The 44,555-nt window shown below is 61.7% G+C and carries 33 protein-coding genes; 19 read left to right on the top strand and 14 right to left on the bottom strand.

The genetic code is table 11. From position 1 onward, the window contains the following. The first annotated feature begins 89 nt into the window (after positions 1-89). Both AC5FXY_RS11795 and AC5FXY_RS11790 read left to right on the top strand, forming a co-directional pair. On the top strand, positions 90-416 hold the full coding sequence (locus AC5FXY_RS11795) for a hypothetical protein (RefSeq protein WP_493556878.1): 327 nt from the start codon (positions 90-92) through the stop codon (positions 414-416). A gap of 53 nt (positions 417-469) precedes the next feature. Beyond that, positions 470-844: a hypothetical protein gene (locus tag AC5FXY_RS11790; protein WP_493556877.1), complete on the top strand. Its 375-nt coding sequence runs from the start codon at positions 470-472 to the stop codon at positions 842-844. Positions 845-1,339: 495 nt separating this feature from the next. Here AC5FXY_RS11790 and AC5FXY_RS11785 read toward each other — a convergent pair whose 3' ends face one another. After that, positions 1,340-1,819, bottom strand: coding sequence for a hypothetical protein (locus AC5FXY_RS11785; RefSeq protein WP_493556876.1), 480 nt, complete (start codon positions 1,817-1,819; stop codon positions 1,340-1,342). Then, positions 1,819-2,547 carry a ParA family protein gene (locus AC5FXY_RS11780; RefSeq protein WP_493556875.1) on the bottom strand — a complete coding sequence of 243 codons (729 nt, stop codon included), beginning with the start codon at positions 2,545-2,547 and terminating at the stop codon, positions 1,819-1,821. Before AC5FXY_RS11780 ends, AC5FXY_RS11785 begins: the two co-directional genes overlap by 1 nt. A 763-nt stretch (positions 2,548-3,310) precedes the next feature. Between AC5FXY_RS11780 and AC5FXY_RS11775 the strand changes: the two genes are divergently transcribed. From AC5FXY_RS11775 to AC5FXY_RS11765, 3 genes are all read left to right on the top strand, one after another. After that, positions 3,311-3,787, top strand: coding sequence for a hypothetical protein (locus tag AC5FXY_RS11775; protein ID WP_493556874.1), 477 nt, complete (start codon positions 3,311-3,313; stop codon positions 3,785-3,787). 16 nt (positions 3,788-3,803) lie between these two features. Further along, positions 3,804-4,835: a DUF5712 family protein gene (locus AC5FXY_RS11770; RefSeq protein ID WP_493556873.1), complete on the top strand. Its 1,032-nt coding sequence runs from the start codon at positions 3,804-3,806 to the stop codon at positions 4,833-4,835. Positions 4,836-6,081: 1,246 nt separating this feature from the next. After that, entirely contained in the window at positions 6,082-7,026 is a 945-nt protein-coding gene (locus tag AC5FXY_RS11765) for a type IV secretory system conjugative DNA transfer family protein (RefSeq protein WP_493556872.1), read from the top strand. A 318-nt stretch (positions 7,027-7,344) separates the two neighbouring features. On the opposite strand, the gene AC5FXY_RS11760 is transcribed toward AC5FXY_RS11765, so the two are convergent. Beyond that, positions 7,345-8,532, bottom strand: coding sequence for a serine hydrolase domain-containing protein (locus AC5FXY_RS11760; RefSeq protein ID WP_493556871.1), 1,188 nt, complete (start codon positions 8,530-8,532; stop codon positions 7,345-7,347). 598 nt (positions 8,533-9,130) lie between these two features. Between AC5FXY_RS11760 and AC5FXY_RS11755 the strand changes: the two genes are divergently transcribed. Continuing rightward, on the top strand, positions 9,131-9,913 hold the full coding sequence (locus tag AC5FXY_RS11755; RefSeq protein ID WP_493556870.1) for an MBL fold metallo-hydrolase: 783 nt from the start codon (positions 9,131-9,133) through the stop codon (positions 9,911-9,913). A gap of 118 nt (positions 9,914-10,031) precedes the next feature. On the opposite strand, the gene AC5FXY_RS11750 is transcribed toward AC5FXY_RS11755, so the two are convergent. The 4 genes from AC5FXY_RS11750 to AC5FXY_RS11735 all read right to left on the bottom strand — a co-directional run bounded on the left by AC5FXY_RS11750 (position 10,032) and on the right by AC5FXY_RS11735 (position 15,142). Continuing rightward, a complete protein-coding gene (locus tag AC5FXY_RS11750) occupies positions 10,032-11,222 on the bottom strand; it encodes an acetyltransferase domain-containing protein (protein WP_493556869.1) in 1,191 nt (396 codons plus the stop codon). 307 nt (positions 11,223-11,529) lie between these two features. Further along, positions 11,530-12,459, bottom strand: coding sequence for a replication initiation protein (locus tag AC5FXY_RS11745; protein WP_493556868.1), 930 nt, complete (start codon positions 12,457-12,459; stop codon positions 11,530-11,532). A 1,030-nt stretch (positions 12,460-13,489) separates the two neighbouring features. Beyond that, the gene (locus tag AC5FXY_RS11740; RefSeq protein WP_493556867.1) at positions 13,490-14,716 is read right to left on the bottom strand and encodes a Y-family DNA polymerase; all 1,227 of its coding nucleotides are present in this window, start codon (positions 14,714-14,716) and stop codon (positions 13,490-13,492) included. A gap of 3 nt (positions 14,717-14,719) precedes the next feature. Beyond that, complete coding sequence (locus tag AC5FXY_RS11735) at positions 14,720-15,142, bottom strand: LexA family protein (RefSeq protein ID WP_493556866.1); 423 nt, start codon at positions 15,140-15,142, stop codon at positions 14,720-14,722. A gap of 270 nt (positions 15,143-15,412) precedes the next feature. Here AC5FXY_RS11735 and AC5FXY_RS11730 point away from each other — a divergent pair, with 270 nt between their 5' ends. Further along, positions 15,413-15,775 (top strand): hypothetical protein, encoded by a 363-nt coding sequence (locus AC5FXY_RS11730; RefSeq protein ID WP_493556865.1) that lies wholly within the window; start codon positions 15,413-15,415, stop codon positions 15,773-15,775. Between the two features lie 144 nt (positions 15,776-15,919). Further along, positions 15,920-16,507, top strand: coding sequence for a CehA/McbA family metallohydrolase domain-containing protein (locus AC5FXY_RS11725; protein ID WP_493556864.1), 588 nt, complete (start codon positions 15,920-15,922; stop codon positions 16,505-16,507). A 22-nt stretch (positions 16,508-16,529) separates the two neighbouring features. On the opposite strand, the gene AC5FXY_RS11720 is transcribed toward AC5FXY_RS11725, so the two are convergent. Together AC5FXY_RS11720 and AC5FXY_RS11715 are read right to left on the bottom strand one after the other, a co-directional pair. After that, complete coding sequence (locus AC5FXY_RS11720; protein ID WP_493556863.1) at positions 16,530-18,086, bottom strand: bifunctional metallophosphatase/5'-nucleotidase; 1,557 nt, start codon at positions 18,084-18,086, stop codon at positions 16,530-16,532. Positions 18,087-18,738: 652 nt separating this feature from the next. Further along, complete coding sequence (locus AC5FXY_RS11715; protein WP_493556862.1) at positions 18,739-21,111, bottom strand: TonB-dependent receptor domain-containing protein; 2,373 nt, start codon at positions 21,109-21,111, stop codon at positions 18,739-18,741. Positions 21,112-21,387: 276 nt separating this feature from the next. On the opposite strand from AC5FXY_RS11715, the gene AC5FXY_RS11710 reads away from it, so the two are divergent. Continuing rightward, positions 21,388-22,446: a sensor histidine kinase gene (locus tag AC5FXY_RS11710; protein WP_493556861.1), complete on the top strand. Its 1,059-nt coding sequence runs from the start codon at positions 21,388-21,390 to the stop codon at positions 22,444-22,446. Beyond that, complete coding sequence (locus AC5FXY_RS11705) at positions 22,443-23,162, top strand: LytR/AlgR family response regulator transcription factor (protein WP_493556860.1); 720 nt, start codon at positions 22,443-22,445, stop codon at positions 23,160-23,162. Before AC5FXY_RS11710 ends, AC5FXY_RS11705 begins: the two co-directional genes overlap by 4 nt. Before the next feature lie 35 nt (positions 23,163-23,197). On the opposite strand, the gene AC5FXY_RS11700 is transcribed toward AC5FXY_RS11705, so the two are convergent. Next, on the bottom strand, positions 23,198-24,277 hold the full coding sequence (locus AC5FXY_RS11700) for a serine hydrolase domain-containing protein (RefSeq protein ID WP_493556859.1): 1,080 nt from the start codon (positions 24,275-24,277) through the stop codon (positions 23,198-23,200). A gap of 641 nt (positions 24,278-24,918) precedes the next feature. Between AC5FXY_RS11700 and AC5FXY_RS11695 the strand changes: the two genes are divergently transcribed. The 6 genes from AC5FXY_RS11695 (at position 24,919) to AC5FXY_RS11670 (ending at position 31,554) form a co-directional block, all read left to right on the top strand. Further along, a complete protein-coding gene (locus AC5FXY_RS11695; protein ID WP_493556858.1) occupies positions 24,919-25,557 on the top strand; it encodes a vWA domain-containing protein in 639 nt (212 codons plus the stop codon). 345 nt (positions 25,558-25,902) lie between these two features. Then, positions 25,903-27,159 carry a PP2C family serine/threonine-protein phosphatase gene (locus AC5FXY_RS11690; RefSeq protein WP_493556857.1) on the top strand — a complete coding sequence of 419 codons (1,257 nt, stop codon included), beginning with the start codon at positions 25,903-25,905 and terminating at the stop codon, positions 27,157-27,159. A gap of 69 nt (positions 27,160-27,228) precedes the next feature. Then, positions 27,229-28,782, top strand: a complete 1,554-nt coding sequence (locus AC5FXY_RS11685) for a helix-hairpin-helix domain-containing protein (RefSeq protein WP_493556856.1) — start codon at positions 27,229-27,231, stop codon at positions 28,780-28,782. 82 nt (positions 28,783-28,864) lie between these two features. Continuing rightward, entirely contained in the window at positions 28,865-29,890 is a 1,026-nt protein-coding gene (locus tag AC5FXY_RS11680) for a hypothetical protein (protein WP_493556855.1), read from the top strand. Positions 29,891-29,901: 11 nt separating this feature from the next. Next, positions 29,902-30,654, top strand: a complete 753-nt coding sequence (locus tag AC5FXY_RS11675; RefSeq protein WP_493556854.1) for a hypothetical protein — start codon at positions 29,902-29,904, stop codon at positions 30,652-30,654. A gap of 237 nt (positions 30,655-30,891) precedes the next feature. Then, on the top strand, positions 30,892-31,554 hold the full coding sequence (locus AC5FXY_RS11670) for a pyridoxamine 5'-phosphate oxidase family protein (RefSeq protein ID WP_493556853.1): 663 nt from the start codon (positions 30,892-30,894) through the stop codon (positions 31,552-31,554). Positions 31,555-31,670: 116 nt separating this feature from the next. Here the strand turns inward: AC5FXY_RS11670 and AC5FXY_RS11665 are convergent, their stop codons facing one another. Further along, positions 31,671-33,131: a T9SS type A sorting domain-containing protein gene (locus AC5FXY_RS11665; RefSeq protein WP_493556852.1), complete on the bottom strand. Its 1,461-nt coding sequence runs from the start codon at positions 33,129-33,131 to the stop codon at positions 31,671-31,673. After that, positions 33,131-36,706 carry a phage tail-like protein gene (locus AC5FXY_RS11660; protein WP_493556851.1) on the bottom strand — a complete coding sequence of 1,192 codons (3,576 nt, stop codon included), beginning with the start codon at positions 36,704-36,706 and terminating at the stop codon, positions 33,131-33,133. The genes AC5FXY_RS11665 and AC5FXY_RS11660 overlap by 1 nt, the downstream gene beginning before the upstream one ends. Before the next feature lie 139 nt (positions 36,707-36,845). Between AC5FXY_RS11660 and AC5FXY_RS11655 the strand changes: the two genes are divergently transcribed. Both AC5FXY_RS11655 and AC5FXY_RS11650 read left to right on the top strand, forming a co-directional pair. Continuing rightward, positions 36,846-37,481: a response regulator gene (locus tag AC5FXY_RS11655; protein WP_493556850.1), complete on the top strand. Its 636-nt coding sequence runs from the start codon at positions 36,846-36,848 to the stop codon at positions 37,479-37,481. Positions 37,482-37,516: 35 nt separating this feature from the next. Then, positions 37,517-39,385, top strand: coding sequence for a T9SS type A sorting domain-containing protein (locus AC5FXY_RS11650; protein ID WP_493556849.1), 1,869 nt, complete (start codon positions 37,517-37,519; stop codon positions 39,383-39,385). Between the two features lie 128 nt (positions 39,386-39,513). Here AC5FXY_RS11650 and AC5FXY_RS11645 read toward each other — a convergent pair whose 3' ends face one another. Then, positions 39,514-41,337, bottom strand: coding sequence for a sensor histidine kinase (locus AC5FXY_RS11645; RefSeq protein WP_493556848.1), 1,824 nt, complete (start codon positions 41,335-41,337; stop codon positions 39,514-39,516). Positions 41,338-41,523: 186 nt separating this feature from the next. Next, positions 41,524-41,940 (bottom strand): hypothetical protein, encoded by a 417-nt coding sequence (locus tag AC5FXY_RS11640; protein WP_493556847.1) that lies wholly within the window; start codon positions 41,938-41,940, stop codon positions 41,524-41,526. Between the two features lie 494 nt (positions 41,941-42,434). Between AC5FXY_RS11640 and AC5FXY_RS11635 the strand changes: the two genes are divergently transcribed. Beyond that, on the top strand, positions 42,435-43,775 hold the full coding sequence (locus tag AC5FXY_RS11635) for a S8 family peptidase (RefSeq protein WP_493556846.1): 1,341 nt from the start codon (positions 42,435-42,437) through the stop codon (positions 43,773-43,775). Positions 43,776-44,555: the final 780 nt, after the last annotated feature.

The following is a 44,555-nucleotide window of genomic DNA, read 5'->3' as shown; positions in this document are numbered from 1 at the left end:
GATCTGCCGCTGGTGGACCCTGTTATCGGGCTTGTTCACCGACGTAGTTCCCAGCTTTGATATCGGGCCCTTCTTCATCTTATCTCGCCATGAATTCCGCCATCCAACCTTTAAAGCAACTCCTGGTGACCTTTCAACAGCCGCTACGCTTCGTTATTCAGGATAAGGGCCTGGATTGGAGAGCCTACCAGTTCAATGAAGCGCTCCAACCCTACCTGGCCGAAGGCTACCAAATAGCTAACGTTCAGTACCACATTGGCGAAGGCATCCATTTTCAGGACCCTGGCACCCCCAGTGAGTCGCGGGGCATGCACCTGTTTGCCTGCGTGTTGTTTGAGCACAGCCCCCTACCCGCCCCGATTACCTCTCACAACGGCTCTTGGGGCGGCCCCAGTCGCCACGGCAGCGACTCGTAAGCTCCGCCGCCGGCCATTTCCCTTTTCCTCTCACGCCTCTTTGCTTGATGCTTATGAAAACGTTCTTCTGCCTTGCGCTGCTCGTCTTCTGCAGTGCTCTGGCCATCCCTGCTCAGGCCCAAACAGCCGCTGACTCGGCCCAAGCCCGCCTGCGGGCGCAGCAGCAGCGCACCCACGATGCCCAGCAGGTGCTGGCCACTCAGCGCAACCAAGCTGCTGCCAGCCGGGGCATCGCCGATGAGTCGGCCGCAGCCCTTAAACAGCAGCGTTCTGACCTGCACACGCAAAAGCGGCAGCTCAAGGACCAGCAATTGGCCGCCCGCGAAGCCCAGGCCCGGCAGAAGCTGGCCCACGACCAGGTACGCACGGAAAAAGCCCGGACCCGCGACCAGAAAAAGCAAATCCGAACCGGTACGCCGACGCCTTAACACTGTGGCTGGGGCGCCGCGCCACCCGGCGGCCTTGGGTAGCTCTAATTTCAGGCCGGCACTGCCCGTCGATGTTTCTGCCTGCCACCTAGCCCCGGATTTATCAGCCCGGTGCCCGGCTTTTGGACACCTGGGGCGTTATAGTAACCGGTTCCCCACCGCGCCAGGCGCGCTGCTACGCCCTTGCGCCAGCAGACAGAACCGTTTTGCACGACGAATCGGCGAACTTCGGTACTACTACTTTTAGGTAAGCCTGGGGTTCAAAGGCTGCGTAGGTAGGTTGGGTAACTGAATTACTTGCTTACTGCTTAAGCGGAGACTCAAAGCTTGCCGGCGGGAAGCTGGTACCGAAAGCCTTGCCCCCTCCCCTACCCCTGCTAAGAGTGCAGGGGAGGCGTCATCGTCGCATTGGTTTACGGGTCTGCTCCGCAATGGCCGCTTCTACTGCCCGCCAGCCCAGGCGGCAGGAGAAGCGGCTTCCCGGTGGCCCCTCCCCTACTTGGCCCGGGACGGCGGACCGTGCTGCAGGTAGTAGTTCACAGCTTCATCCACCAGCTCTTTCAGGTACACGCGGCGGCTGTGCAGCATGAGCTCCTCGTGGATGTAAGCCAGGGCGGCCCGCTGCGTCTCCCCTTCCAGCCGAATCAGTGATGGCTGCAGCCCGGAGGCGGCTGCCTCCGCGGCTTTGGCAGTTTCGGCTTTGGGCGGGCGCCCCCGCCCCCGCTTGGTGGCCTGCGCAACGGGGGCCGCCGGCTTGGCCGCGGGGGCGGGAGAAGCGGCGGGCGCGGGCACCGGCGGCGCTACGGCTACGGCCGGCGGGGTTGCCGGTGCTGGTTGCGGAGCAGGGACCGGTGCTGGTTCGGGCGCCGCCGCTGGCTCGGCCGCTACGGGGGCGGCCGGCATGTGGCCGGGCTGCCCGCGCAGCATGGACATCTTCTCGTCCGTGGAGATTTTCAGGCGTTGGATCTTGGCCATTACGAAACGAGTTCAGCGGTGAGGCCGGCGCGGGCAATCAGTTCGTCGCAGAGGGCACGTACTTCCGCCTCCACTGTGGCATCGGCACCCACCGCCCGGCGGTAAGCCGGATTCAGGTAGCTGTAGCGGGTGGACAGGCGCTTGTAGCAGCCGAGCTGGCGCAGCGAGGCCTGCAGGCGCGGCAACCCCAGCGCGTCGGTAAACTCGTCCATGTCCTTTTCCTCTTTCAGATTGGTGCGGTGCGAGTGCACGCCGAAAAACTGAAAGTCCAGGCCCTGCTCCTTGGAGAGGCGCGAAATCTCCTGCAGCAGCTGCATAAAGGAAATCGTAGCCAGGCGCTCGGCATCCGAGGCGCCTACCGGCACGAGCACCACGTTGGCCCCGCTGAGCACGTCGATCATGGCCGTGTCATCCGAGCGGCCCGGCACGTCGATAAAGACGACGTCGTACTCCTCGGCGATTTCATCCAGGCGGTCGTAAACCTGGGCCATGCTCACGGATTCCAGCGCGTAGGGAAAAGCCGGCTCGGCCAGCGTGCCGGCCTGGCGTTCCAGCTCGACGCTCGGCTGGTCGTTGGTCAGGCGCACCCCCGCCAGCGTCTGCTGGGAGTCGGCATCTACAACCAGCACGCGGTAACCGTAGTCCGCGGCCAGCGCACCCGCCAGCACGGTGATAAGGGTACTCTTACCAATGCCACCTTTCTGGTTGGCAACGCAGATGATTTTCATAAGGCAGGGGAACTATTGCAAGGTAATGCTGCATCGTACAAAGCAGCTTGCAAATAAAGCAGCTTGTTTCCTAGTTTTCAAAGCTACTTGTAAACTTGTTTTTTTGTTTCCTGGAAAATAAGAAAAATATATTACTGAGAAGTAAAGAAGTTAGGTTACCGGGAAACAAAGTGCGGTATTTACTATTATAATTATTTCTTAATAAATAAATATAACAAAATACTCGTAAACACAGAAAATGGCTTCTTAGTAAATATTAATCCAAAGCTCTTAAAAAACTTATTTCCTAAGAATTAAAGAAACAAAGCAGCAAGCTGGGCGTAAATCTTCCTGAAGCTATTATTGCTTTCCTGTTTTACTTGTTTCTTGAGAAATAAAGAAATGGTAGTCACCAGCTAAACTACGTGGTGGCACTTTGGCTTTAGGCCCGCACTTAACTTAAACATCATGGAGTAGGTCAAGGCAATCATCTGGGGTATAGCCCCGGCGTTCGACAAGGTGCAACGCTAGCCAGCGCACAGCTTAGCAATAACATGTTTATTTATTTCCTGGAAAATAAGTCACTTCCTGATGCTCCAACTCTTGTGCTAGTCCTCGCTACTAAACGCAGTACTAAAGGTAGTCAGCTAGTTAGCAAGAAGACTGCTACTTAACAGCGCTAACGCGCTGACCAAGCCGCAGTTATTGATCAACAGAGTTGATCAGCATTAGCCTCGCTAGTCAAGAGGTTGTCGGCCAGAGTTTAACTTTTAAAATTCAAGCTATGCCGGATAAGAAAGAAAAAGCGGCGGCGCAGCCCGGCACCGGGCCGCTAATCAAGCACCTGACGGTCAGCGGGCCGGCGCACCGCCTGGTAGCTGCGGAGGCCGCGCGCCTTAAACTTACCCGCACGGAGTACGCCGATGCGGCCATTCGCTACTTCGCCGAGCGCGGCTTGAACCCGGTGGAAGCCCAGGCCCGGGAAGGGCAGCTGATCATGGCCGAAGTAAAGCGGCTAGGGGACCGGGTATTTGCTTATCTGCAGGAGCAGGAGCGGGGAGTGCTGCTGGAAATGCTGCGTTTCCAGCTGCGGCTGCAGGCCGTGCAGGAGCAGACCCTGCGGGTGGCAGAGAATATTCTGGCTCCGGAAGGCGGCGAAATGCTGCATAAAATTCAGCAGAAAAATCAGGCGCGCATAACCGAGACCGTGGCCGCGGGGCTGGCCGCCCTGGAGGTAAAGCCGCTAAGTAAAAAGCATTAAACCGAGGGTTGTTGCCATGTATGCCAAGCTTATTAATCCGAAAACAAGCGGAGAAAAAGCCTATAATAACCGGGGCAGCGCGGCGCAGGCCCTGAATTACTTAACCCAGGAAGCCCGCAAAAAAGGGGAGGAGCCGCGCTTCTTTGATGGCCGGCAGGACAAGTTAAGCCGGGAGCAAGTGCTGGCTTCCGTGGACGGCAACACCAAAGGGCTGCGGGCCAGCGAGGCCCGGTTCTATTCCCTGGTGCTGTCGCCGAGCCCGGCGGAACTGGCCCACATCGGCGGGGGCGACGAAGCCCGGCTGCGGTCTTATACCCGCGCGGTGATGGCAGCGTACGCGGCCGGGTTTCGCCTGAAGGACGGCGGGGCCGTGGGGAAAGACGAGCTGGTGTGGGGAGCCATCATTCACCACGAGCGCCCGCACCGCGGCACCGACGCTGCCGTGCGGGCCGGGGAGGCCCGCTCCGGTCAGCCGCGCGCGGGCCTGCAGACGCACATCCACGTAATCGTTTCGGCCCGGGACCGGGCGCAGCGCGTCACCCTGAACCCCGGCGGCCGGGTTAGCCGCTTTAGCCTGCGCGACTGGCAGGAGCAGGCGCGGCTGCTCTTTGAGCGGCAGTTTCACTACCAGGGCCCGGTGCCCAGCCCACGCGTTGCTCCCGTAAGCCGGGAAGCCAGCCCCAAGCGCAATGCCCGCCTTGCCGAGCGCGTCGAGCAGCTAAACCGGCAGGCGGAGCCAGGGCAGCGCCTGGAGCCGGAGCGGGTGCAGCGCATTGCCCAGGGCCGGGGCTACGACCGCATTTTTTACGACCGGCTGCGGCGGCTGGAGGACCGTGCCCGGCTCGGGCAGCCCCTGGACAACGCCTATCACCTGCTGGCTACCGGCCGCGAGGAGCCGGCCCGGGCCAATACCGGGCAGCGGGTGCGGCAGGCCCTGCACTGCTTTGAGCAGGCGCTGCGCGCCACGAGCGGCCCCGAGCAGGTGCTTACCCAGCGAATCGGCGAGCTGCCCCGGCGCGGGCATTCGCAGTGGGAAGCCGAGCTCTAATACCAATCTGTTGTTTGCCTTAACCCCAATGCTTTATGAGCATGATGCGTGCCCCTCGACAACCGGCAGCTAGCCGCCTGGCCGGGCTATTCCTGGTCGCCGGGTGCCTGCTGCTGGTGCTGGCCGGCGGCGAGTACTACTTGCTGGCCCATCGTGAGTTGATGGCCGCCGCAACCACCCCGCCGCCGGCGGGCTCCGGCCTGGGCGCAACCCTTACCGCCCGCCTGCTGGCGGGGCTGGTGGGCTTTTACCAACAGGTTGGGCTAATGGTCCGCACGGCCGTGCTCATCGCCGCGGGGTTGCTGGCGGGGCTGCTGAAAGTGCCTTCCGTTCGCCCCGGTCAGCGGCGCTGGCAGCCCACGCAGCGGCAGCTGCAGCGCGTTCAGCTGGGGGCGGCCGGTATTGCCTTGCCGGGGGGAGTGTTGTTGTTGGCGCTGGCCTCGTTTTCCCCCGGCGTGATTGCCTGGCTGTACCCCGCCGCCGCCCTGCTCGTGCTGGGGGCGGGCCTGGCTGCGGGCGTTACGCGGGCCTTGCACAAAAGCGAGCGGTTCGGGCTGCGCACCGAGCGCCGGCAGCAGGTTTCCGAGCACGGCCTGAGCCTGGCCACCACGGACGGGGGCTGGATTAACATTCCCAACCCGTTTCGGGGCACGCTGGTGCTGGGCGGCGCCGGGGCCGGCAAGTCCTATTCGATTGGCGAGCCGCTGATTGAGCAGTTCACCGCGAAAGGCTTTGCCGGCCTGATCTACGACTTTAAATTTCCGGTGCTGGCCGAGGCCGCGCAAAAGGCTTTCGTGCTGGCCGATGCCAAAGCGGCGGCGGTGGGGGAGGGGCTGCGGCAGCCCGCCGTGCAGCTGCACGTCATTAACTTCAAGGACTTGGAGCGCAGCGAGCGGGTGAATCCGCTGCGGGCCGACAAGATGCCGGTCGTGGCCTACGCCAACGAATATGCCCGGGCTATCATGGCCAACCTGAACCCGGAGAGCATCAAAAAGATGGACTTCTTCGATACTAGCGCCAATGCCTTTCTGACGGCCATCATCTGGTTTTACAAAAAGAACTTCCCCGCGTTCTGCACCCTGCCGCACGTGGTGAACACCGCCCTGCACCCGGACTTTACCCACGTGCTGAGCATGCTCGACACCGACCCGACCCCGAGTGCGGGGACATGGTGCGCTCCATTACCACGGCCGTCAAGCAGCGGGCCGAAAAGCAGGTGGCCGGCGTTATTGCCTCGCTGCAGATTGTGCTCACGCGCATCAATTCCCCGGAAATTGCCTGGGTGCTCACCCCCGACGAGGCGCGAGGGGAGGGGTTTTCGCTGGAGCTCAACGACCCGCAGGCGCCCAAGGTGCTGGTGGTCGGCAACGACCCTACGCTAAAGGAAACCTTCTCGCCGGTAATCAGCTGCATCGTGGCCGTGGCCCTGAAGCTGATGAACCAGCAGCACAAGCACCCGAGCTACGTGTTTCTCGACGAGGCTGCGACCATCTACGTACCGGGGCTGGAGGTAATCCCGGCCACGGCCCGCAGCAACAAGGTGGCTATGGTATACATGACCCAGGATTTAAGCCAGATGGTCGACGCCTACGGCCGGGACAAGATGCAGGTGATGGTGAGCAACCTCAACAACCAGTTTTTCGGCAAGGTAAATTCGCTGGAAACGGCCCGGTTTGTCTCGGAGCTCGTGGGCAAGGAAGACCGCGAGATGGTATCAGCCAGTCGGGGCCGCAGCCACAACGGGGGCAGCCGCGGCGCCGGCCGCAGCGCCAGCCAAAGCGTGAGCTGGCAGGAGCGGAGCTTGGTGCGCCTGCAGGACGCCATCACGCTGGAAACCGGCGAGTTCATTGGCCAGACCGTGGAAACGGAGCAGCCTTTCTTCCAGGGCAAGGTGGATCGTCAGGCAGTGCCCGGCGCGTACCCGCTGCACCCGCTGGCTACGTTTGAAGGCAGCCCGGCGCCGGTACTGGCGGAAGCCCCGGTGGGGGAGGGGCCGGGACCGGATTGGCTAAGCCAGCGGCGGGCAGCCCGCCAGGCAGGGAGCAGCCCGGCAACAGGCTCAATTAGCGCTCTGCAGGCCGTCATTCAGGCCAATTTTGAGCTGATCCGCGAGGACGTGGCCGCCATCGTGGGGCAGTACGCCAACACGCTCAAACCGGGCCAACTGCCGGATAACGAGCCTCAGTTGTAAGGGCTAATCAAAAGTTCTGCGGGTGACTTTACCGATTTGGTACGGGTGAGCAGCACTTTCTAAAGTAGCCAGCCAGGTTGATATAGCTACAGCAGGCAGAGGACACTCCAGGCGAGCAGGACTTTCATTCGAAGCTAACCCCAGCTTGAAGTGTGTGTTATAATGCGTGTGCAAACTGATTTGAATTTCAAGCTGTTATTGGGGAAGCTCCGGCTTAGGTCGGACTAATTTCTTGACCCGGGCCAGCGGAAATAGCCGCACTCTTAATTACCCCGATGGGTGCGTGCTAAACCCACCCCGGCGTTGGGATTCCGGCGCTTATTTGTCACTGCTACCAAGTATCCCTGCGGCCCGCAGCCTCTCCAGTAGGCGCATCGTGACGGCTTCGGCCTTGCCGTCGCCGTTGTTGGAAAAGCAGACTACCGTCAACTGCCGGGCCGGAAAGCGGACCACGTAGCTGTTAAAGCCCAGGTCGCCGCCGGCGTACCATACGGTTTCGGTGCCGTGAAAGGAGCCGAACACCAGGCCCAGGGCATCGTTGTCCTTGGGGTGCGCAAACCGCTCGCGCCGGTGCATAAGCTGGTAGAAGGCCTCGCCGCCCAGTTGCTGGGTGTACCAGTTACGGTCCCAGCGCGCCCAATCCTCCACGCTGGTAAATACCCCACTGCCGCCGTAGTGCGGGGCATTCCGGTGCGCTTGCAGAAAGCCGCCCGCCTCGCGGACGTAGAACCCCGCCTGGCGGGAAGCTGCCACCAACTCGGGCGTTCGTCGCAGGTAGCCCGTGGCGCGGCCGGGTACGACCAGCGTCACGTCATCGCTGACGTGGGTGTGGCGCATGCCGAGCGGGGCGAACAGGTGCTGCTCGGCAAAGTCGGCAAAGCGCTGTCCGCTGACCTGTTCCACGATTTTGGTCAGCAGCATGTAGTTGACGTTGGAATAAGCCCACTGCGAGCCGGGCGCAAACAGCAGCCGGGGTTGGCGCAACGTAACGGCAATGGCCGTGTCGACGGTAAAGTAATCGTACAGGTTCCAGTTCAGGCCATTGCCCCGCCCCTGAGCATGGTATTCGGGCAAGCCGCTGGTCATGTACACCAGGTGCTTGACCAGCAGGCGCTCAGGGTACTTGGCCACGGCGGGCACGTAACGCTGCACCTCGTCCTCGAGCGATAGACGCCCCTGCTGCACCAGCAGGGCGATGCAGGCAGCGGTGAACTGTTTGGAAAGCGAGGCGATGTTAAAGACGGTGGCCGGGGAGTTGGGCAGGTGGTGGTCCAGGTTGGCCAGGCCATACCCTTTGCTGTAGAGAACCTGGCCCCGCTGGAAAATTCCTACTGCGTAACCAGGCGCAGGCCCCGGCCCCACGGCGGCATTCATCAGGGTGTCTAGTTGATAGCGCAGCCGACGGCTTAGTCGACGACCGGGCGCGGATTGCGGGCGGTTGTTCGGCTGGCCGAGGCGCCCAGGCTTGGCCTGGGGGGCGCCGGCGATACGCGGCCGGAGCGGCATGTGGCAATGGGGGCAGGTGCCCGGGGCAGCGTAGCGGATGGTATCACAGGCAGCGTTGCAAGGAGAGCAGGAGTAAACGGCAGCGGTAGCCAAGCGGGGTTGGCTAGCCAGGGGTTTAGCCAGCAACGTGCAAACGAGAAGCACAAACCAATAGCGAACTGTGGGCAAGCAGAAGAGCATACAACCGGACTGACGGGGCCTTTCGCGACGGCCCTGGAAAGTTACTTTTAGCTTTTATACTTAGCCTGCAGTTGAGCGCCGAAGCACAAAAAATGGTTGGAGCGGGTTGCCAAGGCTGCCGCCCGTCGGGTGCATGGCGCCGTAAAGAGTAGGTCGTACACTGTCGGCAGCCAGTGATTCGGCGCAGCCAATGCCGCTTACCCGTAACGGGCAGCCAACCCGGCAGGGGCGGTTCCCAGGCAGGCAGCTGAAAACGTTAGCAACCCAGAGCTGTATGCCCGCTTCCCTATGGGCTTATCTTGAGCACGAACTTGTGATCTGCGGCCGGGTTATTGTCTTATTCCCGGGATGCTGCTCCTGCTGGTGCCAAGCTCCTTAAACCAATCACCCATAAGCTCACAACCCACCGAAACCACATATGAAGTCTATTCTGATACTTCCGGCCGCGCTGCTTGCCTTAGCTGGGCAGGCCCAAACTGCACCGGCCAAGTCCGCACCGCGCGCGGCGGCTGACCAGGTTACCACCAAGCAAGGGCCGCTGACGGTGCAGCCCATCACGCACGGCAGCGTGGTGCTGGCTTGGAACGGCAAGACCGTTTACGTGGATCCCTACGGCGGGGCCGAAGCCTATGCCGGGCTGGCCGCGCCCGACGTGGTTCTGATCACCGACATCCACGGCGACCATATGGACCCGAAAACCCTGGCGGGCCTCTCCCTGGGCAAGGCTTTGCTGGTGGTGCCCCAGGCCGTTGCGGAGCAGCTGCCGGCTGAATATCGAGCGCGGGTGCGGGTGCTCAGCAACGGCCAGCAGCTCGACACGCTGGGCCTGCGGGTCTCGGCCGTTCCGATGTACAACCTGCCGGAAGCGGCCGACTCGCGGCACCCCAAAGGGCGGGGCAACGGCTACGTGCTCAGCCTGGGCGGCAAAAACGTGTACCTGTCGGGCGATACGGAAGACATCCCCGAAATGCGCGCCCTGAAAAACATCGACGTCGCGTTTGTGTGCATGAACCTGCCCTACACCATGGACGCGGCGCAGGCCGCGCAGGGCGTGCTGGCCTTCAAGCCGCGCATCGTGTACCCCTACCACTACCGGGGCCAAAACGGGTTGAGCGACGTGGCCGCCTTTAAGAAAACCGTCAACGCGGCCAACAAGAACATCGACGTGCGGCTGCGCAACTGGTATCCAGCAGCTAACTGAATTGCCCCGACTACGCCGACCCTCTGGCTGGGATGTTGGGTTAGTTTCTCTATTCCGGCCTGGGCTTTCAGGGGTTTGCCCGGAAGCTCAGGCCAGGTCCCTTACCGGTTGCTCCCGCTTACAGGTAAGAGAGCCACCAGTAGGTATGGTGCTGCTTGAAACGCTGGTACCAGCGGCACGGCCAGTACAAGGCCATTACCACCCCGGCCCAGACCAGATAGGCTCGCCCCAGGCTGGGGGCGTAGGCGGGCGGCCAGTCCGGCGCGGCGGCAAACGCCAGGTTAATTGCCTGTCCAAATGCCAGGGTCGTCCATACCCAGGCGGCGGCGCTGAGCAGCGTAAAGTGCAGCAGGTAATAAAACAACGGAACCTGACCGAAGGAGCGCAGGGCGCGGCCCACCCACCCGGCCGCGGTTTCCGCCTGGCTAAGCATTAGCAACGCCCCGCCCAAAGTGAGGCACACAAAAAGTAGCGACGGCGGGGACTTGGTTACGTTAACAAAGGAGAGCAGGGTGTGGAGCAGGCCTTGCGGCTGCGTGCTCCAGGGCGCCGGGTCACCGTACCAGTTGGTGGCCCGTAGCACCCCAAACAACAGCAGCAGCCCGCCCCCGAGAAGGCGCAAGCGCCGGTTCCGCTGGGGCAGCGGCAGCTGAAACCAGGGTCCCAGCAGGTAGCCCGCCAGCAGCACCCCCAGCCAGGGTCCCAGTGAATACGCCACGAGCACCGGCTGCTCGAGTACCGGCAGCACAAACGGCCCGTTGCGCAGCAGCGCCCAGCCCGCATTGGCCGCCGTCACGGGCGCGATGTTCGGCACCAGATTGTGACCGGCCAGGATCAGCAGCGTCAGCCCCGCCAGCACCCAGCGCGGCAGCCAGATCAGGCCCGCCAGCAGCACCAAGCCCGCTCCGATAACCCAGATTACCAACAGCAAAATCAGCTCATAGCTCCAGGCGAGCACGAAGGTGAGCAGCGCCACTTCCAGCAGGATCAGCCACAGGCCCCGCTTGAGCAGGAAGCCGCTGGTGGCCGCGCGGCTCGACCGCTTTTGCCCGTAGAGGTAAACGCTGCAGCCCGTCAGGAACACGAAGGTGGGGGCGCAGAAGTGCGTAACCCAGCGCGTGAGAAACAGCAGGGCCGGAGCCTGGGCAAGGTTTTCGGGTTGCACAAGCGTGCGGCTGAAAAAATCGCGGGTGTGGTCCAGGGCCATGAGCACCATCACCAGGCCCCTGACTACATCAATTGCGTGCACGCGCGGCGTCGTGGCGCGGACCTGAACGGCAGAAGCCGCGGCGGGTAGAATAGAAGGCATCAGCAGGGCTGGGGGATAAGGTAGTAGGCCAGGAGGCGGGCAACGATAAGCATAAAAGGGGTAAATCCCTTTGAAATGCCAAGCCGTGCGGTTGCGTCTTCCCGGGGGAGCATTCCACGCCCGGTCGGGCCAGCCGGGTAGGCCCCCTGGTACTTTAATTTTGTCCTCCCGGCCCGTCTGGACTTTTCCGATCAGACGCGGGCCGGTGCCTGGTGGTAAAATTCCAGCGGGCGGGTAGTAACAGGCCAGCCTGTTTGCCCAGCCCACCCGTCATGGAGCGGCCGGGAGCGGGCAGGGAAAGCGCCGCTTAGCGCAGCCCCTGCATCTTTAAAAACAGGCCCCCGGGGTTTTTGGTCGCCTTTATCTTGTCGGTCTTGAGTTTGTACATGAACGCGAACAAGGCATCTACGTGCTTGGCCGACTGCAGGATCTCCTGCACGAGCTTGGGCTCAGCGATGCCCAGTGCGTCCAGGTGTTTGCGGGCCAGCTGCACCTTGGCATCGTCGGCTTCGAGCTCGAAGGGGATGGGCAGCTGCTGGGGTACCTGGGTGTTGACGTAAAACTTGATGCTCTGGTAAGAGCGCCCCTTTTTGATCAGCTCGTACTTGATGCGCAGGTCCGTGTTCTCGTTGATCTGCTTGGTGGCCACGTCGAGCACGTACTTCTGCAGGGCCGATATCTGCGCGTACTGCTCGGGCTCCTTGCCCGCCGGGTCCTTGAGCTTAAGCATGGCCTTGAATTCATCCAGCGAGTAGGTCTTGGTTTCGCCGATGTCCTTCCACTGCGAAGCCAGCTGGTAGATGCGCTTGGCGTACTTGCTGGACAGCGAAAAGGCGGCCTGCAGGCGGTAGGAGGTGAAGTTGCTTTTTAAATCAATCAGGAAAGGGCGCATGCGCTCGGATATCTCCAGCTCAATAGTGCCTTCCCCTTTGCGGTACAGGGCCGAGGCCAGCAAACTCACCTGCAGCAGGGTCTTGCCGTTCTCGATGTGGTAAACGCGGCTGTTGAGGTTTTCGGTGGATTCCAGCAGCTGCTTGTAGTTCCAGGTGCGCCCGGTCATCTCCATCAGCTCCTGTACCCGGATTTCGTAGATCGTGCCGGCCTTGTCCTGCTTGGAAAGCTTGGAGAGCAGCGAAAAGACAATGTCCATCTCGCAGGCGCTCATCTCGTAGCGAGCCGTTGTGAGCGCGTTGTGCTGCCGAATTTCAATCGGAACGGTGGATTCGGGCGCGGCCATAGCTTGTCTTAAAGGCGGTATAAAACAAACATACGTCAAAATTCAGAAAGTAATAGAGTCAAATTCAAGCTCTATCAATACTGCTGGCTCCTTTCCTCCCGGGCGCTTATAAAACCTATTAGTTAGACTTATAAAACCTATTAGTTAGCCCAACGAGAGGTTGCCGCGATACTTATAAAAGCTATTAGTTAGACTTATGAAAGCTATTACTTCCGCCCCTGGCAAAGCGGCCCGATCCGAGTCTAACGCCCCAGTCGCTTATAAAAGCTATTAGTTACCTGTCGGGAGGCCAATTAATAGGGCTGTCTAAGCGGCCCTATTAACCAGCTTATGATTGCTATTACTTGCGCTTATAAAAGCTATTGCTCAGCTTATAAAGCCTATTACTTGACTTATAAACTCTATTACCTCGCGTATAAAATCTATTACTTAAGCTGCTTAAGCTTCTGAATATCAATCGTCTACAGCCCCTGCAAATACCTTAAATACTAAAAATACTCACAAGCTTGTTGAAGTTCGGGTACAAAAGCTTTTAAAGTGGCAGGATAAGACCATCTTCGACCGGGATCAACAAAGAAAGCAGTATAAATAAGCACAAAATACGATTGCACTTTTTAAAGAATTTTTTGCCTTTTTATGCTATTGAGGCTTATTGAAGACTATCAAAACTACTGCTCAGCAGCGTAAATGGCTAACTAATAGTTTTTATAAGCTTCATCGAAAGCTCTGACTCGGGTGCGAAACACAGCTTCCATAACCCCATTCCAGTGGGTAATGCGTTCCAGAGCCTTGGCAGGAGCTGTCAGCCACTTATAAAATCTATCTTTTCGCCTCCTTTAGCCAGCAAGGTTGTAGCCGCTCGAATCTGAAGTAATAGATTTTATAAGCCCGTTACCCGCCTGCGGACCCCCAAAACCAAACACGCTCACTGCCGCCGACACCCTGGGTGGTACCCGACTGCTTACCCGACCAGCAGCAGATCTTCCAGCCGGGTAGTGTACTGCGGGGTGCGCCACTGGGCTTGCCCTTCCTAGGGCGCGCGCAACTGACCCGGGGGCAACAGCAACGACGCCAGCTTCACGGTGCCCTGCCCGTAGCGGCGGTTAAGCCCATCGAGCTCGGCCATGAGGCGGGCGCGCTTTTCGCCCCCGGGCGCCGCTTCAAACAACGACAGCTGGGTTTGCCCCGCCGGCTCCAGCCCGTCGAGCACGACGCCGGCTTTGGTGTAGCGCTGGCCCGGTAGCCAAAGCTTCCTGAGCGCGACCCGGGCGTAGCGCAGCAGCTCGAGCGTGTCGTTGGTGGCCACGGGCAGGGTGAAGACCACCGAGCGGGAGTAGGGGGGCTGCTCCAGCCCAAAACGGCTTTTGCTCAGGAACACGGTCATCAGGTTCGCCGCATCGCGCTGGCGGCGCAGCTTCTCGGCGGCGCGCGAGGTAAACGCCCCAACGGCCCCGAGCAAGTCCGGGAACGCGCTCAGCGGCTGGCCAAACGTGCGCGAGCAGCACAGGCTGCGCCGCGCGAGCGTGCCGTCCTCGCTGGGCTGCAGCTGCTGGCAGGCCACGCCCTGCAGCTCTTTGACTAGCCGGGCACCCACCACGCCGCCCAGGTGCTGGCGGGCAAACCCGTCGGAGCAGGCGGCCAGGTCGGCGGCGGTGGCAATGCCCGCCGCGTGCAGCTGCTGCGCGTACTGCCGGCCGATGCCCCACACGTCCTCCACCGCCACCTGGGCCAGGGCCCAGCGGCGGCGCTCGTCGGTGTCCAGGTACAGGACCCCGCCCAGCGCCGGCTGCTTTTTGGCCAGGCGGTTGGCCAGCTTGGCCAGCGTTTTGGTGGGGGCTACCCCCACGCAGGTGGGAATGCCGGTGCGGGCCTTGACGTTCTGGCGCAACTGCCGGGCAAAGGCCTCCCGGCTGCCCAGGTAGCGTTCCATGCCCGCCAGATCCAGAAAGGCTTCGTCGATGGAGTAGATTTCCACCTCCGGCACCACCTGGCTCAGGTACCACATCACGCGGCGCGACATGTCGCCGTAGAGGGCGTAGTTGCTCGAAAACACCTGCACCCGGTGCTGCTGGAGCAGGGGCTTGGCCTGAAAGTACGGCTCGCCCATCGCCAGCCCCAGGGCTTGGGCCTCGGCCGAGCGGGAAATGATGCAGCCGTCGTTGTTGCTGAGCACCACCACGGGCCGGCCTTCCAGCCGCGGCTGAAAAACCCGCTCGCAGGAAACGTAGAAGTTGTTGCAGTCGACCAGGCCGAACATACGCTAGTCGCGGGTTTGCAGCAGGGCCGAGAGCTTGCCGGGCACCAGCTCGTGCAGCACGTGGGTGACGACGCCCCAGATGTGCACGTCCTGCGCGTCCTCGTGAATCTGCCAGGGTTTGTAAGCCGGGTTCTCCGGCATCAGCCACCACGCGTCGCCTTGGTTGACGAGACGCTTGACGGTGCATTCCCCCTCCACCACAGCCACCACGATGTGGCCGTGGTCGGCTTCCAGGGCTTTGTCGACGGCCAGCAGGTCGCCGGCGTGGATTTCGGCCCCGCTCATGCTTTCGCCCACCACCCGCACCAGGTACGTGGCGTCGGGGTGGCGCAGCAGCAGCTTGTTCAGGTCCAGCAGGCCTTCCATATGATCCGAGGCCGGCGAGGGAAAGCCCGCCGGCACCAGGCAGCCGAACAGGGGCAGCAAAAGGGGAGTGTGGGAGGCGGTTACGGGGATTAATTCAACATCACGCATGCTGGCAATCAGGTTGGTAAGCCCGCAAGTATACGTAGTGCTAAAATTGTTAGTATACTGGCTGGGGATTTTTATTTCTCCGCTATTCAATAGCTTTGAACTAATACCGAGTGATATATAGTTATTCACAAAGCTTAATCCCGTTGATTAAAGCGCTGGCAAAGATCAACTAACCTTGTCTTGCCAATTTCGTTAGTAAGCCTGAATCAATTGCTTACTGCTATGAAAATCCCCGTAACTCCCGGCCAGGACAAGCCCTTGCTGCCCGATGGCCGCCATACCGTAGAAATCACCGACGTGCAGGAAGGCACGAGCGAGCACCAGCAGGTGCCCTTTTTTGCCGCCCGCATGGAAAACGAGGAGGGCTTCGTCACCCAGCGCTTCTACACCTCGGAAAAAGCCATGCCCATTCTCTTGTCGTTGTACGCGGCCGTGGGCATTCAGCCCCAGGCCGGCCACGATCTGGACACCAAGCAGCTGCTGGGCAAAACGCTGTCCGTCGAGGTGGGCGAGCACCACTACGACAGCCCGGCTACGGGCAACGAGCGCACCCTGAAGCAGGCGGGTAACTTCCAGGCCGTTTAAACGCCGGCCCCACCCCACCCGGCCCGGGGCTTACCCTGAATGCAACCAAAAGCGGCAGCCCATCGGCTGCCGCTTTTGGTTGCTGGCGAATTGATCCGGCTTTAGCTTCGGCCCGGCGCTTCGCGCGCGCTCAGGTAGCGGTCAATGACGCGTTGCCGGGCCGCTACCCGCCGGGCCACCCAGGATGCGTTGACGCTCGGCCGCCGCCTGGAAGCTGTGGCTGGCAGCGACACCCATCACCTCAGCCCCGGTAAAGGCGTGCTGGCGGAGAGCCTTACCCATGAGGGTATCATAACGACGCTACGGCAGTACCGCAACTACGGAACCTCGGGCGCCAGAACCGTGCTCGATTTTACCGTCAATGGACAGCCTATGGGCTCGGCTCTGCCCCTGCTCAGGGACTCGGTGCGACTGACGCTGCGCGTGGAGGGCACCGCCCCCATTGACCGGATTGAGCTCGTGCGCAATCTGGACAACCACTTCGCCCTGGTGCGGCTGGAGCAGCAGCCCGGCGGGATAAGCGGCCGGTTTAAGCTCTACGACCCGGCCCGGCCGCAGCGGGGAACGTTATGGCCGCGCCGGACCTGCTGCGCTGGGTTGGCTTTTTCGTGCGCGATGCCGTGCCCGGCCCGGGGCCACTGCTTTACTTACGTGCGCGTCACCCAGACCGACGGCCACCAGGCCTGGTCCTCACCGGTGTGGCTTAAGCCCCCGGCGGCTTCCCAGACTTGAGCAGCTAAGTTTTAGTAAATGACTACTGCTTTTTGATACGTCCCTCCAAGCGGGGCTGGTAGGTAGCAAACGTCTTTAGGTAGCGCTTAATAGGCTCAACGAGCACTTCGCCGGTGTTTTTCTTGGCTACCGCTTGGCGAAATGCCAGGTAGCCGTCGCCGCCGTCGGCCAGAAAGTTCGGCGCCAGCACCTTGTACACCTTGTTGTCGTCCAGCGGGTTGCCCTTGATCGTGAGCTTGGTTATTCGGCTGCCCGCTGGCCGGCTTTCGTCGTAGTGCAGCTCCACGCCGGAGGACACTTGCAGAATGCCGTTGGTGAGCGAGGCCGCGTGCTCGAAGATGGACCGGAGGTCCGAGCCCTTGAGCTCCAGTTTGACTAATGTGTTGATGAAGGGAAAGGCGGAGATGATGTTGCCCAGCGTGACAGGGCCGGCGGCAATGTCCTGGCGCAGCCCGCCACTGTTGACGACGGCCAGGTCCTGGTCCGGGGCGGCGTGGAGCATGGCGTCGGCCACCATGTTGCCCAGCGTAGACTCTTCGCCGTAGGAGCGGGTGAGGGCCTGGGCCGCGGTGGTTACCTGCTCCGCAGCAATTTTCTTGGATTTCTTCTCCCACTTCTCGATGGCAGCCAGCGTGGGCTTGTCATCCAGCACAGCGTCGTCGAAGACGTAGTTCAAGCTGTTGGTGTACGAGCTGATCCGGTCCGTGGCGGGGTCGTAGGTTAATTCGAGGCGGCCCAACTCCGTCCCCAAAGCGTTGGTAGAGACGATAAGCGTACCATTTGAGACCAGCGGCTCCTGCACGCCCTGGTGAGCGTGCCCCGTCACGATCAGGTCCACACCTTGGACTTTCCGGGCCAGGTTTATGTCCTTCTGCAGGTTACGGCTCACGTCCGCGGTGCCCAGCGAGGACTGCCGGCCTGGGATGCCTTGGTGGATGAGCAAGACAACCAGATCCACTTTGCCCTGTAGTTCCTGCACGTACTTCTGCAGGTAAACTTCCTCGTCCCGCGCTTCCACGCCCTGGATCATTTCCTCGGAGATGGTGTCGTAGAAAGCAAAACGCCCATGCAGGCCGATGACGCCAATGCGCACGCCGTTTTTGACGATGATGCGGTAGGGGTGGTTCCATAGCAGCTGCTCCGTGCCTCGGCGGAAGATGTTGCCGTTGAGCACGGGGAATTTTGCCTTGCCCAGCTGGCGGACGGTGTTCTGCCAGCCGTGGTCGAATTCGTGGTTGCCGATGCAGGCCGCGTCGAGCTGCAGGTGATTCATCACGTCAATCACGGCCTCGCCTTGGGTGAGCGTACTGATGTAGGGGCCCGTGAAGTAATCCCCGGCATCGAAGTACAGCGCGTTTGGGTTGGCGGCCTTCTCCTGCTTGACCAAGGTGGCCAGGTTGGCAAAGCCCCCCACCGTGCGGGTCGGGCTCACAGCCGGCAGCAGCTGGGGCCGCACGTGGGCGTGCAGGTCGTTGGTGTAGAGGATGGTCAACTTTTTCCCCGGGGTGGCTGCCCCGCCCTGAGCAGGCGCCAGCGAAGGAGACAGGGCCAGCAAGGCCAGCAGCAGTGCCGTTTTCATAGGCTGTAACGCGGAAAGGTTGCGGCACGAACTTACGTGCCTAGCCAGCAAAAGCAAACCTACGGACGGCTTGGTTGCTATTGGCTGGTATTCTTTCCCGGCATACTCGCCGGCCCCTATCGGGAGATGCGCCTTATCCGAGTCTGGGTGTGAAGGTTCGATTCACAGTCAATGCGCGCGTTGACACATTTTCCTAATGGTCGTCCGTTTAACTTTTGTGCCAGATTTTAACCGTGGCCACTCTTATAACTAGGCTATGGAGAGATTCACTTTTCGCCCTGTAGATAGCATTCAAATCTTTGCTACGGTTGTATAGATTACTGAAGCGCAAAATGGGACGAGGAAAACAAGCTCGCTGCGTAGCCGTTCTTGCTGCTGTCATTTAAGCGGTACCCCCCTCTGCACATCACTTTTAAGGTTTAAAGAAGGTGTCCAAGTTGATCTGGATTCCTAGGGCAGTTTCCTGGCTGGTTAAGAAGCTTTTCGCACCCTTTTACTCGACCCGATCAAACAGGAGAATTGTCCCACCCATGTTGGGGCTCCCACATATCGCTACGCGCGGCAACCTACAGCTCCCTTTAACCTGGGAACAATCTTTTAACGGAAGTCAAGTTGGTAACCTTTTTCCCGGCAATTGGCCACCAAGGCGCGGCTACTCTTTGTCCGTCTTCACCCGCTCGCGCTCTTCTTCCAGGCTGGTGGCGCGCATGCGGGCGGCTTTAAGCTGCTGATTGCCGAGCTTGTAGCTAACGCTCAGGCGCGCCTGACGTGACTCGCGGTAGCTCAGGAAGCGAACGTCGTTTTGCTGAAAGTCAACCCGACCGCGCTGCCGGTTGGAAAACAGCACGTCGTTGACGGTCAGCCGCAGGGTGGCGCGGCCCTCGAGCAGGATTTTTTGCGCGCCCAGGTTCAGGTTGCCGAAGGCCTGGTAGCGCAGAATGCCGTCGAGGCCGGCCGTCTGGTAGAAGCCCGAGGCTTCCAGCCTGAGCTGGTGCGGCAGCTTTACGGTGGCCTGCCCGTAGAAGGTGGCCGCCGTGCGGGCGGCGCGCGCAGCGCGGTTGCCGTCCAGGTACACAAACTCGTTGCGGGCCACGTTTACGCCGGCGTAGCCCGTAAGCGGTTTTACGAAGCTCAGCGGCAGGTTCAGCGAAGCGCTGTAGCTGTTTTGGTAATCGAGGTTGCGGGAGATGGAGTAAAGCTGCGAGCCTTCGGTTTCCGTTACCAGGCTGATCACCCCGTTGGTGCGGCTGTAATTGAGCACGACGAAGGGCTGCTGGTCGTAAGTCAGGGCGAGCTTGTAGTTATTGGCCAACTCCGGCAGCAGGTTCGGGTTGCCGCGCTGCTGGGTATAGGGGTCGAGGTAGATGATGTTCGGATTCAGGTCCTGGTAGCTCGGCCGGTCGATGCGGCGGCTGTAGGCGGCGTTCAGGCCCACGAACTTGTGCAGCACCCGGTCCACGTTCAGGCTCGGAAACAACTGCCCGTAGTGGCGGGCAAAGCGCACCTCGTCGGGGGTGTCTTTCGTGAAGCGGCCCCGATTGTCGGTCCACTCGCCGCGCAGGCCGGCCTGCCAGCGGAAGCCCAGGTGCTCGCCTTCAACCTGCACGTAGCCGGCCTGGATGTTTTCCACGAAGTGAAACGTTTCCGTGCGGTCGTTGGGACCGCCGAGCGGGCCGCTCACCAGATCAAGAGCAGTGCGAATGTCGGCCTGGCTGGTTTTGGCCCCCAGGCGCAGCTTCAGGGCGGGCCGCAGCGGCCAGCGGTAGTCTACCCGGCCCGAGCGCAGGCCGATGCCCACGCGTTGGTCGTTGCGCAGGGCTTCGCCCAGGCCGTTGTTGAAGGCGTTCTGCACCTGCCCCAAGCTGCCCGACTCGTAGTAGGAGTAGTCTGCGTCGGCCGTCAGTTCGCGGCCCAGCGTATCGAGCTGCAGGCGGTAGTTGAGGTTGGCCGCGTAGGTATTGGTACGGCGGCGGGTACGGTTGCGGGTATCCACCGCGGTGCCGTCGGGGGCCGTAACATCGTTCTCGGCTTCGGCCCGGGTGCGGTTGGCGTAGCCCGTAACAAGCACGCCCAGCGTCTGCCGCAGGGACAGAAAGTAATCGGCGCCGAGGCGGAAGGTGTTAACCGTGGCCGTGCGCGGCTGGTAGCTGCGCTGCTCGTAGCGGAGGCCCGGCTCGTCGGGGTGGCGCACGGTGTTGAGCTGCTCGTAGGTTTTGCGGTGGGCCAGGCCGTAGTTGCCGAACACGTTCACCTTGCCCGCGCGGTAATTCAGGTCGAGGGCGGAGCCCGCCTTGCCAAAGCGACCGTAGCCCACGTTGGCCGACACGGTGCCGTTGGTGCCCAGGTCCACGTTTTTCTTCAGAATGATGTTGATGACGCCCGCGTTGCCGGCCGCGTCGAAGCTCGCGTCGGGCTGCGACATCACCTCAATGCGGTCGATGCTGCTGCTGGGAAAATCCTTGAGCACGCTCACCACGTCGGTGTAACGCGTGGTGCGCCCGTCGATGAGAATCACCACGCCTTCGCGCCCGGCTAGGCTGATGCGGTCGTTGAGCACGAGCAGGCCCGGCACTTGCTGCAGGGCTTCCAGCGCCGTAGCCCCGGCCGTGGCGCTGCCCGCCACGTTTACGATGACCTTGCCGCCCTGCATTTCCAGCAGCGGCTTGCTACCCACCACTTCCACGCCCTGGAGCTGCTGCGCCGCCGACACGAGTTTCATCGTGGGTACCACCACGCCGGCGCGGTTTACCTCAAACACAGCCGAGCGCTGCGTCACGTAGCCCAGCATGCTCACCGTGACGCGGTAGCGCCCGGCCGCCACCTGCTGAAAGCGGTAGCCGCCATCGGCTGCCGATTGGACCCCGGTAACCTGGGTCGTGTCCGGCACGGGGCGCAGCAACACCGTGGCGAAGGGCAGCGGCTGCTGCTGCTCATCCAGCAAGCGTCCAGACACCGTGCCCGATGTCTGGCCCAGGCTGAGGAAGGCAGGGGCTGCCGTTAAACAAAGGGTGAGAAGGGCTTTCATGGGGCTAGAGGGAAGTAAGTTGCCGGGTGCGGGACCGATGGGGCCTGAATAGGTATGGCAAACCTAGCGGCGCCTACTCCCGCGTGCCTACTGCAATCCGCCAACGCGGCTTTTTCCTCCGCCAGGGCACGGCGAGGGGTGGCGGGCCGCGCGAACCAGGGTCCGAAGAAGCTTTTTGACGGGTTGGCGGACGCTTTGCCGGAGTTGGCGGATTGCCGTTTGCCCGCCGCGGCTGACCAAGCTACCTTGCCACCTTACCGGTCCTCCCGCCCGCGCATGGAACGTCGCCGCGTTTTGCTTACCCACCTGCTTTTTTGGGTGCTGTTTCTGGGCGTGCTTTTGCTTTACCGCACCAGCAACCGCAACCACGGCGTGGTGACGCCGGCCCTGTACCTGGCCGAGCTGGGAAAAGCGGCGCTGTACGTACTCTACGCCCGGGTGCTGTTTACTTTCTACCTGAGCCTGTGGGTATTCACGCGGTTTTTTACTCCCCAGCGCCTTGGGCTGCTGTTCGGGCAGGTGGTGGTGCTGGGCGTGTTCGACGCGACCCTAAGCTACGTGCTGGAGCAACGCCTCATTGGCCCGTTGACCGGCTGGTGGTTTACGGACCCGCAGACGCCCGCGCTGGTGTTCATCACCGATGCGCTGCTGGCCAGCTGGGTGTTTGTGATGATGGCCTTTATTTACAAGCACGTGCGCGACTACCGGGCAGCCGAGGCGCTGCGCCACGAAAAAACCGCCCTGGAGCTGGCTTACCTGAAGTCGCAGCTCAACCCGCATTTCTTGTTTAACAACCTCAACAGCCTCTACGGGCTGGCCCTGACCGAGCCCGAGCGGACGCCCGATGCCATTCTCCGGCTGGCCGACCTGCTGCGGTACATGCTCTACGAGTCCAACGAAGCGTACGTGGCCCTGCGCCAGGAAATCGACTACCTGACCAGCTACATTGCCTTGGAGAAGCTGCGCCATGAGGGAGCCTGCTACGTCGAGTTCACCGTGGAAGGGGCCGTTACCACCCAACGCATTGCCCCGCTACTGCTCATCTGCTTTGTGGAAAATGCGTTCAAGCACGGCTCGGTCAGCAACCCCGCGCACCCCGTTACGCTGGAACTGGCGGTGCGCGGAGACGCTTTGACCTTCCGGGTAGGCAACGCTATTGTGGCCCAGCACAAAGACCAGGTGGGAGGAGTGGGCCTGGCCAGTGTGCGGCGGCGGCTCGCGCTGCTCTACCCCGGGCGGCACCACCTGGCCGTAGCCGACGACGGCGCGTACTTTCAGTGCACGCTCTCGCTGGACACTGCCGCCCCGCCCGTACTTATTTCTGCCCGCCCATGACTCCGCTTCGCACCCTGGCCATCGACGACGAGCCCCTGGCGCTGCGCGTGCTGACCGCGCACGCCCGCCGGGTACCTTTTCTGCACCTGGTAGCTACCACCACCGACCCCGTCCAGGGCCTGGTGCAGGCGCAGGCGGGCGACATCGACCTGGTGCTGCTCGACGTGCAGATGGCCGCGCTCAGCGGCATGCAGTTCCTGCGGCTGCTGCAGGGCCGCTGCGCCGTCATTCTAACCACGGCCTACCCGCAGTATGCGTTGGAGGGCTACGAGCACGCCGTGGCCGACTACCTGCTCAAGCCCATTTCCTTTGAGCGGTTTCTCAAAGCCGTCCAGCGGGTTCACGCCCAGGTTAGTGCCGGCCCCGCGGCGGGCCAGGTGGCGGGGCCCAGCCCGGCCGAGTTTCCGGCCTACAGCTTTATTAAAACGGAGCACCGCCTGGTGCGGGTCAACCACGCCGACATCCGCTACATCGAAGGCGGCCGGGACTACGCCACGGTGTTTACCGGCACCGAACGCATTCTGACGCTGACCAGCCTGGGCAAGCTGGCCGAGGGCTTGCCGCAGCCGCCGTTTATGCGCGTGCACAAGTCCTATATCGTGGCCTTGAATCAGATTACTGCGGTCGAGCGGCAGCGCATCTACCTGGGCCAGAGTGTTATTCCCATCGGGGATACTTACCGGGCCGACTTTGCCCGCGTAGTGGGCAGCGGCTAAGGTAGGGGTGCAAGCTACCGGGTGATTTACCCACCTTAGTCGGGAAACAGCACCCTCATGAGGGCCTGGCTGGCTTTAACAGCCGCTGCCTCGGATTGGTTAGTGGCAACAAACAGCACGGTGCGGCCGTCGCGCGGATCCAGGTAACGGACGAAGTGGGCAAAGAATACGTCGTTGCTGCCGCCGTGTGACACCACCCGCGTGCCGCGCTTGGACTGGTACACCGACCAGCCGTAGCCGTAAAAGATGGAGCCGCCGGGCTTTTTGGCAACGTACGGCTGGTAGAGCTTGGCCTGCGTGGCCGGAGCCAGTACGTGGCCGCCCGCCAGCGCGCGGTGCCAGCGCCACAGGTCCTGCGCCGTGCTGAGCAGGCCGCCATTGCCGCGCAGGTTCCACGAAGGTCCGTCGGGGGCCCAGCCTTGCGCGTTGGGTTTGCCCCAGCGGCGGCCGCGCACGTAGCCCACCGCTACCACCGAATCGGGCCAGTTTACCAGCCGGTAGCCGGTGGCCGTCAGGCCGGCGGTCCGGAACAGGCGCTGGTGCAGGTACTGCTCGTAGGGCAGCCCACTGGCTTGCTCGATGATTACGGCCAGCAGCGAATAGCCCACGTTGGAGTACTGGTAGGACGAGCCCGGCGCAAACACCAGCTTGCGGCGCAGGGTCTGCCGGATAAAATTGGGCTGGCTCCGCCACCGCTCGTCGCGGCCGGAATACTCGCGCAGCCCCGCCGTGTGGGTGAGTAGCTGGTGCAGGGTGATGCCGCGCTTGTCGGCCGGGGCGGTGGGGAAATATTTACCCAGGGAGTCCTGCACGGTGAGCTTGCCGTCCTGCTCCAGCGCTAAAACGGCCGCGGCGGTAAACTGCTTGGCCAGCGAGCCGATGTCGTAAGCGGTATGGAGACCGTTGCGGATAAGGTGCTCCCGGTCGGCCTCGCCGTAGCCGCGCTGCCACACCAGGCTGTCGCCGCGCCCCACGAGCACCACGCCGGCAAAGTCGGTGCCGTCCAGGGCGGCTGACAGGCGCTGGGGCAGGTCTGCTGGGGGCAGGCTGGCGGGTTGGGCGGCCAGCGGGGGGGCACTAATTAGCAAGGCGCAGAAAAGCAAGGGGCGTAGCATGACCAGAGATGGATAAGGGGTGGCGAGTTTCGTAGGCCGCTTTCCAAACGCCCGCTTCGGGCAGTGAAAAACGGGCTCCCGTGGGCCTGGCAAACGTAGCTACGACGAGCACCGGGCACCCGCTGCAATCCGCCAACGCGGCTTTTTCCTCCGCCACCACGCCCGGGGATGCTACCGCGTCCCATCAGCTCGAAAACCGGGCGTGCGCAGGCGCCGCCCCGGGTGGGGGTAAGGGATGGGGCAGCTGCGAATGTCTGGTTGGCAAAAGAGTCAGCCGCCGTAATCGAGCTGCCCTGGTGGGACGGGCCTCAGCCACGTATCGCCTGGGCTGGTCGAGCTAGTGGCATTGCTCGGAAGCACCTGAACCAAGCGAGTAGGGGGAGCTGCTTAAGATCGGAGGGTTTAACCCGGTGCTGCGTAGGCAACGGCAGCTCCCAAACCTTGCCCAAAGGCCTGCGTTAAACCTGTCAGCCGCCAATTTTTGAGGCCAGGGTTTACAGCTGTTTTTCAACACTGGCGCTTGGAAAAAAGCACGTAGCGTAAAAGTCATTTCCTTCAGGATAAATGACTTACGTTGCTGGCTGGCGCGAGCCGCTACCGTTGCTGAGTTTATCAACCAAAACATTTCAAAACCTAAAAGGATGAGGAGACTACCCGTCTATTTGTTACTGGACACCTCTGGTTCTATGACCGGAGAACCCATTGAAGCCGTTAAAAACGGGGTTCAGGTCATGATCAGTTCGTTGCGGCAGAATCCGCAGGCGATTGAGACTGCCTTCATCAGCATCATCACCTTTGATAGTGAGGCCAAACAAGTGGTGCCCTTGACCGACTTGGCTTCGTTTCAGATGGTGGACATCCGAGCTACCGGCACTACCAGCTTAGGCGAGGCGCTGAAGTTGGTTTCTACCTGCATGGACAACGAGGTTACCAAAACCACGGCCGAGCAAAAAGGCGACTGGAAACCCCTGGTGTTCATCATGACGGATGGTGTCCCCACCGATGATTGGCAGCTGGGCCTGGAAGAGTTCAGAAAACGGAAAACCGCCTTTACCGTGGCCTGCTCCGCGGGTAGCGCCGCCGATTCTTCGCTCTTAAAGCAGATCACGGAGAATGTCGTCAGCCTTGACACCGCCGACAGCCAAAGCATTGCCAAGTTCTTTACCTGGGTAAGTGCCTCCATTGGCGTTTCCTCGACCAAAGTAGAGGATGGCGGCCAGGAAGTGACCGGTATGGGCGAACTACCCCCGCCGCCGGCTGAGTTGAACATCGTTACGTAAGCCGTTAGCACCTCCCTTGGCAAGGAAGAGGCTGGAAGAATTCTTCATCAGCCTCTTCCTTGTTTGCTGAAGTGATAGGACCAGCGACGAAAGCCGATCAGGTAGCAAAAGATTAACGGGTTGCCGGAACGGCAGCAGGGTAGACCCGGAGGAGCACCCAGAAACAGCGTTTAAAACCGTAAGCCCAAAGCAGGAATGGCCGATGCAAAACAACTGGTAACGGATCTTTTCAAAAGCAACGGCATTGTCATTCCCGAGCACCGGAAGCAGTTGTTCGACCGCTTTTTACAGAAAGAACAGAGCCTTGCCATTCTCCACCAACTCCGAAAAAACCAGGAACAGCTCATGGCAAATTGGAAAACCGAAGACCGAATAGCTGAAATCGTGCAACAGCCCATTCGCATTCCCAATGCTACCGTGGGTAAGCCCTATGCAGCTCCCTTTGACTTCGAGCAATTTGGCTGGAACGACCTTATCGCCTTCAAAATTGAAGGTCTGGAAGCCCTGGGGCTGACTTACAGCGCCGAAAACAACCAGCTTACCGGGGTTCCCACCCAAAGCGGCGACCTAAAGTTTTCGGTTTTCTTCAAAGTGGAAGGACAGCCGGAGGAGGCTCCCTTTCACCAAAAAGACATTCTGCTCATCATCAACCCAGATCCAAAAAGCCTCTGGAAAAACCTGGCGAGCGACCGTAACGACCCCTACTGGAAGGAAGACGATGTCACCTTGTTCGCTCCGTTAGGCGACCGGCACCTGGTGGTCTCCTCCAAACGCGGCCGCTCCCACGCCACGGTGGGCTCGTTCCGGGAAGATGACTTTGCATTCAGGGAGCTGCCCAACGGCTGGAACGTCGTGGTGGTGTCGGATGGGGCCGGGAGTGCAAAACTGTCCCGCAAAGGCTCGGCGCTGGCCTGCGCCGGCGTGGTCAACTATTTTCTGGACCCCGCAGCCGTAGAGAGCATGGCCGAGTTTGACGAACTGGTGCAACAGCACGCCAGCCACACCGGGGCCGACACCCAGAAAAACCTGAACCGTTTCGTTTACAACACCCTGGGCAAAGCGGCTTTTCAGGTGCACAAGCAACTGGAAAGCTTCGCTAAGGCGCAGGAGGTCACGTTAAAAGATTTGAGCAGTACGCTCATCTTCACCCTGTTCAAGAAGTACGACGTGGGCTACGCCTTGCTGTCCTTTGGCGTGGGCGATTGCCCCATTGCCGTGCTCAGCAAAGACCTGACCGAAGTGACGCTCATGAATTGGATTGACGTGGGCGAATTCGGGGGCGGTACCCGGTTTATCACCATGCCCGAGATTTTCCAGAACGAAAAGTTCGCTACCCGTTTCGGGTTTAAGCTGCTAGACGATTTCGCTTACCTGATCATGATGTCTGATGGCATCTATGACCCCAAGTTCGTGGTGGAGGCAAACCTGCCGGACATCGCCAAGTGGCAGGAGTTTCTGGCTGATTTAAACGGACAGAACGAAGATAAGGTCACGGTAGAGCTGAGCGCCACCAATCCCGACATTGAAGCGCAGCTCTCCCAATGGATGGATTTCTGGAGCCCCGGCAACCACGACGACCGCACCCTGGCCATTGTCTTCTAGCGCTTTTCGGGAAAGGAACCGGAAAACGCACCTAAAGCAGAGCACTAACTCCTTTACAGCATTGAACCTGTGAGCCAAAGCAGTACCATCACCTTCTTACCGGAACCCGGTCCAACCGTAAAATCGGTGCCGTCCATCATCACGCCGGGTAAAGCCTACCAGTACGTGGATAATGGCGAGCCCATGCGCGGCGGCATGAAGGACGTTTATTTCGCGCCCGATAAGTCTTACGTGGTTGCTTTTTACCGCGACAAACAGGATTACAATTCCCGGGAACGGCTGAAGAAACTGGTGACGCAGTACTACGACAGCTTCTTTAACCGCGAAGGCGGCGAGTACTACAAGGAACTGTATTGCTGGCCTACCGACATGGTGGAAACCGCCGACGGGAAAGTGGGTTTGGTGGTGCCTACTTACAACAGGAACTTCTTTTTCAAGCAAGGGTACGCCACCAGCGAAGGCATCAAAGGCAAAGAGAAGCAGGGCTTGTGGTTTGCCTCGGCCAAGTTCCGGCACCCGCAGTTCGCCTTGCGGCTGGATGAAAGCGAGTTGGGCAACTGGCTTAGCTATTTCCAGATCTGCGTCAAAATTGCCCGGGGGGTGAAGCGCCTGCACGCCGCCGGGCTGGCCCATTCCGATTTATCCTATAAAAACGTCTTAATCGATCCGGTCAGTAAATCAGCCACCATCATTGACATCGACGGGCTGGTAGTACCCGGCCTGTATCCCCCCGATGTCATCGGCACCGCCGACTTTATTGCGCCGGAGGTACTGGCCACCAAACACCTGCCCCTGCGCGACCCGAACCGCAAGCACGCCAACCGCACCACCGACCTGCATGCCCTGCCGGTCATGATTTACCTGTACCTGCTCTACCGGCATCCGCTCAAAGGGGGAAAGGTCAACTCCCTGGATACGGAACAAGACGATCTGCTCTCGATGGGGGAAAAGGCCTTGTTCATTGAGCACCCGACGGACCACTCCAACCGGCCTAAAATGGATCAGGTGTCCAAATGGACGCTGCCTTGGGCGGATGTTGCCAAGTTACCCTACACCATTACCGGCCCGTACCTGAAAGCCTTGTTTGAGCAGGCCTTCGTAACGGGCCTGCACGAGCCCAACCAGCGGCCTAACGCGGACCAATGGGAACAGGCCCTGCTCAAAACTACCGATTTGATGCAGCCCTGCAGCAATCCTAAATGCCAGCAGAAGTGGTTTGTGTTTGATAACAGCACCTCGCCCAAGTGCCCGTTCTGCGGCACGCCGGTGAAAGGAACGCTGCCCGTGCTGGACCTTTACTACGAATTCAAGCCCACCGTCTGGCGCCCCGAGAATCACCGCCTCATGGTCTACCACAACCAATACCTGTTCCAGTGGCACGTGAACCGGCACGTGGTCAGAAATGAAAAACTGACGGCCGAGCAAAAGGTCCCGGTGGGGTATTTCACCTTCCACCACAACAAGTGGGTATTGGTAAACCAGAAACTCACCTCTTTAAAAGACCTCACCGAAGACAAAGAGATACCCGTGAATACCATGGTGGACCTCACCGACGGCAAGAAGCTGTTGCTCTCCAATGAAGAAGGCGGCCGGGTGGTGGTGATTACCATGGCCAATAAGTAGCGCCGCTACGGTTTCTAGAGACAGGAACGAGCAGAGCAGTGGAGAGGAAGTAAAACCTTAAAACGCCCTAACCCTTACCCAAATGAAAATCAAGCCACTAGGAGTTATTGTTGTTTTGTTGATCATAGGGGTGTTGGCCTATTTCGCCCTCGCTCCTCGTTTAACCGGGGGCAATGGCGACAACAATACCGCCGAGACCACCTCGCCCACCATACCCGGTAGCAACCGGGCAAGGGACAATACCACGGAGGTACCGGCTGCCGCAACTTCTACCCCTGCCGCCGGCGCAACCGAGGAAACCCGGGCGTTCAGCTACACGCCCGAGAAACCGGAGAATGGAACGCTACGCGGGGTCGTGGAGGTAGGGGCTACGGGCTTTAATTCCTTCGTCATCAATATGGACCGGCAGAAACGCTGGGAGATTGTGTCCAAAGACTTTGGCGAATCCCTGGCCTACGAAGGCCTGGCCACCACCGAAGACATCAGGGCTGGTCTTAAAAAATACCTGTCGGGCATGTTTGACAAAGGCGTGGCGAACAAAAACATGCACTTTGTGATTTCCTCGGGCGCCCAGAAAGAACCCAAAACCGCCATCATCAGCAATGAGCTAAAGAAGATGGGGTTTGTGGTGAACAATGTCACCGCCGAACAGGAAGGCAAGTTGGGCTTCAGTGCCACCGTGCCGGCCGCCTTTGCCGATAATTCTTTCCTGGTGGACATTGGATCAGGTAATACCAAAATCTCCTGGCAGGAGAATGGCCGCCTGCAATCCATTGAGTTGCCCGGCGCCAAGTACTACGCAAACGGCACCACCGATGAGCAGGTGTACAACCAGGTGAAAACGTTGGCCGCTAAAATACCGGCCAACAAGCGCAATGTTGGCTTCATCCTGGGTGGAGTGCCCTTCACCCTGGCCAAGCAACACCGCCAAGGAGAGGAAAGGTATACCGTATTAAAGGCTCCGGGGGCCTACAAGGCGGCCGACAAGAAAATGGCCTCGGGATTGAATATCTACAAAGGCCTGGCCGAGGCGACCGGCACCGACACTTTTGTGTTTGACTGGGATGCCAACTTTACCATCGGGTTCCTGCTGAGCCTCAACCAATAAGTTCTCTTCCCATGAGTTTCTTAAAGCAGTTGTTGACGCCGTTTGTGGAGTTTGAAAACGATTCCAAGCCAGGACCGGCAAAACCGAATCCACCGGTCCCCGCTCCGGCTGCGGCTCCGGCACCGACCACGCCTTCCTTTCTGCCCCCGCCATTACCGGCTGTCCCCGAAAACGCCCAGCATCCGTTGATCAACGGCCCTGCCACCCCCATTACTATTCCAGACCACGTTCCCACCTATTCGGCCGGCGGCACCATCACGGAACCTTTGCCCGAACACGAACAGTACTTTGAACGGTTGATTGATGAAGCGAATGCCCGCGACCCCTTGTTCCAGGGAACCGATTACAAGGAGTTCGTGGACAGCAAACTGGACATCGACGACATTCAGGACGAAGCCCTCAAGTACCAGACCGCTTACAACGTATTAAAAAGCACCGGCCTGACCAAAGAAAAGCTCCTTTCCACCGGCCAGGAATACCTAAACCTGATTGGTCGGGATTTGAATGCCTTTCAGAGTGCCCACGCGCAACAGTACCAGAAAGAGGTGCGGCCCAAGGAAGAACTGATCCAGCAGAAAGCGCAGGAACTGCAAACCCTGACCCAACGCTTGAATACCCTCAAAGCTGAAATCAATCAAATATCCCAGGAAATCAGCCTTACGAAAGATAAAATGAACACTACTAAAAACTCCTTTTTGCTGGCCGGCGAAAAAAAGCAAAAGGAGATTCAAACCGAACTACAGAAAATAACGCAACACTTTTAAGTTACTTCGCCGTAGCCGCGCTGCCACACCAGGCTGTCGCCGCGCCCAACGGAGCACCCGCCGGCAAGCCGGTGCCTTCCAGGACGGCTGCTAGCCGTTGGCATAGGTCCTCAGGGGGCAGTGTAAGGGTAGCAGGAAAACTGTTCCTAGCCTTGATTGCCTTGGGAACGGTTGTGAGCCTATTCGCTCAAATCAACGGCAGTGTAGGTACTCCAGCCGATCATCAGCGCTTGCGTAATGAATTATTCAAACCAACACTGCCCGCCCGCAAGTCCCTTGTTTGAGAGCCGAATCACGACCGAAGAGGAGCTGCGCAGCATCGTCGGCCACCCCAGCGAGCTGGTCCAGCGGAAAGTCATTTCTCGCCTCGACCCGCATTGCCGCGCCTTCATTGCGCAATCCCCCTTGCTTTTCCTCAGCACCGCCAACGAGCACGGCCGCTGCGACGTGTCCCCGCGGGGCGATGCCCCGGGGTTTGTGGAAGTCAGCAGCGAGACGCAGCTGATCATTCCGGAGAGGCCCGGCAACAAACGGTGCGATTCACTGCGCAACTTGCTATCCAACCCGGGCGTCGGCATCGTCTTCCTGATACCGGGCCTGCCAGAGAGTTTGCGGGTCAACGGCCGCGCTTTCCTAACCCGGGACAAGCACGTGCTGGGCAGACACCAGGTGGCGGGCCGGGTGCCGTCTGTGGCCATCGTGGTGGAAGTAACGGAAGCTTACGTGCACTGCGCCAAAGCCTTTATCCGATCCAAGGCCTGGCAGCCGGAAACCTGGTCGCGCAGCGAAGAACTGCCCGAAGTGCCCACCATGCTGGCCAGCCACATCAACCAGGACCGCTTTTCAGCCGAAGAAATTGCCCGCGCCTTGCAGACAAGCTACTCGCAGCGGTTGTATTGACGGGTCCTTAACCAGCTCCGGCGAAAACCCTGGATAGAAGCGCCCCCTTTGCCTGCAGAAGCTTGGTGGCTGCACGTGTCGGGCAACTGGGCGCGCCCCGCGCGGGCCCAACCCCACTACTCCCGCACCAGCTTGAGCGTGCGGGAGTAGTGGCCCTGGGTAACTTCCAGCACGTACAGGCCCGGTGGCAGTCGGGCGGCCTGCGGCAGCGCTGCGGTAGTGGTGCCCACCAGCAGCGTCAGCGGCTGCACAAACAACCGCCGCCCTACGGCATCCAGCACGCTTACCGTGGCGGGACCGGCCTCATCGGTGCGAATGCGCACGTCCAAGTGGGTGGCAAAGGGCTGCGGGTAGGCTTGTACCTGAAAGCCGCCCCCGGCCGGCACTGGCACGGTGCGCACGGGCGAAAGGGTCGTGGTGCCGTCCCGGTCAACTTGCCGCAGGCGGTAGTACACCACGGAGGCCGCGTAGCGAGTCAGGGCTGGGTCGGTAAGGCTGTAGTCATGGCGCGTCGGGCTGGTGCCCCGGCCGGCGACCGTGCCAATGCGGCTAAACGAGCGCCCATCCGCACTGCTTTCAACGTCGAATCGGTCGTTGTTCCGTTCCGATGCCGTAGCCCAGTGCAGCCAGGCAATATCGCCCTGGCGGTGGGCCGTGAAGCTGAGCAGCTCCACCGGCAAGGGATTGGCCACGTTGCTTACTGTCAGGCGCGACAACGTTTCAGTCGTAACGGTCAGGCTTCGGCCGGCCGCGTCGGCGGGGCTGCCCACGGCCTGCCAGCCGCTGCCGCTGTCGGCCAGGCGCCACGCCTGCCCGGTTCCAAACGCCAGCCCGTTGTCGTCGTCGGGCAGCCAGGTCAAGGTCAGGGAAAGCGAGGCGGTCGGCTGCTGCTCGGGTACCACGGTCCAGATCCGATCGATTCCGTGCTGGCTGGGCTGAGCCGGGTTTTGACCGAACGTAACGCCCGCGAGTTGCAGGCCGGCGCTGCGGGTGACGCGCACCGTGCCCAGGCTGTTGCCGCCGGGGTTCAGTGCGAAGCCATTGCCGAAATCAACCGGCGTGGCGCCGCTTACGGCGCTGCGCTCCACGCGCAGGTTGCCTTGCACGTAGCGGCCGCTGCCCTCGCCGCTGAGCGTAGCGCCGGCGGGCAGGGTCAGGGTGGCGTTGGGAGCAGTGCGCAGCAGGCCGCGCGTGAGCGACAAGTGCTGGGTCACGGTCAGGTCGGCGGGGAGCAGCACGCGGTTTTGGCCGCTGGCCCCGGTGTTATTCACCTCCAGCTGGGCAAAGGCCGCGCCGCCGCTCGTCAGCGTCTGGTCGCGGCTGCCCGCGAATACGATCTTGCCGCTGGCAGCCCCGAGGGTGCCCGCGTTGGTAAAGTCCCCGCCCACTTGCACCGTGCCGCCGAGGCTAAGCGTGGCCCCGGCCTGGTTGCTGAGCGTTCCGCTGACCGAAAGTAGGGCGTCGGCCCCGATGGTCAGCTGCGTGCCGGTATTAGTCAGGTTCTGGGCTGCGGCGGTGGCCGCCCCGGCCAGGGCCAGGGCGGCCGCAAGAAGCGTTTTAGCAGAAGGGCCGCGCATTACTTTACCGACGCTTTGGTGCCCAGCAGGTTTTCCAAAGCCTGCAGGCGCTGCGCCAGTTCGGCTTGTTGCGAGCTGGCTTCGGCTTTGAGCTGCTGCAGCTCCGTGCGGGTAGCGGCAGCATCGGCCTTCAGCGCCGCGTTCTGGCGTTGCAGCTCGGCTAGCTGGCGGGCCAGCTCTTGGGTGGCCGAGATATTGAGCATGGCCAGGGCCTCGTAGTCGACGGTGCGTACGTCGGCGTGCTCGAGGCCGAAGACGAACACCTGCTGGCCGGCCAGTTGCCGCGCCCCGCGCACCACAAGCGTCGTGCTGGTTATGGCTTTCACCGTGCCCAGCACTTCGCCGCCGGCGGCAATGAGCTTGACGCGCTGGCCGGCTTTGGCGCCGGCCGGCAGGGCCGACAGCGTCAGGCGCAGCAGCGAGTCGCTTTGCAGCTCAGCAGCCTTGGCCACGGCGTACACGTCGGGCAGAAAGCCGCTGTGCTGGCTCACAGCCTGCGGAAACACCTGCTCAACTTCCTGGGCAATAACCTTTTTGAACTTTCGCTCCCCGTACTCCACCCGGTCGCGCATCTGGTAGTCGGTGATGCGGATCTGGTTCAGCAGGGCCAGGTCAGCGACTTTATTGGAGAGGCCGATGACGGTTTTCAGGCGGCGGTCGGAAGTGGCGTTGAACTCCCCGCCCACGATGCGCCCGTTGGCGCGGATGCTGATGTCGCCGGGCGTGTCCGTGTAGTTGTGGCCCACGCCGCCGTAGTTCAGGTAGGAGTAGGTGTAGCGGCCCAGCCCGCCGCTGCGGCCCTGCACGTCGAGTTTCACGGCCGGGTTGGTGGTGCCGATGCCCACGTTGCCGTTGCTGAAGGTCAGCCAGTTGGCGCCGCTGGTGTTGCCGCTGAAGGCGCCGCCTTCCCCGATCTTAAACTTGTAGCTATCATCCGCGTCCAGGCCCATGTGGGCCCAGAAGTTGCCCGGCGAGTGCAGCACGATGAAGGGGTTGCTCTGCCGGATTTCCAGCGGGGCGTTGGGCAGGGCCGCGTTATTGAAGCCCGCCCCGATGCCCAAACGACCGTTCTTGAGCATCATCTGCTGGGTGCCGCCGCTGCCCGCGTCAAATTGGTTTTCGTTGTGGCTGCCGCCGGTGTACCAGGCAAAGGCGTCGCCGGTGCGGAAGTACTGCGTGCTGTTCTGCACCCCGATGCCGTAGCCGGTGCCCCACAAGTTCAGCATCTGCCGGGTGCTGCTGCCGAAGCCCAGCGTGCCGCTCACGCTGGCGTTGCCGCTCACGCTGGCGTTGCCGCCCACGCTGGCGTTGCCGCTGATGCTGGCGTTGCCGGCTACGTCGAGCTTGGTGGTCGGGTTGGCCGTGCCGATGCCCACGTTGCCGCCCCCGTCGGCCAGCACGGTGGTGCCCCGGATGTAGTTCTTGTTGTCGCCGCTGAAGTTGAAGTGAGTCGTGCTGCCGCCGCCGCCGGGCAGGCGCACCTCGCCGCTGCCAACCTCCAGCTTGGCCTGCGGATTGCTTGTGCCGATGCCCACGTTGCCGCCGCTGCCCACGCTCAGGCCTTGGCTGCCGCCGTTGCCGACGAGCTGATTGGCCCCCAGGTTCAGGTTCCGGGTGGCCGTGTGGTTGCCCAGGTTGTCGCCGGGCACGTTCACGAAGTTGCTGCCGTCGAGGGCCGGAGCGGGCAGGGTGCCGACCGGGGTCAGGCGCACGTAGCCGTTGCCAGCCTGCACGCCCTGGGCGTGGCTGACGCCCGTAACCAGCGAGGGGTGGGTGTACGACGAGCCGCCGCCCCCGCCCGCAATGGGCTCCCCGCCGCCCCCGCCGTAGTAGCCGCCGCCACCGCCGCCGCCGTTGGTGCCGCCCCGGCCGCCTTCGCCCAGGCTGCCCACCGCAGCGCCGCCCTGGCCGCCGGAGCCGCCGGCCGTCTGGCTGCCGCCGCCGCCGCCCCGCCACGTCGTGCCGGAGGAGATGTAGTTCTGGCCCGGGTTGCCCGTCAGGCCCCCGCCGTGCCCGCCGTTGATGGGGGGTGTAGCCGACGAGGAAGTCATGCCGCCGCCGCCGCCGGCTACCACCACACGGCTGGCCAGGTCGGCGCCGCCCACGCGCAGGTCACTGGCGCCGCCCCCGTTGCCGGCGGGCGGGTTGCTGCCGGAGGCGCCGCCCCCGTTGTAGCCGTTGACGCCGCCCACGTACACCGTCACCACCTGCCCCGGCGTGACCCGGAGCACGCCCTGAACGCGGCCGCCGTAGCCGCCGTAAGCACCCGGGTAATTCGACGGGGGCGCCCCGGCGGCGCCTACTACTTCAAAGTTCAGCGCCGTCACGCCCAACGGGACGCTGTAGGTTTGCGGGCTGCCCGTGAAGGCGAAGTTTACCGGGCCCAGCGGCGCCGGCCCGCCAGCCGGTGGAGTGGTGTCGGGCAGGTACTCCACCCACTGGGCGCCGTTCCACAGGTTGAGCGTGCCGGTGTCGGTGTTGAACACCAGCATACCCCTTTCGGTGGGGGTGGGCTGCAGCGCGTCGCGCTGGGCGCGGCTCAGGCGCGGGGGCAGAAAGCCCTGCGTGGTGCTGCTCACGTCCAGCGCTGACTTGGCGTTGGGCGCGGTGGTGCCGATGCCCACGGTGCCGCCGCTGCTGATGCTCAGGCCGTTGGTGCCGCCGTTGCCCACCAGCTTGTGGGTTGCCAGGTTCAGGTTCTGGGTGGCCGTGTGGTTGCCCAGGTTGTCGGCGCCCACGGGCAGCGCGACGGTATTGCCGCCCGAGATGCCCAGCGTCTGCCCGTTGAGGGTCAGCGTCTGCGGCGCGGGCGTGGTGGCGGCAGTGGTTTGTACGGTGTTGTCGGGGAAGCGGAAGCCGCCCTGGCTGGAGTAGATCTGCCCGGCCACCTGCAGCTTCTGCGTGGGGGTGGTGGTGCCCACGCCCACGTTGCCCGCGCCCCGGGGCAGCAGGTTCAGGTTCTGGTCGGGGTTGGTGCCGGTGGCGTAGAGCGAGTTGTAGCCGAAGCCGATACCCTGGGAGCCATTGGAGTGGCGAAATTCCACCCCGGTGTCGCTCTCGCCGAAGTCGCCGGTGACGTACAGGGACCGGCCGGTGGCGTGCGTGCCCGAGCGGTTACCGTGCTGCACGTCCAGGCGGTTCTGCGGGTTGCCCACGCCCAGGCTCACGTTGCCGCTGCTGCCGATGCTCAGGCCCGCGGTGCTACCGTTGCCCACGAGCTGAAAAGAGCCCAGACTCAGGTTCTGCGTGGCCACGTGACTTCCGAGATTGTCGCCGGCGGGGCTGGGATTGAGGTAGGTCCAGGCCGTACCGGTATAGTACCAGAAACCCAACTGCACGCCGGTGGTCTGGTACACCAGCAAACCCGTAGCCGGGCTCTGAATGGCCGCCCGCTCACTCGCCGTCATGCGCGGGGCCAGCAAGCCCTTGGTGGTCGAGCTCAGATCCAGCAGGGCCGAAGCGGCCGGCGTAGTCGTGCCGATGCCGACGCCGCCCGTAGTCTGGGCGTGGGTGGCCTGGACTAGGCCAACGAGGGCTGTCAGCGCTAGACCAGCGCGGCGTAAAAATGTTTTCATGCAGTAGGGAGGATAGATGCGCGGAAATTTGGCGGGGCAAAAGTCCGAACTGCGCCCCGGGGACGCAAGCCGCGGCCATACCTCATTTGAGGATATAGCCGGAGTTGCATACCAACGCCCCGGCCCGGTCCTTTGCAGCATGAACCCCATCCGATTGGCCATCGTGGAGGACGACCCGGAGCTGCGCGAGCTGCTGCACGGCTACCTCTGCGCGCAGCCCGAGTTTGATTGCGTTATCCTGGCCGACTCGGCGGAAGCTTTCCTGCGCGAGCTCACCGACGTGCGCCAGCCGCCCGAAGTCATCCTGCTCGACATCCACCTGCCCGGCATGAGCGGCATTGAAGCGCTGCCCCTGATCAAGCAGCGCCTGCCCGGCGCCGACGTAGTCATGCAAACCGTGTTCGACAACGCCGACCGCATCTACCAGGCTCTGTGCGCCGGGGCCAGCGGCTACGTGCTCAAGCACACGCCCCTGCCCGAGCTGAAGGCCGCCGTGCAGGACGTGCACCGCGGCGGGGCCCCCATGAGCCGCTCGGTGGCCCGCAAGGTGCTGGCCCACTTCAAGCCCGCCCCCTCGGTGCAGGCCGACGTGCTCACCGAGCGGGAACGGGAGGTGGTACAGGCCGTGGTCGACGGACTAAGCGATAAGCAGGTAGCCGCTCGCCTGAACCTATCGGTGGAGACAGTGCGCACCTACACCAAACGCATCTACAAGAAGCTGCAAGTCAGCGGCCGCTCGGAGCTGATGAGCCGCTCGGCCCGGGGCAAGCTGTAAGCCTTCCTTTCGCATTCCCACCTTCTTCTCTGCTTATGACCAAATTCTACGCTTCCATCACCCGCTTGCTCGGTGCGGCTTTCCTGCTGACCGCGGCAGCCCCAGCGGCGCAGGCGCAACTGCCCTACGCGGCCACCAACGTGGTGAATACCGCCGGCACCTACACTGATTTGGGCACCGCGGGCACCGTGATCAGCACCGGCGGCAACTTCGACGACGCCAACTCGGCCCCGCAGAACATCGGCTTTACGTTCACCTTCAACGGCCAGGCCTATACGCAGTTCGTGCTCAACACCAACGGCTTTCTTAAGCTGGGGGCCGCAGCGCCGGCGGCGCCGTTTTTCGCCACCCAGTTTCAGGCGGCCAGTGGGGGAGCGGGCCTGATCTACTCCGCCGAAACCAACCTGCTGATTCCCTTCAACACCGACCTGATAGCCGGCACGGCCGGGGCCGAGTACCGCGTGGCCACCACGGGCATAGCGCCCAGCCGGGTGTGTACCGTGCAATGGAAAAACGTGAGCGACAAACCCGAGGGCAGCCTGGGCACGCAGTACGATAACTTCTCGTTTCAGGTAAAGCTCTACGAAGCCAGCAACCAAGTGGAGTTCGTGTACGGCCCCGCGGCCGCGGGCTCCGGCCCCGACGCGCTGCGCTACGTGTACGTGGCCTTGAAGGGCAACTCGCCGGCGGCGAACGAGGTAGTGAGCGGCGGCAAAAACTCCGCCGAGGCCTGGAGCATCGCCGGTTTCCGGCAGGGGCACGACACCCACAACGTGCGCAGCAGCGTCCGTCCCGATGCCGGACGGACGTATCGCTTTTTTTCGTCGGTGCCGAATGACGCCAGCGTGTACCTTTTCAGCTACGATCAAGTGGCCGTGCCCGCCGGTTCGCCCACTGCGCTGCGGGCTTTGGTAACCAACGTGGGCACAACCGCGCTGCCCGCGGGCACGGCCACGCTAACGGTAAGCGGAGCCAACAGTGGACAGGCTACGCAGACCGTGCCTGCCCTGGCTTCCGGGGCCGTAGCCGAAGTCAGTTTCCCCGGCATTACCTTGCCGAACCAGGGCGCAAACACCGTCAGCGTGACGCTGGCGCCCGACGGCAACAACGCCAACAATACCAGCAGCTTGCCGCTGCTTACCACGGCCACTACGTTTTCTTACATCACGCCCGGCTTGGCTAACACGGCGGGGTCCAACAGCATGGGGCCGGGGGGCGGCCTGGCGGCGCGCTTTGCCCTGAGCACCCCGCAGACCATAACGGCGGTGCGCGCTTTTATCAGCGCGAATCCCAACCCCAGCCTTTCGGCCTTGGGCGAAACCTTCTACGGGGTGGTAGTGAACCGCAGCACCGGCGCCGTGCTGGGCCGCTCGGCTGATTACGTGGTTACCGCCGCCGACCTCGATGCCGTGCACTCCTTTGCGCTGCCGGCCCCGGTTGCCGTGCCGGCGGGTGACTTTCTGGTGGGCATGGTTAAAGTGGGCGGCAAGCCGCAGGTTTTCGCGCTGGGCACGCAGAACGAGCCCATTGTGCGCAGCAACAGCTTTTTTGCCATCACCGCCGGCAGCGCCCCCATCGATATGAGAAACGGCACGAACGGTAAATTCATGATTGAAGCCGTGCTGGGCGCAGTCGCTACGGCGGCCACGACGGCGGCTCCGGAGCAGTCCGTATCTGTATTCCCCAACCCTTCCGGCGACGGCCGCTTTCAGCTGGAAGTCGCACGTGGGGCCGCGGGCTGCGAGGTAGCTGTTACCACGCTGCTGGGCCAGTGCGTGTACGCGGGAAGGATGGATGGCCAACGGGCGCAACTGGATTTGTCCGGGCTGACAGCCGGCGTTTACCTGCTGCAGGTGCGGCAAGGCGCCAACCTGACGCAACAGCGCCTGATCATCACGAAGTAGCAGCCTAGCTGCCGCTCACCCGAGCTAGATAGGCAACCATCCGATAAACCCCGGCCTCCCTCTTCGAATGAGAAGGGAGGCCGGGGTTTTAGCAGGGCTTCGCAGCCGGGCTTAGCCAGGCAGGTGGTCTAGAACGGTACGGTAAGCATTACCTGGAAGCCCTGGCCCTCGTCGGGCCCAGCCGAGAGCGTGCCTTGCAGGGCCTGGGCGCGCTGCTGCATACTGCGCAGGCCCAGGCCGCTGCGGCGGCTGGGCCCGGGCTGTGCTTCGCCGTTGTCGCGCACGGTAAGCTGCAGGGTATTCCCGTGGCGGGCCAGCGCCACCCACAGGTCGGTAGCGCCGCGGGCGTGTCGGACGGCGTTGGTTACGGCCTCCTTAAAAATCAGGTACAGGTTCTGACGCAGCTCGGAGGGCAGCGGCTGCTCATCTTCCGCCAGGCCGGTAACCTGCAGCTGGGTGGACAGTCCAACCGGGGCCGCCGACTGGTCGAGGTGTTCCCGCATGCGGTCGAGCAGGGCCCCCACGGTGTCGGCCTGCGCATCAATGCCCCACACAATATCGCGCATGGTGCTGGCGGCGGAGCGGGCATTGGTCTGCAGGCGGCTCAGGGCGGGATTTTCCGCCGGCTGGTTTTTGCTGAGCAAGTCGGCCTGCACGCTCACCCGCGCCAGCAGCGTGCCCACTTCGTCGTGCAGATCAGCGGCAATGCGGCTGCGCAGCCTCTCCTCGCGCAGGGCCCGCTCCAGCCGCCGCCGCTGGCGCCCGTACCACAGCACCCCCGCCGCCGCCAGCGTAGCCGCCACCGCCAGCAGCAGCAACGCCTGCAAGCGGGTGCGTTGCCGCACGGCCTGCAACTCCTGCACCTTGGCTTGCTGGGTGAGGGCGCGGATGCGCAACTCCTTCTGCTCGGTGTCGAAGCGCACGCGCAGGGCGGCTATTTCTTCGATTTTGGCCGTGTTCACCAAGCTGTCGTGCAGGGCAATGTAGCGCTGCTGCCAGGCGTAGGCCTGTTGGAAGTCACCTGATTCCTTGCTTAAGCCGGCCAGGTCGAGGTAGCACTCGGCCATCACGTCCTTGTTGTCGCTCTGCCGGGCGTAAGCCAGGCCCTGGCGGCTGTAGGCGGTGGCCGCACCCCAGTTTTTCAGGCCCCGTTCAATGCCGCCCAGCAGGGCGTAGTTCACGCCCAGGTAGTAAATGTTGCCGGCCGCCGCGGCCAGTTGGTTGGACTGCTGCGCGTACTGCCGGGCCTGCTTCCACTGGTGTTGATCGTAGGCCAGCTGAGCCAGGTTGGTCAGGCAACTGGTTTTACCCAGGTCGTTGCCCAGGGAATCGTAGAGGGCCAGCGCGTGCTGCAGCTGCCGGCGGGCCGGGGCCACCTGCTCGCGCAGCCGCAGCACGTTGCCCAGGTTGCCCGCAAACAGGGCCTCATCGGCCACCGAGCGGCGCTCGTGCGCCAGGGCCAGGGCTTTTTCCAGGTAGTGCTGGGCGTCGGCGTATTCTTTCTGCAGCAGGTGCAGGCTGGCTAGACCGTTGTAGGCAAAGCCGATGATCTGCGGGTTGGCGGGGGGCTGTTGGGCCAGTTTCAAGGCCTCCAGGAAGTACTGCGTGCCAGCCAGGAAATTGGCCTCGTACATGGCACAGTTGCCCAAATCCGTCAGGCACTTGAGCTGCCCGCGGCGGTAGCCTAGCTGCCGCGCCAGCGCCAGGCCGCGCTGCCCGTAGGCAATGGCCTGCTTCAGATCGGAGTTGCTTAACTGCCAGCAGAGTTCGTCCAGTGCCAGCACCCGGTTAGTATCAGCTGGCCCGGTGGTTAATTGCGCCCGCAGGCTGTCGAGGCTTTTATCCGCTGAGCCGGCCGTCACCGGCTGCGCCAGGCCGACGGTTAGCACTACGGCCGCGGCAAACCCGTAAGCCCGGACATGCTTCGCAATTGAACTTATCGGTGTTCTCATCACCGGGCAAAGATCAGGCAAAAGAGGCGAAGCAGCCACTTGGTATGCCTGAGCAGGGCAGTTGCTTTAACACCACACTACCGGCACCCCAGGTAAGCTCCTCTTGGGGAGCGTGGAGGGCACTGCAATAGGAATTTACGTTACGCCTTAACCTACTGCACCCCCGGCGGCGGTGCCCCATTGCCCCTACGCCTTGGTGCCGATCCAGCCGGCAGCGGCCTCGGGGGAGGCGAACATCCGGAAGGTGATGCCCGGCAGATGGGCTTCCTGCTCCACCTGAGCAGCCGGCATCAGCGCCAGCTGCTCGGGCGGGTACACGCCGGCGCCCACGATGGAGGTGCCGCCCTCGGTCTGACGGGTAAGCCAATAGTCCAGGATCCAATCGCGCTCTTCAGCCAGGAAAGGCGTCATCACGCGGTGGTCCGACAGCAATTTATGCCAGCCACGCAGGTGCAGCAGTTGCCCGGTGTGCTGCAAAAACGCTTGGAGGTGAAACAAGTCCCGGGGACCGGGATGGTACTGAATCACGGCGTAACCGTCGGGGTGTTCCAGCACCCGGCCCGCGGGGTTCTCGAAATAGATGCGTAAGGCGGAAAAAGACATGCGGGAGTAAGTAACCGGCACAAAAATAGGCTCGCCTTTTGGGATGGGCCAGCCGATGCCCCCTTTTACGGTTCTGGCACATGCTGCGCTGCTTGCGGATTCTGAAATATTGCCAGCTCGAGGTGGCCGCTGTTGCGGCGCTGCCGATTACCTCTGCCTAAGGGACCAGCTAGTCCGGCGAGGCCAGACGGACAGAGCTTTAACTGCGCCTCTATCTGCCTTATTGCTTCATCACATAAACAGCAGTACCCCAATCGTCTGGCTAGGTGAGTAAAGAGAGCTGACTGCTGCATTTAATATTATTACAAATAATAAATATATTATTTGGTAAATGTTTAAAATTTCAAGTTGTTTATTGCAGTCTTTATAATTTATCATACATTGAGCATACTTACCCATCACTTTTACTCGCTCTTAAACCACCTTTTATGAAAACAAAGTACCATGTCCTAAGCAAGACTTTGCTTGGTATTACTGCTGCGGCAACCCTAACAATGGTATCCTGCGATACCGACGTAGACGCTCCCCGCAATGAGGTAGAAGCTCTGGAACAGTCAGCAGATGCCGCGGGGATACCGGGCAAAGATTACGTCGCCAACGAGGTGCTCGTAAAGTTCAAACCCGGCGTTTCTGCTGAAGCCCGCGCCGCGGCCCTGGCCCGGATCAACGGCCGCGTAGCCGAGCGCATCGTCACCAGGGCCATGGAGCGCGCCGGTGACCGGGAAGGCCTGCACCTGGTGAATACCCCACTGGCCGCTTTGGATGCCCTTGCCCGGGTTAAAGGCAATGAAGTTGAATTTGCCGAGCCCAACTGGATTTACCAGCACACCGCCGCCAGCACCGATCCATACTTCACCAACGGCTCCTTGTGGGGTTTGTACGGCGACGCCTCCGCGCCTGCCAACCAGTACGGTAGCCAGGCAGCCGAAGCCTGGGCAAATGGTAATACCGGCTCGGCCTCGGTGGTGCTCGGCATCATTGACGAAGGAGTACAGTTTGACCACCCCGATTTGGCGGGTCAGGTATGGACCAACCCGTTTGACCCGGTTGACGGCGTAGACAACGATGGCAACGGCTACATCGACGATGTCCACGGCTGGGACTTTGACGGCAACGACAACGGCGTTTACGACGGGGGCACGCGCGGGGCCTACGACGACCACGGCACGCACGTAGCCGGCACCATCGGAGCCAAAAACGATGGCAAAGGGGTAGTAGGGGTAGCGTGGAACGTGCGCATGATTTCGTGCAAGTTCCTAGGCCGCCGCGGCGGCACTACGGCCAACGCTGTAAAGGCCGTAGACTACCTGAACGACCTGAAAACGCGCCACGGTATTAACCTGGTGGCCAGCAACAACTCCTGGGGCGGCGGCGGCTTCTCCCAGGCGCTGTACGACGCGGTAAACCGGGCCAACACCCAGAACATTCTCTTCGTGGCCGCCGCCGGCAACGGCGGGAGCGACGGGGTAGGCGACAACAACGACGTAACTCCGAGCTTCCCCTCGAACATGGACCTGCCCAACGTCATTGCGGTGGCAGCCATCACCAACACCGGCGCCAAGTCGTCGTTCTCTAATTACGGAGCAACCACCGTCGACATCGGCGCCCCCGGTTCAGCTATCAATTCGACCACGGCTTTCAACACGTATTCGTCTTACAACGGTACCTCGATGGCCACACCGCACGTGACCGGCGGCGTGGCACTCTACGCCGCCACGCACCCCGGCGCCACGGCCGCCGCGATTAAAAACGCCATCCTCAGCAGCGCAGTACCAACGCCTTCCCTGGCGGGTCGGTGCGTTACCGGTGGCCGCCTCAACGTAAGCGGCTTCTAATTTTCGCTTGCCGCCAGTTCTTGGCTTAGGCTTTTGGGTCCGAATTGAATCTTGCTTTGCGCGAGGTTTGATTCGGACCTTGGCTTTATCCCTTCTTGGATCAACTTGCCCCGGCCAGACGAGAAGCGTACAAGCAGCCCATGGTATTTGTGGTAAGAACCATGGGCAACCGCCTGCAAGCGGTCCTGGGTAGGACCTGGGACTGGCCCGATCATGGTAGCGACTAACCGGCATCTGGGCCTTGCGGGCTGCTAGCCGGCCTTTTGAGTGCTTGACCGGTTGCACCCATTGACGGGCCAGCAGTTTGTGGCCAGCGCGAGGGAAAATCAGATTGTGAGTAGTCGTAATCAACTTGTCGTCGGGCGCCTACCCACTGGGCCACTCTAACGAGGGTTGGCGACATTATCCGCTTGCTGCAGCGGGAGAACGATTAGCCCGAACCGACAGCTGCTCGCGAAAGGCTATCAGTTGGCTGGTTGCAGCACCACCAACGTAGCGGGTATGGCGAACAGCGCAGCCATAATTCGTGTAGGGGCAAGCCTGGACGCACAGGTAATCATTTACATGCGGCTGACCGGGGTAAAAGGCGAAGCGCAAATACGCCCGAACTTTTGACATGGGCTGCTGACTTTTCAACGGTCGGTTGGGGCACCGTTGCCCGTAGGTTATACCTTGTCGGCGGGCCTTGCCTACTGCATTTGCCGAAGGCCAAGCCAGACTTGATCGTTGCGGCCAACAATTGTTGGTGCCACGAATAGGGCGTATATTCGTGTCAAACTA

The sequence above is a fragment of the Hymenobacter sp. FMD4 genome (assembly GCF_058932745.1).
This window is presented reverse-complemented; position numbering and strand designations above follow the sequence as displayed.

What these genes read in the sequence shown, in the direction of transcription:
- AC5FXY_RS11795 (WP_493556878.1), top strand. Translation starts at nt 90, where the DNA reads ATGAATTCCGCCATCCAACCTTTAAAGCAACTCCTGGTGACCTTTCAA.
- AC5FXY_RS11790 (WP_493556877.1), top strand. Translation starts at nt 470, where the DNA reads ATGAAAACGTTCTTCTGCCTTGCGCTGCTCGTCTTCTGCAGTGCTCTG.
- AC5FXY_RS11785 (WP_493556876.1), bottom strand. Translation starts at nt 1,819, where the DNA reads ATGGCCAAGATCCAACGCCTGAAAATCTCCACGGACGAGAAGATGTCC.
- AC5FXY_RS11780 (WP_493556875.1), bottom strand. Translation starts at nt 2,547, where the DNA reads ATGAAAATCATCTGCGTTGCCAACCAGAAAGGTGGCATTGGTAAGAGT.
- AC5FXY_RS11775 (WP_493556874.1), top strand. Translation starts at nt 3,311, where the DNA reads ATGCCGGATAAGAAAGAAAAAGCGGCGGCGCAGCCCGGCACCGGGCCG.
- AC5FXY_RS11770 (WP_493556873.1), top strand. Translation starts at nt 3,804, where the DNA reads ATGTATGCCAAGCTTATTAATCCGAAAACAAGCGGAGAAAAAGCCTAT.
- AC5FXY_RS11760 (WP_493556871.1), bottom strand. Translation starts at nt 8,532, where the DNA reads ATGCCGCTCCGGCCGCGTATCGCCGGCGCCCCCCAGGCCAAGCCTGGG.
- AC5FXY_RS11755 (WP_493556870.1), top strand. Translation starts at nt 9,131, where the DNA reads ATGAAGTCTATTCTGATACTTCCGGCCGCGCTGCTTGCCTTAGCTGGG.
- AC5FXY_RS11750 (WP_493556869.1), bottom strand. Translation starts at nt 11,222, where the DNA reads ATGCCTTCTATTCTACCCGCCGCGGCTTCTGCCGTTCAGGTCCGCGCC.
- AC5FXY_RS11745 (WP_493556868.1), bottom strand. Translation starts at nt 12,459, where the DNA reads ATGGCCGCGCCCGAATCCACCGTTCCGATTGAAATTCGGCAGCACAAC.
- AC5FXY_RS11740 (WP_493556867.1), bottom strand. Translation starts at nt 14,716, where the DNA reads ATGTTCGGCCTGGTCGACTGCAACAACTTCTACGTTTCCTGCGAGCGG.
- AC5FXY_RS11730 (WP_493556865.1), top strand. Translation starts at nt 15,413, where the DNA reads ATGAAAATCCCCGTAACTCCCGGCCAGGACAAGCCCTTGCTGCCCGAT.
- AC5FXY_RS11725 (WP_493556864.1), top strand. Translation starts at nt 15,920, where the DNA reads ATGACGCGTTGCCGGGCCGCTACCCGCCGGGCCACCCAGGATGCGTTG.
- AC5FXY_RS11720 (WP_493556863.1), bottom strand. Translation starts at nt 18,086, where the DNA reads ATGAAAACGGCACTGCTGCTGGCCTTGCTGGCCCTGTCTCCTTCGCTG.
- AC5FXY_RS11715 (WP_493556862.1), bottom strand. Translation starts at nt 21,111, where the DNA reads ATGAAAGCCCTTCTCACCCTTTGTTTAACGGCAGCCCCTGCCTTCCTC.
- AC5FXY_RS11710 (WP_493556861.1), top strand. Translation starts at nt 21,388, where the DNA reads ATGGAACGTCGCCGCGTTTTGCTTACCCACCTGCTTTTTTGGGTGCTG.
- AC5FXY_RS11705 (WP_493556860.1), top strand. Translation starts at nt 22,443, where the DNA reads ATGACTCCGCTTCGCACCCTGGCCATCGACGACGAGCCCCTGGCGCTG.
- AC5FXY_RS11700 (WP_493556859.1), bottom strand. Translation starts at nt 24,277, where the DNA reads ATGCTACGCCCCTTGCTTTTCTGCGCCTTGCTAATTAGTGCCCCCCCG.
- AC5FXY_RS11695 (WP_493556858.1), top strand. Translation starts at nt 24,919, where the DNA reads ATGAGGAGACTACCCGTCTATTTGTTACTGGACACCTCTGGTTCTATG.
- AC5FXY_RS11690 (WP_493556857.1), top strand. Translation starts at nt 25,903, where the DNA reads ATGGCAAATTGGAAAACCGAAGACCGAATAGCTGAAATCGTGCAACAG.
- AC5FXY_RS11680 (WP_493556855.1), top strand. Translation starts at nt 28,865, where the DNA reads ATGAAAATCAAGCCACTAGGAGTTATTGTTGTTTTGTTGATCATAGGG.
- AC5FXY_RS11675 (WP_493556854.1), top strand. Translation starts at nt 29,902, where the DNA reads ATGAGTTTCTTAAAGCAGTTGTTGACGCCGTTTGTGGAGTTTGAAAAC.
- AC5FXY_RS11670 (WP_493556853.1), top strand. Translation starts at nt 30,892, where the DNA reads ATGAATTATTCAAACCAACACTGCCCGCCCGCAAGTCCCTTGTTTGAG.
- AC5FXY_RS11665 (WP_493556852.1), bottom strand. Translation starts at nt 33,131, where the DNA reads ATGCGCGGCCCTTCTGCTAAAACGCTTCTTGCGGCCGCCCTGGCCCTG.
- AC5FXY_RS11660 (WP_493556851.1), bottom strand. Translation starts at nt 36,706, where the DNA reads ATGAAAACATTTTTACGCCGCGCTGGTCTAGCGCTGACAGCCCTCGTT.
- AC5FXY_RS11655 (WP_493556850.1), top strand. Translation starts at nt 36,846, where the DNA reads ATGAACCCCATCCGATTGGCCATCGTGGAGGACGACCCGGAGCTGCGC.
- AC5FXY_RS11650 (WP_493556849.1), top strand. Translation starts at nt 37,517, where the DNA reads ATGACCAAATTCTACGCTTCCATCACCCGCTTGCTCGGTGCGGCTTTC.
- AC5FXY_RS11645 (WP_493556848.1), bottom strand. Translation starts at nt 41,337, where the DNA reads ATGAGAACACCGATAAGTTCAATTGCGAAGCATGTCCGGGCTTACGGG.
- AC5FXY_RS11640 (WP_493556847.1), bottom strand. Translation starts at nt 41,940, where the DNA reads ATGTCTTTTTCCGCCTTACGCATCTATTTCGAGAACCCCGCGGGCCGG.
- AC5FXY_RS11635 (WP_493556846.1), top strand. Translation starts at nt 42,435, where the DNA reads ATGGTATCCTGCGATACCGACGTAGACGCTCCCCGCAATGAGGTAGAA.